This window comes from Rhodococcus sp. NPDC057297 (genome assembly GCF_042667435.1).
Lineage (GTDB): Bacteria > Actinomycetota > Actinomycetes > Mycobacteriales > Mycobacteriaceae > Rhodococcoides.
The window spans coordinates 55,737-112,616 of sequence record NZ_JBHUZE010000012.1 but is presented as its reverse complement, the minus strand read 5'-3'; the positions used below and the strand labels follow the sequence as shown (position 1 = coordinate 112,616).

The following is a 56,880-nucleotide window of genomic DNA, read 5'->3' as shown; positions in this document are numbered from 1 at the left end:
GACATCCCTTCGTCAGCATTACCTGCATCAGGTTCGACGGGTGTGATCTCAGCATCCGCATGTACGGACGCACCCCGTGTCAGAACATCGCCGACCATAGCACCCTCGTCGGCGATCCGTTACTGCATGTCTTCGAGTTCCATGCCGTTGGTCTCGGGAATCTTCGATTTCACGAAGAAGAACGAGACTGCAGCCATGATGGCGAAGAACCCGTAGATCACCCACAGGCCGACGGCCTGGGTGAGTGGCGGGAATGCAAGGGTGACAGCGAAATTGGCGAGCCAGTTGGCGGCGGTGCCGATTCCGAGGGCCACGGCGCGCATGCGGTTGGGGAACATCTCGCCCAGAAGAACCCACATGATGGGTCCCCAGGTGGCGGCGAAGAAGATCACGAACAGGTTCGCTCCGATCAGCGCGACGGCACCCCAGGGGCTCGGGAGGGAGACGTCGTCGCCGCTGCCGATCTGCTGGGAGAACGAGACCGCGGCCATCAGCAGGCCGACGAACATACCTACCGAACCACCCAGGAGCAGTTTGCGCCGGCCGATCCGGTCGACGAACAGAATGGCCACGAAGGTCATCGTCACGTTGATGATGGAGGTGATGACCGAGGTCGTGAAGGACTGGTCCTCGGTGAAGCCGACGGACTTCCACAGCGTCGTCGAGTAGTAGAAGATCGCGTTGATGCCGACGAACTGTTGCAGGACGGCCATGACGATGCCGACCCACACGATCGGCTGGAGCCCGAACTTCGGTCCGCGGATGTCGGCGAACGAGGCCTTCTCCTCCTTGCGGAGTGTGAGACGGATTTCGTGGACTCGCTCGTCGGGATGCAGTTCGCCGGTGATGTTGGCGAGGATGTCGGCAGCTTCCTGATCGAGATGCTTGCCGACGAGGTAGCGAGGTGACTCGGGGATGGTGACCGCGAGCAGGCCGTAGATCAGGGCGGGTACGACGCCGACGAGGAACATCCAGCGCCAGGCTTCCTGGCCGAGCCAGAGGTCGTTGGATGCGCCGTCCGCGGCGCCCTGCAGCAGAGCGTCGGACAGGAGGGCGGCGAAGATGCCGAGAGTGATCGCGAGCTGCTGCAGCGACGCCAGGCTTCCGCGCCATTTCGCAGGAGCGATCTCTGCAATGTAGGCAGGCGCGATGACGGAGGCGATACCGATACCGAGGCCGCCGAGGATGCGCCACAGGATCAGGTCGGGGACGCTGAAGGCGAGGCCCGATCCCAGCGAGGAGATGGTGAACAGGGCCGAGCCCAGCACCATCACTTTCTTGCGACCCCATCGGTCTGCGAGGGAGCCGGCGAACCAGGCGCCGACGGCGCAGCCGATCAGCGCGATGGCGACGACGAAACCGGTGGTGAACGAACCCAGCGAGAAACGGCCCTCGATGGCGTCGACGGCCCCGTTGATCACGGAGCTGTCGAAACCGAACAGGAAGCCGCCGACCGCGGCGGCGACGCTGACGCCTATGACTTTGGCGTTGCGTCGAGTCGGCGTGGTGGACATCGGGAAAACTCCTCCCCGGTCGGAGAGCTCAGTGCTCTCGGCCGCGACAGATGATCGTGCGGCGGTCTCGCCGCACGGCTGTCAGCTTATGCCCGGTCGTTCGCACTGCGAAACACACCGGTCACTTCAACTCGAACGCCGTGTCGGACACGGTGAAACCATGCCCTACCTGGTCGACGCAGGAGACCCCGGCGAGCTCGTCGACCCTGCACGTGATGCCGTTCGACGTACCCGACCCGGGTATCGAGAGCGTTTCACCGTAGGGGAGCGGAGTGGCGATGGCGTCGAACCGATGGAACCTAGGATCGCCGGAGCTCAGGAATCGCGCCGCGGTGCCTGCCGTGAGCTCGACCGTGTTGGGCGCTACCAGCGAATCCGGGGCGCCGCTGCCCTCCACCCGAGGAGCATTCGACGGGAACTCGCCGTGGCAGCCGGCGACCGACGCATCGGTGATGAACACCGCGCATTCGAATTTGCCGGTAGGAGAGATGAAGTAGTAGAAGCCGCTGAGCCCCTCGTAACGAGAGGGGTCGGCGATCGCGGGCGCGGCGGTCGAGATCGTCGTCGACGGCAGCGTGGTCGTCGGCACGGGAGTCGTCGGCACGGGAGTCGACGGCGGAGTTGTCGCGGCTGAAGGTGTGGTTGTTCTGACCACCGACGGCGGATCGGTGTTCACCGTCGCCAGCGGTGCCGTTGCGTTCCCCGACGACTGCGTGCTGCACCCGGACATGACCACGGCGGCAAGCCCGCATGCTGCACCGGCATAGATCCGGACTCGCGTCATACGCCCAGCATAAAGAACGTTGCGCAGAGATGAACGACGATCCGCGCCGACGCTGAGTTGGTACGTTGGCGAACGCCGGTAGATCGTAGGAGGGGCCATGAGCGAGACGACATGCCAGGTGCGCACGCCCGACGGCGACGTGATCGGCCATCAGGACGGGTCGGTCCACGCGTGGAAAGGCATTCCCTACGCGGCGCCGACGGACGGTGAACATCGATTCCGATCCCCGCGGCCCGTCGAACCGTGGACGCAGCCACGGGACTGCCGGCACTTCGGGTCCGTCGCTCCGCAGGGCCTGGACAACCCGGTACCCATCGATCCCGACATTCCGATGTCGGAGGATTGCCTGTCGCTCAACGTGTGGGCGCCGGAGCCCGACGGAACCCCGCGGCCGGTCATGGTGTGGATCCACGGCGGCGCCTACTCGCTCGGTTCCTCGTCTCAAGCGGTGTACGACGGTCGGCGTCTCGCGGAAGTCGGCGACCTGGTGATCGTGACGATCAACTATCGGATCGGTGCGTTCGGATTCCTCGACCTGTCCTCGTTTTCCACCGACGACACGGTGTTCGAATCGAATCTGGGTTTGCGGGACATGATCGCGGCGCTCGAGTGGGTGCGCCGATCGATCGGCGCGTTCGGCGGTGACCCGTCCAACGTGACGCTCTTCGGGGAATCGTCGGGTGGCGCGTCGGTGACGACGCTGATGACGTCACCGAAAGCCGAGGGGCTGTTTCACCGCGCGATAGTGCAGAGCGCACCAGCGACGTCGGTGTACGGTCCCGACCGAGCTGCGCAGGTCGCGGGACGATTCCTCGAACTCGTCGACATCACGCCGGACCGAATCCACGAGCTGAAGACCATCGAGTTCATGCGGCTCGTGGAGGAGGGCGACACGCTCTGTTACGAGATCCCGACGAAGGTGCCCGGCACACTGGGGTTGGCCCCGGTCGTCGACGGCGACATCGTGCCTCGGTATCCGGTCGCCGCGTTCCAGAAAGGGTTCGCCCACCGAATTCCGTTGATCATCGGAACCAACAACGACGAGGCGTCGATCTTCCGGTTGATGAAGTCGCCGCTGATGCCGGTCACCTCGGACACCGTGTCCGAGATGTTCCGGGCGATCGCGAACGACCACGCGGAACTGCCTGCCTTCCGCGTCGCCGAGATCATGTCGGCGTACCCGGAACGATCGAAGACCTCCGGGGCACTCGCGATGTCGACCGACGCGGGATTCAAGATGCCCAGCCTGTGGATCGCCGATGCGCACAGCAGGCACTCGCCGGTCTGGATGTACCGGTTCGACCACGCGACGCCGATGCTGAAAGCCGCTCGAATCGGAGCCGGGCACGCGACGGAACTGCCCTACGTCTTCGGCAACTTCGGCACCCTGAACCGGGACCCGACGTTCTGGCTCGGTGGCCGCAAAGCTGCGACGGCCGTCTCGGCTCGTGTCATGAAGCGGTGGACGGCGTTCGCGCGTCACGGAGTTCCCGCGACGCTGGACGGCGCGAAACACTGGCCGCTGTACACCGAGCCGACCCGTGCCACGTTGGTGATCGACGGCCAGGACAACGTCGTCGACGACCCGGACGGGGAGACCCGGGTGGCATGGGGTGACCGGGTGCTCGGCTTCAGCTGACGTACGTCGACCGAGCGCGCTCGCGCCGCGGAAGGATTGAGTGTCCGACCTTCCGGTTACGTTCGGTACGTGCTGTTCACTCGAATCATCGACACCTCCTCGGCCGTCGGTGCCACGCGCTCCCGCAAGGCGAAGACCGAGGCTCTGCGCCTGCTGCTCGCCGACCTGCAGTCCGCGGACGTGAGCGTCGTCGTGTCCTGGCTGTCCGGGGAGCTGCCGCAGGGCCGTATCGGCGTCGGGTGGCGAACTCTGGCAGACATCGACGTCCCGGCCGCGCCGGACGGTGTGCTGACGGTGAGTGAGGTCGACGACGCCGTCACGGCCGTCGCGTCGACGTCGGGACCGGGCTCGGCTGCGCGTCGGCGTGAACTGCTGGTCGACCTCTGGGCGTCGGCGACCGTGCAGGAACGGAAGTTTCTCGTCGGCCTGATGACCGGCGAGCTTCGTCAGGGTGCGCTCGAAGGAGTGATGACCGATGCGATCGCCAAGGCCGCCGGGTTGGATTCGGGACCGGTGCGTCGGGCGTTCATGTTGTCCGGGCGTCTCGACGCGACCGCAGTCGCTGCGTTGAATGGCGGGGAGGAGGCACTGGCAGGCTTCGGGCTGCAGGTCGGAAGGCCCGTTCGTCCCATGCTGGCCTCGCCGGCGGAGACGCTGGCGTCCGCCTGGGCGGACATGGGGGGAGACGTCAGCGTCGAATACAAGCTCGACGGCGCGCGGATCCAGGTGCACAAGCTCGGAGACGACGTGCACATCTACACCAGGACACTGCGCGAGATCACCGACGGCGTACCGGAATTGGTGGAGCTGATTCGCACACTCCCCTGCGAGTCCGTGGTGTTGGACGGTGAAACCCTTGCGCTGAACGACGGCGGGCGACCTAGGCCGTTCCAGGAGACGATGAGTCGGTTCGGCGCGCAGAGCGCACACGAATTGCTCTTGCAGCCGTACTTCTTCGACTGCATTCACCTCGACGGAGTGGACCTGCTGGACGAACCGCTCGAACGACGACTCGACGCCCTCGAGCGCGTGGCTCCGCAACATCGGATCCCGTCCTTGGTGCGACCCGACGCGGATTCGGCCGCCGCTCACTTCGATGCGGCGTTGGACGAAGGTCACGAAGGGGTGATGATCAAGTCGCTGTCCTCGATCTACGCGGCCGGACGACGGGGAAAGGACTGGCAGAAGGTCAAACCCGAGCACACTCTCGACCTCGTCGTGCTGGCTGCGGAATGGGGCTACGGGCGGCGCACCGGGTGGTTGTCGAACCTTCATTTGGGAGCGCGTGACCCGGACGGCGGTGACCCGATCATGGTCGGCAAGACGTTCAAAGGTCTCACCGATGCGTTGTTGCAGTGGCAGACCGAGGAATTTCCCAAGCACGAACGATCGCGCGACGAGCACACCGTCTACCTGAACTCCGAACTGGTCGTGGAGATCGAACTCGACGGCGCGCAGACCAGTAGTCGCTATCCAGGTGGTGTGGCACTGAGATTCGCACGCGTGCTGCGGTATCGGCCGGACAAGACACCCGCGGAGGCCGACACCATCGACGCTGTGCGGGCCCTGTTGATGCCGTCGACCTGAGTCGTTACCCGGCCGAAACGTCCTCACTTCATGTTGTAACACCATTGACCGCACGTGTACCTCGTGGATCACTTATGTTGAACAGGCCCATCGAGAACGAGGGACGGAAGTGGTCAGCCATGACGACAGTTCGAGCGGCTCTGGTCCAGACCAACTGGACCGGCGACAAGCAGACGATGATCGAGGCGCACGAGGGATACGCGCGCAGTGCGGCCGAACAAGGGGCGAAGGTCGTCTGCTTCCAGGAATTGTTCTACGGCCCGTACTTCTGCCAGGTGCAGGACTCGAAGTTCTACGACTACGCCGAGTCGGTGCCGGGGCCCACTGTCGACAGGTTCGCGGCACTGGCGAAGGAATTGGGCATCGTCATGATCCTGCCGGTCTACGAGCAGGAACAACCGGGCGTGCTCTACAACACCGCGGCCGTGGTCGACGCTGACGGCACCTACCTGGGGAAATACCGCAAACACCACATCCCGCACGTGAACGGATTCTGGGAGAAGTTCTATTTTCGACCAGGCAACCTGGGCTGGCCGGTGTTCGACACCGCAGTAGGTCGCATCGGCGTTTACATCTGCTATGACCGGCACTTTCCGGAAGGGTGGCGCGCGTTGGGTCTCGCCGGAGCCGAGATCGTGTTCAATCCGTCGGCTACCTCGCGCGGGTTGTCCAACTACCTCTGGAAACTCGAGCAGCCGGCGTCGGCGGTGGCCAACGAGTACTACATCGGAGCCATCAACCGCGTCGGCATCGAGGAGTACGGTGACGACGACTTCTACGGCACCAGCTACTTCGTCGACCCCGAAGGCAAGTTCGTCGGTGACGTCGCCTCGGACAGCGAGCCCGAGGTGATCGTGCGTGACCTGGAGATGGATCTCATCAAAACGGTCCGTGACCGATGGGCGTTCTACCGGGACCGCAGACCCGACGCCTACGCGCCGCTGGTGGAGCCATGACCGCCGGCCGGGTGCGCTGAGATGGGTACGACGTTCGTTCACGGAGGCACCGTGGTCTCGCCCACAGGTGCCCAGCTGCTCGATGTGCTGATCGACGGCGGCACCATCGTTGCTGTGCTGCAACCGGGTTCGACGGCGCTCGCTGCCGATCTGACCCAGACCTCGGACACGGTGATCGACGCGACCGGAAAATACGTGCTCCCCGGTGGAGTCGACGGGCACACACACATGGAGATGCCGTTCGGGGGCACGTTCGCGTCGGACACGTTCGAGACAGGCACTCGGGCCGCTGCGTGGGGCGGCACCACCACCATCGTCGATTTCGCCATCCAGACTCCAGGGCAACGGGTCCAGGACACGCTGGCGCAGTGGCACGAGAAGGCAGCCGGGCGCTGTGCGATCGACTACGGGTTTCATCAGATCATCGGCGACGTGGACAGTGATTCACTGAAAGCGATGAGCGAGTTGGTGTCCGAAGGTGTCACCAGCTTCAAACTGTTCATGGCGTATCCGGGCGTGTTCTACTCCGACGACGGAAAGATACTGCGCGCCATGCAGACCGCGGCGGAGACCGGTGCATTGCTGATGATGCACGCCGAGAACGGGATCGCCATCGACGTGCTCGTCGCACAGTCGGTGGCCCGCGGCGACACCGCACCGTACTTCCACGGCACCTCGCGACCGTGGCAGTTGGAGGAAGAAGCAACCCACCGTGCCATCATGTTGGCGAACGTCACCGGAGCTCCGCTGTACGTCGTACACGTCTCCGCCAAGCAGGCACTGGAACAGATCGCGGTCGCACGAGGCAACGGGCAGAACGTGTTTGCCGAGACCTGTCCGCAGTATCTGTACCTCTCGCTCGAAGAGCAGCTCGGCGCGCCGGGATTCGACGGCGCCAAATGGGTGTGCTCGACACCGTTGAGATCCCGCGCCGAAGGCCACCAGGACGAATTGTGGCGCTACCTGCGCACCGGGGACGTTGCCACCGTCAGCACCGACCACTGCCCGTTCTGCATGAAGGACCAGAAGGACATGGGCATCGGCGACTTCTCCAAGATTCCCAACGGAATCGGATCCGTCGAGCACCGCATGGATCTGATGTTCCAGGGGGTGAAGAACGGCAGGATCACCCTGGAGAAGTGGGTGGACGTCTGCTGCACCACGCCTGCGCGCATGTTCGGCATGTACCCGAGGAAGGGCATCGTCTCGCCCGGCGCGGACGGTGACCTCGTGATCTACGACCCGAACGGCCACACCAGCATCGGACTCGGAAAGGCGCACCACATGAACATGGACTACTCCGCCTACGAGGGCTTCGAGATCGACGGACACGTCGACACGGTGATCTCCCGCGGCAAGGTGATCGTCGACGACGGCGAGTATCGCGGTTCGGCCGGAGACGGGCGGTTCGTGAAGCGCGAGCTGTCGCAGAATCTCGTGTGACCGATGGACATCGGAGTCGTGTTGCAGTGCACACCGCCTGCATCACGCGTCGTGGACCTCGCGAGACGCGCTGAGACGCATGGTTTCTCGCATGTCTGGACGTTCGATTCTCACCTGCTGTGGCAGGAGCCGTACGTCATTCACAGCCAGATCCTGTCGGAAACCAGGAGGGTTGTCGTCGGGCCGATGGTGACCAATCCCGCCACCCGTGACTGGACGGTGACGGCGTCGACGTTCGCCACGCTCAACGACATGTTCGGCAACCGTACGGTCTGCGGAATCGGTCGAGGTGACTCGGCGGTTCGCACCCTCGGCGGAAAGCCGACGACGCTCGCCCAGTTGCGTGAGTCCATCCACGTCATCCGCGAGCTCGCCAACGGCCGGTCGGTGTCGCTCGGTGACACCATCGTCCGATTTCCCTGGGCGACCAGATCGACTCTCGAAATATGGGTTGCCGCGTACGGCCCCAAGGCGCTCGACCTCACCGGGGAAGTCGCCGACGGGTACATTCTGCAACTCGCCGACCCGGACATCGCGTCGTGGACGATCGGGCGAGTCCGGGCCGCCGCGGACGCTGCAGGACGGGATCCGTCGTCGATCAAGTTCTGTGTCGCAGCACCTGCCTACGTGACCGACGGCAGCGCGGGCGCACTCGCACATGCGCGTGATCAGTGCCGATGGTTCGGGGGAATGGTGGGCAACCACGTCGCGGACATCGTGGCCCGATACGGAAACGACGGCGGGGGTGTACCTGCTGCGTTGACCGACTACATCGCTGCACGCACCGGGTACGACTACAACGAGCACGGTAAGTCCGGGAATTCGCACGCCGAGTTCGTGCCCGACGACGTGATCGACCGGTTCTGCATCCTGGGCAGCCCCGACGAGCACGTCGCCAAGCTGAAGGCGCTCGAAGCGCTGGGCGTCGACCAGTTCTCGGTGTACCTCCAGCACGACGCCAAATCGGCGACACTGGAGTCCTACGGTGAGCACGTCATCCCGGATCTGGCAGGGGCGACGACTGCATCCGTCGGGTCGGAGGAAGGCGGCAAGTAGATGGACCACGTGTTCTACTCCTGGGCGGCGCAAGCCGAGTTGAACCCGATCACCGTCGACGGCGGCGAAGGGTCCTGGTTCTGGGACGACAAGGGAAATCGATACCTCGACTTCTCGTCGCAACTCGTCAACGTCAACCTCGGTCATCAGCACCCGGATCTCGTGGCGGCGATCGTCGACCAAGCCCGTGTGCTGACGACGATCTCCCCGACGGTCGCCAACTCCACCCGGAGCAAGCTCGCAGCTCTCGTCGCGGCGCGAGCACCGGGCGATCTGAACCGAGTCTTCTTCACCACCGGAGGAGCAGAAGCCGTCGAGCATGCTGTGCGCCTGGCCCGCCAGCACACCGGCCGGACCAAGATGCTGGCCGCGTACCGCTCGTACCACGGCGGAACCGGCGTGGCCATCGGCTTGACGGGAGAACCGAGGCGGTGGGGCACCGAACCGACCAACGTCGACGTCGTCCGCTTCTTCGGGCCGTACCCCTACCGGTCACCCTGGGGTACAACGACTCCCGAGGACGAGACCGCAGCGGCGCTGGCCCATCTGCAACAGGTCGTCGAGCTCGAGGGCGCGGGGAACATCGCGGGCCTCATCCTCGAATCCGTCGTCGGTACCAACGGTGTCCTGGTGCCGCCGCCGGGTTACCTCGCGGGGGTGCGCGAACTGTGCGACCGGTACGGCATCGTCTACATCGCGGACGAGGTCATGGTCGGATTCGGCCGGGTCGGAGAATGGTTCGCCTGCCAGGCCTGGGACGTCGAGCCCGACCTGATCACGTTCGCGAAAGGAATCAATTCCGGCTACGTCCCGCTGGGCGGCGTCGTCATCTCCGAAGCCATCGCGTCGAAATTCGATCACAAGCCCTACCCGGGCGGGTTGACGTACTCGGGGCATCCGCTGGCCTGTGCGGTCGGTGTGGCATCCATCGAAGTGTTCGAACGCGACGGAATTCTGCCCTACGTCCGAAGCGTCGGCGCCGACGTACTCGGCGCCGGACTGGCCAAGCTCGCCGAGTCCCATCCGAGTGTCGGGGAAGTGAGAGGTCGGGGGTTCTTCTGGGCTGTGGAACTGGTCAAGGATCGGCAGACACGTGATCCGCTGGTGCCGTTCGCGGCGTCGGGCAAGGATGCCGAACCCATGGGGAAGGTGACCGCAGCGGCGAAAGCGCGCGGCCTGTGGCCGTTCATGGCGGGCAACAGAATTCAGATCGCGCCACCGTTGACGACGACCGAGGACGAACTCCGACAGGGCCTGGAGATTCTCGACGATGTCCTGACCGTCGCCGACGAGTGCGCCGCCGCTCTCGACTAGAGAACGGCTCCGGGATTGAGGATGCCGTCGGGGTCGAGTGCGGACTTGATTCGCTGAGTCAGCTTCATGACGTCCTCGCCCACCTGATCGGGCAGCCAGGCCTTCTTGAGCCTGCCGACTCCGTGTTCACCGGTGATCGTGCCGCCCAGCGAGATCGCGAGATCCATGATCGCGCCGAACGCGATGTTCGCGCGTCGCTCCATGTCCGCGTCGGCCGGGTCGAACACGATCAGAGGGTGGGTGTTTCCGTCGCCTGCGTGTGCGATGACCGCGACGAGGACCTCGTACTTCTCCGCGATCCTCTCGATGCCTTCGACCAGGTCGGGGAGCGCCGGCAATGGAACCCCGACGTCCTCGAGCAGGAGGCTACCCATCCGTTCCACCGCAGGGATCGCGAATCGCCGTGCTGCAGCGAAGGCTTCACCCTCGTCGGGATCGTCGGTGGTGAACACGTCGGACGCCCCTGCTTCGGTGCATGCCGAGGCCATGATGTCGATTTCCCGTCCGCGATCGGCGCCGGGGGAGTCCGAACGGGCGATGAGCATCGCGGCCGCACCCCGATCCAGTCCCATCTTCATCGCGTCCTCGACCGCTCCGATCGACGCACGGTCCATGAACTCGAGCATCGACGGACGGAGATTTCGGGTGATCGCGAGAATCGCCGTCGTCGCGTCGCGCACCGAGGAGAACGATGCGACGACGGTGCTCGCGGGCGGTTGCGCGGGGACCAGTCGAACAGTGATCTCCGTGATGATCCCGAGGGTGCCTTCGCTGCCGACGAACAGCTTCGTCAGAGACAGTCCCGCAACATCTTTCAGCCGAGGGCCACCGAGACGTACCGCTGTGCCGTCGGCGAGGACCACTTCGAGGCCCAGCACGTAGTCGGTGGTCACGCCGTACTTCACGCAGCACAGACCGCCTGCATTGGTGGCTGCGTTGCCGCCGATGGAACACATCTCGAACGACGACGGGTCGGGCGGATACCACAGGCCGTGCTCGGCGGCGGCCTTCTTGACCTCGACATTGAGCAGACCGGGCTGGGTCACGGCCACACGCGTCACCGGGTCCACGTGGATGTCCCGCATCGATTCGGTCGTGAGCACGATTCCGCCGTCGACGGCGGTTGCACCGCCGGACAATCCGGAACCGGCGCCCCGGGGAACCACCGCGACGCGATGCGCGGTGGCCCACTTCATGACGGCCTGCACGTCGGCGGTGCAGGTTGCGCGCACGACAGCCAGCGGTGATCCGGCATCGGGGTCCTTCGCCCAATCTCGTCGATATCCCTCGGTGATGTCGGGATCGACGATGACGGATCCCTCGGGGAGCGCGCGGTGCAGTTCGGTCAGGTCGGTCATCACCCCAGACTAGAAGTGGAGCCTGCGGAATGAACCGGAGTTGATTGAAACCGAGAGAATTCGGTCGGCTACGTATTGCGTTGCAGTGTCAGTTCGGCGAGCCTGGTGGCTCCGGCGCACGGATCGACCGTTCCGGATCGGTACTGAACCCACCAGGTGATGGTGCCGGAGTACGACGCGGTGATGCCGCAGGACGCGGGGTCGCCCGGCCGTCTGGACAGGAAGGCGCTCGCCCCGCCCACAGTGACCGGCTCCACCGAATACTCGAGTTTTTCGGACAGCTCGCGCTCGCGGCCCAGCGAGTTGTCCTCGTACCAGGCGAACGTGACGTCGATCAGCCCCGACGGGCCGGATCCCGACCACATGCAGACGGCACCGAAGAAGTACTGGCTCACAGCGTCCGCCTGGACCGACTCGGCGATCTTGTCGTCCGGAACGGCGACACATTCCTGCAGCAGTTTGTCGAATTCGGTGTCGACGTCGCCCGCGCCCTGCGCGACGGGAGTTCCCGAGACGGTCGTGCTGCAGCCGCCGACGAGTAGAGACAGTGCCGCTGCGGCCGCGGCCAGGGAATTTCGACGTCTCATGGCAGTGCCTATCTCGCGTTCTCGACGGTTGCGCGCACGAGGTCCTCGACCACGTCGCAACTGTCGCGAGGTGGTGCGGCGTAGACGTAGTTGAGAGACCAGTGCAGGAAGCCGTCGCCGGACTCGACGCCTGCCTCGCACGACGCGTCGCTTCCCCGTGCGGTGAACCCCGGGTGCCCGTCGGCGTCGATGACGCCGATCTCGCGTCCCATCTGGCCGGCGACGGTGCGTTCGCGGTCTATCGGGCTTCCTCGGTACCAGGTGAACATCGCGTATGCACCGGTATCGACGGCGTCCCATCGGCAGCGAACAGCGTTCTTGGACGACGAGGCGAGCCCGCGGACGCCGGTGATGGACATCAGTTCGTCGTCGGTCAGCGAACCGCATTCTCCGACGAACAGTTCTTCGGTCTGTGCGGAGTCCGACTCCGTCGTGGGCGACGCGCCGTTGTCGGAGTCGTCGGAACCGGAGCATCCGGCGGCAAGAGTCACTGCTGCTACCGCGCCGATGATGGTTGCCCGCTTCCACACGGTTGTGGAGCCTACCGAGTCGCGTGCTGGATGTCGTTGCACACGGCCGAGGTGAGTCACACCAGTAACTTCAGTCACTTCTGTTACCTGATCGATGCGCGCACGCAACGCAATGTTGTAGCTGCGGGGTCTAGCGTCCTGCGAAGGCGGGTCGTCAGGTCCGTCCAGGGCCGGGAGTGGCACACACCGTCGGCCCATGTGTCAGCGAGGAGGCCCGAAAATGATGGAGCCGAAACAGAAGTCGTGGAACCACGTCGCTGCGATGTTCTCGTACGAATTCCAGGACGGCGGAGTCGACTACGACAGCATCGAGGCGATCCACCGCGGAGACGTCCAGGAATGGGTCACCGCACTCGCGCAGTCCGGATTGTTCGAGCGCGCCACCGTCGCCGATGCGCAGCAGGCGTGGAAGCGACGGCCCAAGATGCTGCTGGACATGCTTCTGCTCGACGCCGACGAAGTGACCCGTCGTCGGTGCGAAATGGCGTGGATCTCGCTGGACCGGCTGGCCCCGATCGCACAGTTCGGTTAGAGACGCTCGAAGCGATCGCCGTCCACCACGACGACCTGCTCGTCGGTCAGCGTCAGGTACGGGACGTTCTCGCGCTCGAACCTCGACACCATGGCCTGCGCGGCACCCTCCTCGTCCAGAATCGACCCGAAATGCGGGACGAACGAGTGGTCGGTCAGACCCAGTCCGGTCCACGATGCAGCCCGACCGGTGGCCGCCTCGACGTCCGCCGGATCGTCGGCCGACTCCACCCCCCGAAGCGACGGTGAAGCTATACACGCGCCTGCGCTGTACCCCGCGAACACGAGGGAACCGTCCCGCACACGCGAGGCGATCTCGCCGTCGGCGCCCGCCATCTCGAGCCGAGCTTGCAGCACGAACGTGTTGCCCCCGCGGATCCAGACCGTATCGACGGCGTCGAGTTCTCGGCGGAGCGCGTCGCGGTCGGTCCGGAATCGGCGGAGGTCGAGTTCCTCGGCGACGTAACCGAGTTCGCTCAGGCTCCGCAGTTCGCTGACTGCGGCAGACTGCCGCGCCGAGGCCGGCCACGCATCCGCGGCATTCGCGATCACGGCGACGCGACCCGGACCGGACGTCAGGGCGAGAAATTCGTCGACGTGCGCGCCGAACCGGTACGACGCCAGAAACAGCTTCATGTGGACTCTTCCTCGTCCAAACGCGTCAAACCCGTCCTGATCGCCGACGCCGTCGCCTCGGGATTCTTCAGCCGTCGCGTCACGAAGCCCGTCACGAACCGCAGTGTGTCACCGGTCCATCGCGGTACGACATGAAGATGCGTGTGGAACACGGTCTGGAAGGCGGCTTTGCCGTCGTTGAGGACGAGGTTGGCGCCGTCCGACCGGAGATCCGACCGCCTGATAGCGCGAGACAGCCGTTGCCCAGCGGCGAACAGTGCGCCGCCCAGGTGTGGGTCCAGAGTCTCGAGGTCCTGCGAATGTCTCTTCGGGATCACCAGTAGATGGCCGCGGGTGATCGGTCTGATGTCGAGAAACGCCACGACATCGTCGTCGTCGTACACGGGGACCGACGGTGCATCGCCGTCGACGATGGCGCAGAACACGCAGTTGTTCACGCCGCAACTGTAGGTGGGCGCCGACTTTGCCACTGTGATGTCCGTCACCGCAAATGGAAGGGTTGCACGTCGGGGCGCGTCGGATTCGATTCAGAACAGACCGCAGATGTGGTCTGGGTTACCTGAGGTCTGCCTCATTTGGCTATCATCAGGGACCTTGTGCCTTGACGCTGGGCTTTGCCTGTTTGCCGCGCGGTTACCCCCGTTCGCCGTACCACGGGCGCCATTCAACATACGAAAGTCGGAGAATTGGAAACATCGCAGAGCACAGAGAGCAGGACGACACGTGTCGGTGTCGTGCGTGAGTCCGTGGACGGCGAGCGCCGAGTGGCCTTGGTGCCCAAGGTGGTCGCGTCGCTGATCGGTAAGGGTGTCGAGGTCGTAGTCGAGTCCGGTGCGGGTTCGGGAGCGTTGATTCCGGATGAGCTGTATGCCGCGGCCGGCGCAACGATCGGGGACCCGTGGTCCGCCGACGTGGTGGTGAAGGTCGCCCCGCCGACGGATGCGGAGATCTCGAAGTTGTCGTCGGGTTCGACGTTGATCGGATTCCTGGCGCCGCGTAACGCCGACAACAAGATCGACGCACTCGCTGCCGCCGGGGTGCAGGCGTTCGCGGTCGAGGCGATCCCGCGTATCTCCCGCGCACAGGTGATGGACGCATTGTCTTCGCAGGCCAACGTGGCCGGGTACAAGGCCGTTCTGTTGGCTGCGTCGGAATCGACGCGCTTCTTCCCGATGCTCACCACCGCCGCGGGCACGGTCAAACCGGCGACCGTGTTGGTTCTCGGCGTCGGTGTCGCGGGTCTGCAGGCGTTGGCGACGGCGAAGCGTCTCGGCGGCCGGCCCACCGGTTACGACGTGCGCCCGGAGGTGGCCGATCAGGTTCGTTCCGTCGGTGCGCAGTGGCTGGATCTGGGGATCGACGCCGCCGGTGAGGGCGGATACGCACGTGAGCTGACCGAGGACGAGCGTGCTCAGCAGCAGCAGGCACTCGAAGAAGCGATCAAGAGTTTCGACGTCGTCATCACCACCGCGTTGGTGCCGGGTCGTCCGGCGCCGCGTCTGGTGACGGCCGCCGCTGTCGAGGGCATGAAGCCCGGCAGTGTCGTCGTCGACCTCGCCGGTGAGACCGGCGGCAACTGCGAGCTGACCGAGCCCGGCCAGACCGTCGTCAAGCACGACGTCACCATCGCCTCGCCGCTCAACTTGCCGGCCACGATGCCCGAGCACGCCAGTGAGTTGTATTCGAAGAACGTGTCCGCACTGCTGGAACTGCTGCTCGACGAGAACGGCGCACTCACGCCGGACTTCTCCGACGAGGTCATCGCGCAGTCCTGTGTCACCAGAAAGGCTGAGAGCTGATGTACACCGCTCTTCTCGCGAACATCGCGATTCTCGTGTTGGCGGGCTTCGTCGGCTTCGCTGTCATTTCCAAGGTTCCCAACACTCTGCACACGCCGTTGATGTCCGGCACCAACGCCATTCACGGGATCGTCGTGCTCGGCGCGCTCATCGTGCTCGGCCGTCTGCCCGAGGATGCGTCGTGGGGTGTGCGGATCATCGCGTTCGTCGCGCTGATCTTCGGCACGCTCAACGTCGTCGGCGGCTTCCTGGTCACCGACCGCATGCTCAGCATGTTCAAGTCCAAGCCCGTGCCCGCCAAGGCTGTCGAGAAGGGCGCTGACTCCTGATGAACAACCTCGTCAACATTCTCTACATCGTTGCGTTCGCGATGTTCATCTACGGTCTGATGGGCTTGACGGGCCCGAAGACCGCCGTCCGCGGTAACTGGATCGCCGCTGTCGGTATGGGTATCGCCGTCGTCGCGACCCTGATCGAGGTGCGCGACGCCGCCGCGATCAACTGGATTCTCATCGCCGCCGGTCTCGCGATCGGTGTTCTGCTCGGCGTTCCGCCGGCCAAGCGCACCAAGATGACGGCCATGCCGCAGCTGGTGGCGCTGTTCAACGGCGTCGGCGGCGGCACCGTCGCGCTCATCGCGTGGGCGGAGTTCATCGAGACCGACGGGTTCTCGGCGTTCCAGCACGGTGAAGAGCCGACAGTGCACATCGTCGTCGGATCGCTGTTCGCCGCAGTCATCGGTTCGGTGTCGTTCTGGGGTTCGCTCGTGGCGTTCCTGAAGCTGCAGGAACTGCTGAACAAGAACGTCGAGAAGGCGTTCGTGAAGAATGCGCGCATCTTCCAGCTCACCAACATCGTGCTGCTCGTCCTCGCCGTGGCGGTGGCGATCTACATCGGTGTCAAGTCGACTCCGGGTGAGGGCACCTCGGTGTGGTTCATCGTCCTGGTGCTCGTCGCAGCCGGGCTGATGGGGCTGTTCGTGGTGTTCCCGATCGGCGGCGCGGACATGCCCGTCGTGATCTCACTGCTCAACGCACTCACCGGGCTGTCCGCAGCGGCTGCCGGTCTTGCGCTGAACAACACGGCCATGATCGTGGCAGGCATGATCGTCGGCGCATCCGGTTCGATCCTGACCAACCTGATGGCGACGGCGATGAACCGGTCCATTCCGGCGATCGTGTTCGGGTCGTTCGGTGGCGGTGGCACCGATGCCGGTCCGGGCGCGGACGCATCGGGTGGCACGGTCAAGTCGACGTCGGCAGCGGATGCGGCGATCCAGATGGCGTACGCATCACAGGTCATCGTCGTACCCGGGTACGGCCTCGCCGTCGCGCAGGCCCAGCACGCCGTCAAGGACATGGCGTCGATCCTCGAGAGCAAGGGCGTCGAGGTCAAGTACGCGATCCACCCCGTCGCCGGCCGTATGCCGGGGCACATGAACGTCCTGCTCGCCGAAGCCGACGTCGAGTACGACGCGATGAAGGAAATGGACGACATCAACGGCGAGTTCAACCGCACCGACGTCACCATCGTCATCGGCGCCAACGACGTCACCAACCCGGCGGCGCGCAACGACCCGTCGAGCCCGATCCACGGCATGCCGATCCTCAACGTCGACGAGTCGCGGTCGGTGATCGTGCTCAAGCGGTCGATGAGCTCGGGCTACGCCGGTATCGACAACCCGCTGTTCACCGCCGATCGCACCTCGATGCTGTTCGGGGACGCGAAGAAGTCCGTCAACTCGGTGATCGAGGAGCTCAAAGCTCTGTAGTTCGATACTCTGTAGTTCGTTCTTCGGTGCGAGTGCCCGGTGGCCTGACACGGTCACCGGGCACTCGGCGTTTTCAGCGCAGTCGTCGCAGCGCGAGAGCAGCGGTGTCGAACGGATTCTGGGCCTCACGCTCGGCAGCGACGGGCGAGTACAACATGACTGCGGACGACCCCGCCCACCACGCGGTCACGATGGCCACTGTCGTCACGATGCCGACGACTGTCGCCGACCCGCCGATGACGGCCGCCGCGGACACCGTCGCCGCTGCAACCGCGCCGAGTCCCCACACCATCGGCAGGAACCGCGCACTCGCGACGAGCGTCGCCGCGCACACCAGCGATGCACACGCCGTCACATACCCGTTCGGCAGCGCCGACGCCGGTACCCAGCCGTCGGCCCACGACCGCACCGCTGCCGTCGTCAGAGACGCACCGAGTACGAGGGCGATGACGGCACCGATCCCGTAGGGCAGCTTACGAATCAGCGACACCACCGTCAGGCCGGCCACCGCGACCAGAACGGGGGTGACTCCGAACGACTCGAGCAGTGCGTTCGCTGGTCCGTCCAAGCTGGGAATCAGCGCCCGCGAATACGGATACGTCACACCCGCGAGCGGAAGCACCACGAGTACCACGGCCAGTACCCCCAGCAGCCCGGCTACCGCGACGAGCCGTGCCATCAAACGCCTGCTGCGAGCCAGTGCGTCGTGGTCGATCTCGATGCCCTCGAGTTCCACCAATTCCATGCTGTCGGTGTCGGCACTCACTGCCTACAACACCCCCTTCGTGTCGCCCCTTGTAGTACTACTGCGTTGTCCGCACGCCTGTCCTTCGGCTACGAGGATGCCGTACGACTCTGAGCGTGCGGTGTGAAGGTTCCGTCAATCCAGTTCGGGCAACACCGTGCGCGGTCGAACAGTTCCCGCGGAGGCTGCAGCGACGATCGTCAGCGCCAACGGGACGGCCATCGCCGAGGTCAGGGACACGAAGTGGGCGATCCAGCCGACGATCGCAGGCCCGGCCAGCAGCCCGACGTATCCCATTCCGACGACGCGAGACATGTTGGTGGCCGCGCCGCCTCCGAGGTTGCCTGCGGCGGTGAAGATCTGCGGAACGCTGCCGGACAATCCGAGGCCGAACAACGCCCATCCGGCGAGCGTCAGCGGCAGCACGTCCGAGACCAAGACCAGAGCCATTCCCGCTGCCGCGATCGCGTTGCCGTACCTGACCACCGCGACAGGGCCGAAGCGCGCGCTGACTCGATCCGCACAGAACCTGCCGACGGTCATCATCGTCGCGAAGAATCCGAAGGCAAGAGCTGCGGTGCTGTCCGACGTGGCGAGGTGCTCCTTCACCTGCAACGTGCTCCAGTCGTTGGCGACCCCTTCGGACAGGAGGAGGGCGAACGCCAAGGCTCCGAGCGCCAGGACGCGCGGCGAGAATCGGCCCCGCGCGGAACCGTCGGCTTCGGAGCCCTCGGTGTGCGGTGAAGTGCGGGGGACCAGGAACGGGCGGCAGCAGGCCAACACACCGATGCCGAAGGCTGCCGCGCCGATCGTGGTCCACAGAATCGGGATGTCCACGGACAGGGTGGCGGCTCCCACGAGTGAGCCCACGACACCACCGACCGAGAACAGGGCGTGGAATGCGGACATGATCGGTCGTGCGTAGGCGCGCTCGACATCGACCGCCTGAGAGTTCATGGACACGTCGAGAGCGCCGTTGAAGATGCCGAACACGAACAGCGCTACACCCAAGGTGGCGGCGTTCGTGGCGAGAGCCGGACCCACGACTGCGATGGACAGCAGCACTCCTGCGAAGGTAACGATTCGATAACTTCCGTATCGGTCGGCCAGTGGGCCGGCTGCCTGCATTCCCACGATCGCCCCGCCCGCCAAGACGAGGAGCAGCGATCCGAGGGTGGCGTGCGAGATGCCCACCTGACGCTCGACGGTCGGAATATGGACGACCCAGATAGCGAAGAGGAAGCCGTTGACGGCGAATACTCCGAAAACGGCGGCGCGGGCGCGGCGGGCCGTGGATGTCGAGATTGCGGCCTTGTCGATCACTGCACGCACGCTACCTGGTTGTTTCCGTCGAGCGCGCCGTGAGAGGTCGTGGAAGAACGATCTTGGAACGCATTCGTAGCTGGATAGTCGCCGGATGCCGGCAAGCGATGTGACGCTTATCACATCATTCGGTTTGGTCTGGCGACACAACCGAGCGGAAGCGTAGTTTCGATGAATCGGACAGGAGTGCAAATTCGTTACAAATCTCTTCGTAACGATCTGAGAACGGTGCCGAGACGGTTGGGCCGAGCGGCCGACCGGGCACCGCACAGCGACGCCGATCGAAGGAGACATCATGACCCTCGCACACACCCGCCAGGATCTTGCGGACGCGACGCCGACAGTGCTGGACGCCGCAGACGATTCGGCGCCGCTGTCCTCTTCTCAGCTGGAGATGATGCGCGCGTTCTTCTCGTGCGAGTTCGAGGTAGCTCGCCTCGACCGCGAGTCCATTCCGACGGCTACGTCGGATGCCGTCGCCGAATGGATCGACGCCCTTCGTATGAGCGGGCTTTTCTCACCGTCGGAGATGCGCACGATGTCCCTGGCGTGGATGAGCGAGCCCGACGCTCTGGTGGCACTTCTCGTCGGAGACGTGGACGAGGTCGCCGCCAGGCGCGATGTCATGGACACCGGCGCCGCCGAGACCGCCCCCGCCGTCCGTGGTGACGCAGCCGCCGACACGGACCTGCCGAAGGCCAGCTGAGAAGTACCGCGCAACACGCTCGACGCCGCGGACGCCCGAATGGGTGCGTCCGCGGCGTCGTTCGTCGCATTACCGCTTTCGGCCTGGAGGTTCGGCGAATCTGCGCTCGGATGCGCACAGTCCATGCGACAGTGACGAGCGTTGATTCGCAAGAGAAAGGATCGGGAGCGTATGACGACAGGTGTGGACTTCGACGCCGTCTCCGAATGGATCGGAGGTCTCGGCATCGGTGCAGTCGGCCCACTGACGTTCGACAGAGTCGGAAACGGGCAATCCAACCTCACCTACTCGGTCGCCGACGCAAGCGGTAGTCGCTGGGTACTGCGGCGACCGCCACTCGGGACATTGTTGGCCTCCGCTCACGACGTCGTCAGGGAATACAAGATCCTCAGCGCCCTACAGAACACCGGAGTTCCGGTGCCCAAGATGATCGCGGTGACGGAAGACCCACACGTTTCCGATGTGCCCCTCGTGCTGATGAGTTACGTGGACGGCATCGTCCTGGATTCGATGCAGAAAGCCGAGGCGACCGCACCGGACATTCGCCGGGCCGTCGGATCCAGCATGACAAGCGCGCTCGCGAGCATTCACCGGGTGGACCTCGACAGCGTCGGCCTCACCGACCTGGCCAGCCACAAGCCGTACGCCGAGCGTCAGCTCAAGCGCTGGCGAACACAATGGCAGCACACGCAGACGCGTGAAGTACCGGCAATCGACACTCTCGCCGAGCGTCTCGCAGCGAACATCCCGGATCAACGGGAACTGACGTTGGTGCACGGCGACTTCCATCTCAACAACGTGATCACATCGCCCACCACAGGCGACGTCGTGGCCGTCGTCGACTGGGAACTGTGCACGCTCGGTGATCCACTCGCAGACATCGGCGGGCTCCTCGCCTACTGGCCGGAAGCGGGCGACGCCGTCGCGGGGCCGTTCATGGCCTCGACCTTGCCCGGATTCCCGACTCGACAGGAATTGACGGCCGACTACGCAGCGAAGACGGGTCGCGACGTCACAGCCGTCGGATTCTGGCAGGTGCTCGCGCTGTGGAAGCTGTCCATCATCGCCGAGGGCGTCATGCGACGAGCAGAAGCCGATGCCCGCAACCGCGCGAACGCCGGTTCTCCCACGACGACCCTGATCGACGACATCGTCGCCCGGGCTCTCAGCACTGCCGACGACATCGGCCTCTGAAATCTCCGCCTAGTCAGACCCGGTCTAGCTGGGGTCGTTCCTGCCGGCTCCACTCCCGGTCTAGCTGGGGTCGTTCCTGCCGGCTCCACTCCCGGTCTAGCTGGGGTCGTTCCTGCCGGCTCCACTCCCGGCCACAAGAGTGCGGGCGGCGGCTTCGATCTCGGTGGGAATGGCGACGGGGCGGCGGGTCTGCGAGTCCACGTACACGTGGACGAATCGACCGGTGGCTGCCAACTGCAGTTCGTCGCCCGGGCTTTCGCGAAACAGAGCGAATGCGTAGACGATGCTGCGGGTGCCCAGTTTCTCGACCGACAGGCCGACCTGCAGGGCGTCGGGGAACGACAACTCGCTGTGGTATTTGCACGACGTCTCGGCGACCACACCGATGGCATCCAGAGCCCTGATGTCCACGCCCGTGGTGTGCATCAGCCAACCGTTCACCGCGGTGTCGAAGTACGAGTAGTAGGTGACGTTGTTGACGTGCCCGTAGTGATCGTTGTCGTCCCACCGTGTGGCGATCGGCCAGAGGGCCGGGTACTCGGCGGCGGTGTTGCGTTCGGCTCGCTGGCCGGCGGAGGCGGTCATGGGTGCTGACTCTATCGGCCTCGGCTGAGAACCCAGCGAACGACGAGGCCGACGACCAACGCCCAGAACGCGGAGCCGATACCGAAGATGCCGATGCCCGACGCCGCGATCACGAACGTCAGGACGGCCGATTCCCTCCCGTTCTCGTCTTTCAGGGCGCCGGCGAGCGAGGCGGCGAGGGTGCCCAGCAACGCCAGTCCGGCAACGGTTTCGACCACGCCGGCAGGCGCGACGGACACGAGGGTTGCCACGGCGGCCGAACAAGCAGCGAGGAGAAGGTAGAACCAGCCTGCAGATGATGCCGCTATCCAGCGACGTTCGGGGTTGGGGTGTGCTTGCGGCGCCGCGGCCAATGCCGCGCTGATGGCCGCGAGGTTGACGGCGTGCCCGCCGAACGGTGCACCCACCATCGTTCCCAGGCCGGTGACCCCCATCGCGGGCCGCCAGGGTACGTCGTAGCCATAGGACTTCATGACAGCGACGCCCGGGATGTTCTGCGATGCCATGGTGACGATGTAGAGCGGGAGCGCGATCCCGACGATCGCCTGCCATGTCCAGTCCGGCGCGGTGAAGGCGACGTGCGGAATCAAGTCCGATGCAGGGGGAATGCGCTGCGCGACAGCGACATCGACGGTAATGACGACGGCTGCGGTACCGAAAGCGGCGGGAACGGCCCACCGCGGGGAGTAACGCTGCAGCACGAGCCAGACCACGATGACCGGTGCAATCGCTCCGGGTGAAGCGGCGAATGCGGTCACCGGTTTCAGACACAGCGGTAACAGGACGCCCGCGAGCATCGCCTGTGCGAGAGGTGTCGGAATCGACGTGATCAGCGTACCGAGACGCGGCCACAGCCCGGTGGTGATCACCAATGCGCCGACGACGAGAAACGCGCCTACGGCAGCGGGCCATCCGCCGGACACTGCCCCGGTCCCGGCAAGTAGTGCAGCACCGGGCGTCGACCACGCAAGGGTGATGGGTTGGCGATATCGCCGGGCGAGGTAGATCATCCCGAGAGCCTGAGTCACACAGATCACCAGCAGTCCCGACGCTGCATCCGTCGGCGACGCGCCCACCGCGCGAAGACCGGTCAGCACCACGGCGAACGAACTGGTGAATCCGACGAGCGCGGCAACGATGCCCGCGAGGATCGGTTGGAGTGCGTTCGGTGTCGATCGGGTCGGCTCTGCCACGAACAGCAATGATGCCCTGTGCGGCGATGCGTCGGTAATCGAAGATGCGCGCTTACCGGTCCCACCGGCCGAGGTGCTCCGTTAGTGTTGCAATCGTGAAGTTGTTCGTGGGAATCGATATGGGCACCGGCAGTAGCAAGGGCGTCCTCGTCACCGCCGACGGAGAGGTTCTCGCGTCGGAGCAGCGGGCCCACGAGATGTCGTTACCGCACCCGGGCTGGGCGGAAGTGGATGCGGATGCGGTCTGGTGGAGCGACGTCTGTGCCATCGCGTCGGCACTGATGAGCCGTGTTCCGTCGGGTTCGGAGGTCGCGGGTGTCTGTATCAGCGGGGTCGGGCCGTGCCTCGTGCTCACCGACTCCGAACTGCGTCCGGTGCGGCCGGCCATCCTGTACGGGATCGATTCACGGGCGTCTCGCGAAATCGAAGAATTGACAGACCATTTCGGTGCAGATGCCATTCTGGAGCGATGTGGTAAATCGTTGTCCAGTCAGGCAGTGGGGCCGAAGATCGAGTGGGTTCGCAAGAACGAACCCCAGGCGTTCGACCGCGCGAGACGGTGGTTCGGATCCAATTCCTACATCGTCGCCAAGCTCACCGGTGAGTACGTGCAGGACCATCACACCGCGAGTCAGTGCGATCCCCTGTACTCGGTTCGTGAATTCGGTTGGAACGCGGACTGGCTCGACCGGATTCTGGGCGGACTCGAGGTGCCACGGTTGGCGTGGCCGAGTGAGGTCGTCGGGCATGTCGATGCGCGCGGCAGCGCTGCGTCCGGTATTCCGGTCGGCACGCCCGTGGTGGCAGGAACCGTCGACGCGTACGCCGAGGCATTCAGTGTGGGAGTGCGGCATCCGGGCGATCTGATGTTGATGTACGGATCGACGATGTTTCTCGTCCAAGTGTTGGCGGACTACCACACGAATCCGGCGCTGTGGACCACCACGGGAGTGCAGGCAGGTACGTACGCACTCGCGGCGGGCACATCCACCGCCGGCTCACTGACCACATGGCTTCAGACGCTCACCGGTGGAGCGCCTTTCGAGGAGCTGATGCGTGAGGCATCGGCTGTTCCGGCAGGGGCCGAGGGATTGTTGGTCCTGCCCTACCTCGCAGGCGAGCGAACGCCGGTGTTCGACGCCGACGCCCGCGGAGTGATGGCAGGACTGACCCTGAGGCACGGTAGGGGACACATCTTCCGGGCCGCGTACGAGGGAATCTCCTTCGGTATCAGGCAGATTCTGGAGATGTTCGACGACGCAGCCACGCCGGTCAATCGAGCCGTCGCCGTCGGCGGAGGGTTGCGGAGTCCGGTGTGGGCGCAGGCGCTCAGCGACATCACCGGGCAGACCCAGCTCGTCACCGAGCAGGCCATCGGCGCAAGTTACGGTGATGGCCTGCTCGCGGCGATCGGCGTGGGGGAGGTGCCGCCGGAGACCGACTGGGCCACCGTGGCATCCGAGGTCCCGCCGAATCCCGCACACCGAGCCCTGTACGACGACCTGTATGCCAGTTGGCTCCAGCTCTACCCGGCGACGCGAGAGATCGTGCACGCGGGCGCTCAACTGACCAGGTAACCGCCGTCGACCGGGATGTCGATTCCATTGATCATCGCCGACGCGTCGGAGGCGAACCACAGTGCAGTCGCCGACACCTCCGACGGCTCGGCGAATCGGCCGGAGGGGATCCGCGCGAGCATCGGTGCGGACTTCACCGGGTCGCCCCATACCTTCTGGCCCATGTCGGTGAGGACCACTGTGGGGCAGACGGAGTTGGCCCGGACGCCTCGCCCGCCGAGTTCGAGCGCGAGCACCTTGGTGGCCATGATGAGTCCGGCTTTGGACGTGCAGTACGCGTAGTGCTCCGGGAGTGGTCGTAGCGCCGCGGCCGATGCGACGGTGACGATGGATCCACCCTCGCCGTCGGCCATCGCTCGGCCGATACGCGCTGCGAGCAACGACGGGGCTCTCAGGTTGACCTGGATCACCTCGTCGAAGTGCGCGGTGTCGAGTGCGTCCACCGTTTCCGGGTAGGAGATTCCGGCGTTGTTGACGAGTACGTCGATCCCGCCGAACGCGTTCGCGGCGTCCTCCGCGAGCGTGTCCGGACCCACTGCTGTCGACAGGTCTGCGACGACGATCGCGGTCTCGGTGTCGAGTGTGCGAGAGAAGCTTTCGAGCGATTCGCGATCTCGACCGGAAAGAACGAGGCGCGCACCTGCCGCGGCGAACGTCTGCGCGATGTCGGCGCCGATACCGCGACTTGCGCCCGTGATCAGCACGCGTTTGCCGTCGAGGTCATGAGTCGTGGATCGGTCGATCGTAGGTGTCATGCCGTGTCTTCCTCGTCGAGTGTCGTGATGTTGGAAAGGATGTCCTGTGCGGTCGCCGGGTCCGTGACGAGTCGGTTGAAGAAGTGCGCTCGCGCGCCGCTGATGATCGGCACCACTTTGTCCGACCCGACTGCCACCGCGATTCCCACCGGAATCTTCTGCAGTGCATCCAGTTCCACCGCGATCAGGCGATCGGAACCGGGGAACTCGACGGAGTTTCCGTCGCGGTCGTAGAAGCGCGAGCAGACGTCGCCGACAGAGTCTCGCAGTGATGCGGAATCGGTCGGGACGAAGCGGGGGATGTCGGAGCGCAGTAGGGGAGGTGCCCCGACTCCCATCAGTATGCACCGGGCCTGGGGCCAGAGTTCGAGCACGCGTTGAATCGCCGGGTCCGAGTGGATGATCGAGTACAGATCGGCACCGGGAAGTGCGGGTGCGAACAGGTAGTTGGCTCGTCCGCCGAGTTTGTTGGAGATCAGTCTGGTGATCTCGTTCGTCTGGTACCACTCCTCGGGCTGGTCGTTGCCGCCGACGGTCGGAGCGACCAGAATTCCCGGGATTCTGTCCAGGTCGAACTGGGCCACCTCGTACACGGTTCTTCCCGAGGAGACCAACAGGATGTCGCCGGGGACGAGCCCGACCGCAGCGAGCGCCTTGGACACTGCAGGAGCAAGGTAACGACCCATGAGATCGACCGTCGGTTTCGACGGCGTGGCCGGGGGCAGGGGCGCCGACAGGTAGACGTACTCGAGGCCGAGTGCGGACGCAACGCTCTCGGCCAGATCGTCCTGCGAATAGTTGCTCGGCGGCACGACCTCGATACGAACGATGCCCTGGCGCCGCGCCTCGGAGAGGAGTCTGCTGACCGTCGCGCGGCTGGTTCCGAGCTTGGCGGCGACCTCGGCCTGGGTGGCGTCCTCGTCGTAGTAGAGCTTGGCCGCGGTGTAGAGCAGCGTGGGCGCGAAATGGCTCCCGTCGGCCGACTGGCCGGACAGGGGGTTCTCGCTCGCAGATCCGGTGATCGCCATGGCCGAAGTATCCCATTGAACATATGTGCACGGAGTTTGAATTGCTGAACATTCGTTCTGGACATATGTATACCTCTTCGTTAATGTGAGCGCCAACACATCGCCGACAGGCAATGTCTCGCCTCACCCGCGACGACCGCGCGGACACGAAACTGCTGAACGAGGAGTCTTAGATGCCGGACACGACAATCCCGGAGAAGATGCAGGCCGTGGTCTGCCACGGGCCGGAGGACTACCGGCTCGAGGAAGTGCCGGTACCGGTACCCGGCCCCGGCGAAGCCCTGGTCCGCGTCGAGGCCGTCGGGATCTGCGCAAGCGACCTGAAGTGCTACCACGGCGCGGCGAAGTTCTGGGGCGACGAGAACCGACCCGCATGGGCCGAGACCGACGTCATTCCCGGCCATGAGTTCGTGGGTGAGATCGTCGTGATCGACGACGAGGCGTCGGCCAGGTGGAACGTCTCGGTCGGTGACCGTGTGGTGTCCGAGCAGATCGTGCCGTGTTGGGAGTGCCGATTCTGTCTGCGCGGCCAGTACCACATGTGTGCGCCGCACGACCTGTACGGATTCAAGCGTCGCACTCCCGGCGCCATGGCCAGCTACATGGTGTACCCCGCAGAGGCATTGGTACACAAGGTGTCCAAGGACATCCCGGCCGCGCATGCAGCATTCGCCGAACCCCTCTCCTGCTCGCTGCACGCCGTCGAGCGGGCGGGAATCACGTTCGACGACGTCGTCGTCGTTGCCGGTTGCGGCCCGATCGGACTCGGCATGATCGCCGGCGCACGGGCCAAGAGCCCGGCACACGTCATCGCGCTCGACATGCAGCCGGAGAAGCTGGCGCTCGCGAAGGAATGCGGCGCCGACATCGTCATCGACATCCGCAACGAGGATGCCGAGAAGATCGTCAAGGACCTCACCGACGGCTACGGCGCCGACGTCTACCTCGAAGGGACAGGACATCCCACTGCGGTTCCGCAGGGGCTCAACCTGCTTCGCAAACTCGGCACGTACGTCGAATACGGCGTCTTCGGAAGCGATGTCACGGTCGACTGGTCGATCATCTCCGACGACAAGGAACTCGACGTCCTCGGCGCGCATCTCGGCCCGTACTGCTGGCCGGCGGCCATCCGCATGATCGAGTCCGGCGTGCTGCCGATGGACAAGATCTGCACCCACCAACTACCGCTCTCCGACTTCCAGAAGGGCCTCGACCTCGTCGGAAGCGGCGCAGAGTCGGTCAAGGTTTCGCTGATCCCGTCCTGATTCGCTCCTGCACGAAGCACTTTGGAGACTTACCCATGACTTATCGTCAATTCTCGAGGCGGGACATGCTCCGCGCGATGGGACTGGCAGGCGTCGCTGCAGCGTCGGTGCCGATTCTGTCCTCCTGCGGAGTCGGAGGTGGCGTGAACGCCGTCAACGGCGCCGGCGAGGTGAGCGGGTCGTTCGATTGGAAGGCCGTGGAGGGTACGACCCTCAACATTCTGCAGACCCCGCACCCGTACCAGCAGTCGTTCCAACCGCTGCTCGCCGAGTTCGAACAGCTGACCGGCATCACCGTCAACGCGGACCTGGTGCCCGAGGCGGACTACTTCACCAAGCTCAACACCGAACTTGCCGGCGGTACAGGCAAGCACGACGTCTTCATGCTGGGGGCGTACTTCATCTGGCAGTACGGTCCGCCCGGATGGCTCGAGGACTTGAACCCCTGGTTGCAGAACAGTTCGGCCACCAGCGCCGAGTACGACTTCGAGGACATCTACGAGGGTCTGCGCACGTCGACCAGCTGGGATTTCGAGCAGGGCTCACCGCTCGGCACCGGTGGTCAGTGGGCGTTGCCGTGGGGATTCGAGAACAATGTCGTCGCCTACAACAAGAAGTTCTTCGACGACAACGGCATCACCCTGCCGGACACCTTCGACAACTTCGTGCAGCTGGCCATCGACCTCACCGATCGTTCGCAGAACCGCTACGGAATCGCGACTCGCGGATCCAAGTCGTGGGCGACGATTCACCCCGGCTTCATGACCCAGTTCACGCGTGAAGGTGCGCAGGACTACGTCTTCGAGAACGGCGAGTTGCAGGCCCGAATGAACTCGGAGAAGGCAGTTGCGTTCACCGAGAAGTGGATCGAGATGCAGCACAAGGCCGGACCGACGTCGTGGACGTCCTACGACTACCCCAACGCCACCGGTGATCTCGGTGACGGTAAAGCCATGATGGTGTTCGACGCCGACAGCGCGACCTACCCGAAGAACAAGCCGGGTGCGTCGGCACAGGCAGGCAACATCGGGTGGTACCCCGGTCCTGCAGGTCCCGACGGCAGCTACGCCACGAACCTGTGGACGTGGTCGCTCGCGATGAACTCGATGTCGAAGAACAAGCACGCAGCCTGGCTGTTCATGCAGTGGGCCACGGGCAAGGAAGCGATGTCGAAGGCTGTTCAGGGCGGGATCTACGCCGACCCGGTCCGCAAGTCCGTGTTCGACGGTGTCTTCAAGGACCAGGTCGCCGACCAAGCGGGTTATCTCGAGACGTTCGAGACCGTGATCGACCAGTCGAAGATCCAGTTCACTCCGCAGAAGAAGTTCTTCGACACCACGCAGAACTGGGCGTCGGCACTCCAGGACATCTACGGCGGCGACGATGCTCAGTCCCGGCTCGACGGGCTGGCGAAAACCAACACCTCGAAGGTGAACCTGTGATGACTTTTCAGAAAGAGGTAGGTCATGGCCACGCGCACTGAGCCTTCGCGTTCGACGGGCGCGCCTGTTCCGGGTTCCACGGCCAAGCCCGAGGTGCCGCGGTGGCGTCGTCGGCTGCGTCCGTATCTGTTGTCGGTTCCCGCCGTCCTGATCGTCGTCGGAATTCTGTACCCGTTCTTCGTCGGCGCGTGGTACTCGTTCCTCAACTACGCTGCCGTGAACCCGAACCCGGTGTTCGTCGGCTTCGCCAACTACGCCAGCGTTCTCGGTGACGCGCAGTTCTGGTCGAGCGTGCGCGTCACGGGCACGTTCGCAGTGGTGGCGACCATCGTGGAGACCGTCATCGGCGTGATCATCGCGCTGCTGCTCAACCGGTCGTCGATCGTCGGCCGCATCTTCGAGAAGGTGCTGATCCTTCCGCTGATGATCGCGCCGGTGATCGCCGCGGTGGTGTGGAAGCTGATGTTCAACCCGCAGTTCGGTGTGCTGAATCACGTTCTGGGATTGGGCAACACGTTCGACTGGTTGAGCAGTCAGAACGCGCTGTTCTCGGTGATCCTCGTCGACCTGTGGATCTTCACGCCGTTCGTCGCGATTCTCGTTCTCGCCGGCATCCGTTCCCTGCCGAAGGAACCGTTCGAAGCGTCCGAGGTCGACGGCGCGAGCTGGTTCTACATGTTCCGCCGGCTCATGTTGCCGATGCTGTGGCCGTACATCCTCGTCGCGGTGATCTTCCGCTTCATGGACAACCTCAAGTTCTTCGACGTGCCATGGGTTCTGACGGCCGGTGGGCCGGGTGTCGCGACCCGTTCGTTGCAGATCGGTGCGTTCGAGGACTCGATCATCAACCTCGACTACTCCCGCGGCAGCACCTACATGTTCCTGCTGTGGATCCTCGTGTTCATCACCGCGCGCTTCCTCGTGAGCGTGCTCGGCAAAGCACAGCGGCGCGCCGCTGGAGCGGAGAACTGACATCATGGCAAAGGAATTGCTTCCAGGGCAGCGTCGGTTCACCCCGGCCTCGGTCGCCGCGGACGTCGTACTGCTGGTGTGGTTCGTGTTCTCGCTGTTCCCCATCGTGTGGATGGTGTTGCTGGCGCTGAAGTCCGACGCCGAGCAGACGAGCACGTACTTCTCCTTCACGCCGACGTTCGAGAACTTCGGAACCGTGCTCAGCCAGCGCGGAACCGACCTCACCAGCGTCGATTTCACGTCGTCTCTGCTGACCAGCCTCATCAACTGCGGCGGCGCGGTCATCGTCTCGCTCGTCATCGGCATCCCCGCTGCCTACGCGGCGGGTCGCTGGCAATACAAGGGCAGCAACGATCTGATGTTCCAGATGCTCTCGTTCCGATTCGCGCCCGAGCTGATGGTCATCGTTCCGCTGTTCGTCATCTACAACCAGATCGGGTTGTTCGACACCAAGGTCGGCATGATCTGGGTGCTGCAGTTGGTCACCATGCCGCTCGTCGTCTGGATCCTGCGGTCCTACTTTCAGGATCTGCCGGAGGATCTGGAACAGGCCGCGCTTCTCGACGGGTACACCCGCTCGCGGGCGTTCGTCATGGTCGCTCTTCCGTTGGTGCGCCCGGGCATCGCTGCAGCTGCATTGCTGGCCTTCATCTTCGCGTGGAACAACTACGTCTTCCCGCTCATCCTGTCCGACAGCAACGCCAGCACGGTCACCGTCGCGATCACCAAGTACCTCGGTGGTGGCGGACAGGCCTACTACAACCTCACTGCGGCGGCAGCAGTCATCGCAGCACTCCCACCGCTGATCCTGGCGCTCACCATTCAGCGCTACCTGGTCCGCGGTCTCTCGTTCGGGGCGGTGAAATCCTAGATGGCACAGCTTGCAGTCAAAGGACTCAGCAAGAAGTACGGCAAGAAGATCGGAATCGACGGACTCGATCTCGACATCGCGGACGGCGAGTTCTTCGTCATCCTCGGTCCATCGGGGGCTGGCAAGACCACGACGCTCAAGTCCATTGCAGGACTGGTCGAGGTCGACGACGGTGCCGTCCACATCGGTGGCACGGACATGACAGCTGTCGAGCCGTACCACCGCAACGTCGCGATGGCGTTCGAGAGCTACGCGTTGTACCCGCAGAAGACCGTGTCGGAGAACCTGGCATCGCCGCTGAAGTCCGGACGCACCGGCAAGTACACCGAAGCCGAGCAGACCGAACGCATCAAGTCCGTGACGACGACTCTCGGCATCGACCACCTGCTGAAGCGTTTCCCACGCGAGCTGTCCAACGGTCAACGTCAGCGTGTCGCGCTCGGTCGCGTGCTGGTCCGTCCGGCGGACGTCTACCTGCTGGACGAGCCCCTCTCGCACCTCGACGCGAAGCTTCGCGCGGCTATGCGCGTCGAACTGAGGCAGTTGGGTGAGATGTCCAAGACCACCACCGTCTATGTCACCCACGATTATCAGGAAGCCCTCGCCCTGGGAGATCGCATCGCGATCCTCCGCGAGGGGCGTGTGGTCCAGGTGGACACTCCCGAGAACATCTGGCGTACACCGGCGGACACGTTCGTCGCCAAGGCCCTCGGTCAGCCCGAGATCAACCTCTACGACGCAACCGTCGACGACGGATCGCTGCGCGTGCTGGGAAGCAGCATCGAGGTGTCCGCTCCGGCAATGCTGTCGAGAGGGGACAACGCGCGCATCGGCATTCGGCCCTGCGACGTCGACGTGCTCGCGCAGGCGTCGACGCAGCCGGGGAAGGTGAACTTCGAGGGCACCGTCGTACTCGCCGAACGTCTCGGACGCGACGTCGAGGTGTCCGTCGATCTCGGCGGAACCACTCTCATCGCGTTGTCGAAGGGCGGACGTCACATCACCGAAGGTGCGACGGTGACCGTGTCGGTCGACGCGTCGGACATCCACATCTTCGACGGCACCGACGGGGCGTCGGACGTCGAAACTCGTCGCCTGGGCGCGGCAGACAGCAAGGAGCAGTAGATGACTGCCGTACACACCACGACCGTCGCGCAGAGCCTGACGCTCGACAACCTGGTCAAGACCTACTCGTCGCGTGGGCGGGAAGAATTCAAGGCCGTCAAGGGCATCGATCTCACCATCGAGCCCGGTGAACTGATTGCGCTCCTCGGCCCGTCCGGATGCGGCAAGACCACGACTCTGCGGATGATCGCGGGCCTGGAGACGGTCACGAGTGGAGAGATCCGCATCGGCGACAGGACCATCACGGACCTTCCGCCCGGAAAACGTGAGGTCGGGGTCGGATTCGAGAGTTACGCGCTGTACCCGCCGCTGTCCATTCGTGAGAACCTCGCGTACGGGTTGAAGGCACGCAAGGTCAAGGGTGCCGACGAGCTCGTGAACTCCATCGCTCGCAGGCTCGAGATGGAGGATCTACTCGAGCTGCGTCCGGCAGGACTGTCGAGTGGCCAGAAGCAGCGCGTCGCATTGGCGCGGGCCCTCGTTCGGAACCCTCCGGTGCTGCTCCTCGACGAGCCGCTCTCGCACCTTGATGCCTCTGCACGCCAACGAGTTCGACGCGAACTCAAGATGTTGCAGCGCGAGTTCGGGTACACCACGATCGTCGTCACTCACGACCAGGTCGAGGCGCTCAGCCTCGCGGACCGCTTGGCGGTGATGGACGGCGGAGTCATCCAGCAGTTCGGCACTCCCGACGAAGTGTTCGACGATCCAGCCAATCTGTTCGTCGCAGGGTTCGTCGGCGAGCCGCAGATCAACGTTCTCGACGGTGTCGTCCGTCGTTCGGGAACGTCCAGTGTCGTCGAAATCGGGGACGGCACACTGTCGGTGGACGTCACCGATGTCTCCGACGGCACATCCGTCAAGGTCGGTATCCGCCCGCAGGACGCGTCGATCGTCGCGGGTGTGGCCGGTGACGGACAGATCGCTGCGTCGGTGGACTACTTCGAGCACCTGATGGAGTTCGGCCAGGCGAAAATTTCCGTCGCAGGCGGCGGCGAACTTCTGGTGCAGACCCCCGCACGCGAAAGCTACCGCAGCCACGATCGATGCGCGCTCTCCGCTCCGGCCGAACGCATCTACCTGTTCGACCGCGAATCCGGTCTCAGACTCCGATAGGACCAGTCATGACAAGGCTTTTCAACGACCCAGCGTCGTTCATGGAAGACATGCTCGACGGATTCCTCGACGCCAACTCGCGGTACGTCGTCGGTGTCCCCGGTGGGGTGGTGCGTGCGACGGCGACACCCGAGGGCAAGGCCACGGTTGTCGTCGGCGGCGGGTCCGGACACTATCCGGCGTTCTGCGGAGTGGTGGGTCGTGGATTCGCCGACGGTGCCGTGGTGGGAAACATCTTCACCTCGCCATCGGCCGACGACGCCGCGTCGGTGGCTCGTGCAGTCGAGCGCGGCGGGGGAGTGCTGCTGACGACGGGCAACTACGCGGGCGACGTCATGAACTTCGGTCTCGCGGTGCAGAAGCTGCGCGCCGAGGGAATCGACGCCCGGTACCTCGCGGTCACCGACGACATCGCCAGCGCACCAAAGGATCAGATCGCCAAGAGGCGCGGGATCGCCGGTGATTTCACGGTGTTCCGGTGCGCGTCGGCCGCTGCCGACGAGGGATACGACCTGGACGGTGTCGAGCGGGTCGGAATCGCTGCGAACGACGCCACCCGCACGCTGGGCGTCGCCTTCGACGGCTGCACGATGCCCGGTGCCCGGGACCCACTGTTCACGGTGGCGAAGGGGACGATGGATCTCGGTCTCGGTATTCACGGAGAGCCCGGGGTGTCCTCCCACGACATGCCGACGGCCGCCGAGCTTGCGGACCTGCTCGTCGATGGCGTGCTCGCCGAGAAGCCCGAAGGCAGCGGAGAGCGCATCGCGGTGATCCTCAACGGGCTCGGCCGAACCAAGTACGAGGAACTGTTCGTCGTGTGGCAGACGGTGTCGCGTCGACTGCGCGAGCATGGATACACCGTCGTCGACCCGGAAGTGGGGGAACTCGTCACGAGCCTCGACATGGCAGGCTGCTCGCTCACCGTCATGTGGCTCGACGACGAACTCGAGAGGTTCTGGACCGCGCCGGCGGACACTCCTGCCTATCGCAAGGGAGTCGTCGCGGCAGATACCGGGGAGCGTCGGTCGGCCGACGACGTGGCCGAGGCTGCGTCCGCGGTAATGCCGGAGTCCGAAGAACATTCGCGGGAGTGCGCTCGGTTCGTGGCATCGTCCCTCGAAGCCCTGGCGGAGCGAATGGCTGCTGCGGAGGACGAACTCGGCCGCATCGACGCCGTCGCGGGAGACGGCGACCACGGCCGAGGAATGGTGAAGGGGACGGCTGCTGCACGTGATGCCGCGGACGATGCCGTCAACCGAGACGGCGGCACCGGATCGGTGCTCGCGGCCGCGGGCTCGGCATGGGCAGCGAAAGCAGGTGGAACATCCGGAGTGTTGTGGGGTGCCGCACTGACAGCCATCGGAAACAGACTGGGCAACAACGGCGTACCGGACGACGCGGCCGTCGCCGAAGCACTGCGAGCAGGGTACGACGCCCTGACATCCCTGGGTGGTGCATCGCTGGGAGACAAGACAATGCTCGACGCTCTCGACCCGTTCGTCGGCGCCGTCGAGAAAGCCGTTGCCGGCGGAAGTGACTGGCGGACTGCATGGTCCGACGCAGTGAACGTGGCGGGTGACGCTGCGGAGCGCACCGCGGAACTCCGTCCGAAGGTGGGACGAGCACGTCCCCTGGCCGAGAAAAGCGTCGGGACCCCCGACGCGGGCGCGGTGTCGCTCAGCATGTGCGTCGCCACCGTCGCCGAACTCTTCACGAAGCAAGGAACGTAGATCATGAGCAAGCTGAGAATCGTCGTCGGATGCGACGACGCCGGACTGCAGTACAAGCAAGCACTGTTGGCCGATCTGGAGAAGGACGACCGAGTCGAATCGGTCGCCGACGTGGGCGTCGGAACCGACGAGCACACCGCCTACCCGCACGTGGCCGTCACCGCGGCACGCATGATCGCCGACGGGTCGGCCGACCGTGCGCTGCTGGTGTGCGGCACCGGTCTCGGAGTGGCCATCAGCGCCAACAAGGTTCCCGGTATCAGGGCCGTCACGGCACACGACAGCTTCTCGGTCGAGCGTGCCGTACTCAGCAACGATGCCCAGGTGCTGTGCATGGGCCAGCGTGTCATCGGAATCGAGCTCGCGCGTCGCCTGGCAAAGGAATGGCTGGGCTACACCTTCGACCCGACATCGGCATCAGCGGCAAAGGTCGCGGCAATCGGAGAATACGAAACCGGTTCCCTCGCAACCGCGGAGGATGCAGCCAAAGCGGTCTGCGACTGAGCCGACCTGGATGCGACGGCGGGGCAACACCGCCGTCGCGCTGGCATGCATGGTTTCGATGAGCCATGCCGCGGGTTCGACTGTGCTGTCACCTACTTAAACCGTCTGAAAAATAACTGATTTCGACCGCTGACATCCCAGTGGGGGCTGTCGTTTCCAGAGCTGATTTCTGACAAACCAATCCCTGCCGCGCACAGTCACCCGTAAGCATTCAGACGTTGCCTACGTAAACTGTACTGACCGACGCCGTCTCCCCTATGCGCTGGCGGTCGAGGGGCGCTCCTCACGCCGGTGCGAGGTGGTCGTCAGAGGTCGTCGAGCGCGACGATTCCATCTTGCAGCGCGCGGGCGACGAGCGCGGCTTTGGTGGGGGCGGGCCGTCCGACCGCGCTGTATTTGATTCGGATACGGGTCAGGTGAGTGTTGACCGTTCCCAGCGCGATGTGCAGGGTCGCAGCGACGCCGATCTTCGAGTCGCAGTACAGCCAGGCCCGAAGAACGTCTATTTCTCTGCTGCTTAATAAGGCGTTCGCATACGCGGGGCGGCCGGGAACAACGGCGCGGGTGGCCGCAGAGTGGTATTGCGCCTGCGGGCCAGGGGCGGTCGGTGCGGCGGTGGGAACGATCCGGGTCCGCAGCGGCGACCGAAGCGAGTGGGTGCGGCCGGGCGTGACCGGCCGAATGCCTGACGGCGGCGGGGGAGCGGTGAGAACCATGATCGTTACCTCTCAAATTTGACATGAGTCGACATCACGAACGGGGCACCGCGTCATTGACGGGGCGACTGGGGATGCGGATCGGCGACTGCGGCGTCGAGGACAAGCGCACCCAGGATCCGTTGTTGAGCGGGTTGTCCGAGAGCGCTATGCGGCCGCGTGCGTCCGTTGTACGGGCCACGAGGCAGCTGGTGATTGAAGCTTTTCGCAATCTCAACATGTCTCCAGATCGACTGCAACACAATCGCTCTCGATATCAATGCCCATATTTGGGTATCGGCTACATTCAGGTGTAGTTCGAACTACATTCTGCGGTCGGAGCGGCCGATTGGTTATAGTTCGATGTCCATGTTCGCTCGATCGAGGTGGTTACCAGATGAGTTCGAAGCCGACCCCTCGGGAGCAACTGCTGCAGGCTGGCTCGCGTCTTCTCGGCAGACTCGACATGACCGACATGGTGCGTGCTCTGTCGATTTCGGCGGTCGTCGACGAGGCCGGCCTGTCGCAGCAAACTTTCCACAACACCTACCCCGGTAGTTCCCGCGCCGGCGGCACAGGCGGCAAGGAAGCGTTCGTCGAGGACCTGCTCGAGAACATCACCATCGGGTACGTCGGATTCCCCTCCGCCGCGGGGTCCGCGGACGGGCACCGGTCGGCATCTGCGCGCGCAGAGCAGGTCAGCGGCGTGTTCGGCGACATGACCTCCGGCCTGATGCGTCGGCGGATGCTCGCGGTACTTCTCGCCGGCGACCACGACGGCGCCCGCAAAGCAGTGGTGCCCGACTTCGAACGCTTCGATACCGACTTCCGGACGTTGGTCGGAGATGCCGTGCAGGCACGCGGCGGTTCTGTCCGGCAGCCACTGTCGTTGACGATGCTCTCGACCATTCTGGGATCGCTCCTCGACGGACTGGCCCTACGCGAGATGCTCACACCCGACACCATCGACGCTGGTGATGTCGGCGCCGCTACCGAATCGATTATGCGATGGGCGATCGACCCGGTGCATTCGGATCGGTCGATCCCCGACGCGGACGCTGTGGCGGCGGACATCGCCCTCGATCCGATGCTCGGCGACGTCGAAGCCGAAGTCATCTCAGCGACCGAAACCCTCTTCGTCGACCACGGATACTTCCTGGTCACCCTCGCCGACATCGCCCGCGCCGCACGGATCCGCCTCGATGATCTGATTCGACTGTTCCCTAGCAAGATCGACATCATCGTCGCTGCGCTCAAACCCGAGTTCGACCGGGTGCTCCGGCTCCGGCGAGCCGACGAAAAACTAGCGGTCGAACCCCTCGTCGCGCTGCGCCGCACCCTGACCGCGATCGGGGAGTTCGTGATCGGCAACCGAGCCATGAGTTCGGGAATGCTGTTGGCGCTCAGTTTCGAACAATTCCAGCAGCCCAGCACAGTCACCACAGTCCTGGAAAACCTCTACCTCCCCTCGGCCGTCGTGCCGATTCTCGAACGCGGACGAGAGGCAGCGGTATTCACCGCCGATGCCCCCGTGATGGAAGTAGCGATCATGCTCACCAACAATGTCCTCTTCCGATGCCTGACCCGCCCGAACGAGGCCGCCACCGATGTCGTCGACGCAGTGTTGCGGGTGATGCTGCCGGGCGTCGCAGCACCGAACCGGTGAGCGAGATCGTCCCGCGCCCGCCAGGTGCGGTGGGCGGTTACATCCACCACGGATTCCTTCGCTCCAATCACTGGGACCGGCTGACGCGCCTGTCGGATCGGCTCGTCGAGAGCATTGCTGCCCAACCGCTCGACAGCCATGCCGATCAGCATTGGTACGTCCCGCGCGGCATCGAACCCGCGCTGCTCGACCGGCTCGAGCTACCGGGCGTGACCCCGCAGATAGTGGTCGGTGAAGCCGGGCACGGAAAGTCGACGTTGCTGTGGTCGCTGCACCGTGCGCTGCAGGAGCGTAAGCGCCGACCGATGATGGTCTCCGACGATATCGAGCATCGTAACGGCGCTGACCGTTCCTATGGTTGCAGCCCGTCTCCGTCGCCAGAGCGCGCTCGCGGTTGCCGTTGTCGCCTTGTCCTTCGCCGGATTGATCGGCGTTCTCGTCGGGAGCGCCGGTCTGGCGGTGGTGTGGGCGATTCTGCTCGGACTCGGTCAGGGAGGCCAACTTTCGCTCGCCCTGACCCTGATCAATCTTCGCGCCCCTAACACATGCACGGCGACGAGCCTGTCGACCATGGCGCAATCGATCGGGTATCTCATCGCCGCACTCGGACCGGTGACGGCCGGGGCGATACACGGGGCGACCGGATCCTGGACGATCCCGTTGCTCGCGCTGCTCACGGTCATGATCCCGCTGACGTTGTGCGGATGGATGGCCGGACGAGATACACCAGCAGTGATGCGCACCTGACGCGCATCGACCATCGAGTCATCGACCAGGGGGGAAATGGGATCATTGGCTATCGTCGGGTGTGGTGCAGCCGGGACAGCACTCGTCGTACAACTGGCGCATTGCGAATGGGAGGGTATCGATCGGATCCTCATCATCGATCCGCGAATACCGGCGTCGGGCATCGCGTTCGACAGGGACGAAGAATATCTACTGTGCAACACAAGTGTTGGCGTCAACTCCGTGATTCCGCACGACCCCGGACACTTTCTCGAATGGTTGCGACGCAACCCCACCCACACCGCACGGTGGGGAGTTGCCTCGGACGAAATCAGCGAACACTCGTATCTACCTCGCGGACTGTTCCTCGCCTACCTCGCGGCCTACTTCGATCGCGCTGTCACGCAGGCACAGTCCCATGGGGTGTTCGACCACGTTCCTGCATCGGCCCACACGATCGAATCGAGCGCGTCAGGAATCACGATCGTCACCGACAGCGGCGAGACCTTCCCAGTTGGCGAGGCTGTCATCTGCACGGGACTACACCCGTCCGAGCACACTCTCCGACGTCAGGCCGTTTTCCAATCGTCTGCTGTGGGGCGCGTACGACACGCCTCGACACGTGGCCGAACTCGAGCGAGCCCGACGGGTTCTCGTACTGGGGATGTGTCAGAGTGCCATCGACGCCGCGCAAATGGTGCACGAATTCAACCCGGACGCCGAAGTCGTCATGGCTTCGCAAACCGGAAAGTTGCCAGCCGTACGAACAGAAATGCGCGAGTCCGCCTCGACTGTGATCACCCCAGCCGCAGTAATCGGCGTGCCCGGCCACGGCGCACCAGAAGGGGTCGCACGGTGGCGGCACCTCATTATGGAGGAACTGCGCCAGCACGAGCCGGTTGGAACACTCTTCCCCGGACGCCGAGCGACCGCGTCCGAACAATTGCGTAGCGACCTCGAACACGCCCGGTCCGCAACTCACGCCTGGCAACGAATCGATCGAAACGCCGTCACTGTCGCAAACACCCTTTGGCCTCGAACCCCACTGGAACGGCGCCGCGAGCTCACGACGTGGTTCAACCGGTTCGCCCTTCGCTACGTATCAAAGATACCCGCCTCGGTCGCCGACCGACTGATCGAAAGCGAACGACAACAGCGGCTCGAGTACGTCCGGGCAGACAGCCGCGGTGGTCCGTCGATGATCACGCGCACGAAATGGACTGACGGGGTCTGGGACGAGTAACCACGGCCCACGCCTCGCATTTGAGCGTCGTTGTGCCCGCCAAGCGCGCAACACTACCTCGACGGAAGAGCTGCGTGATTGCTGAAGTCTGCGTTCGTCAAGATCTGTTGACGGTGTGAAAGTGGTCGTTCACGCAGTGTGCTCGTCGTCCGAGGCTGTCGGTTGGTCCAATGACTCCGGCCGATCGCCTGTATATCGTTTGAATGAACGGGCGGCCGCCAGCAGCTCCTATCGCGATCCCCGAACCTTGACTGTCCGCGTCAGAGAGACGGCGGCACCGAGAGAATGGTGATGCCGGTGTTGCGTTGTAGCGCGTCGATCAGGTCTGCTCGTTCAGAGAGAGTGTCGGTCTCGGTCACCGCGTAGTTCCCTGAAACTTCGCTCGATGATGCGCCAGCGGTGCCGAAAAGAGCCAGGCAGGCATTCATATGTGCGAGGTCGTGCCGCGCCCAGTACCGGATCCCGGCGTAGCCTGCGCTGCGAAGGGCGGATGCCCACAGCTGCGTCAGCTGGTAGTTCCCGGTGCTGAATATCTCTGCGGTGACTCCGAATTGCGCTGCCGCGTTCGATGTCAGATCCGCGAGCGGCCGCGTGTCGACAATCTCCAACCGGCTGACTGCGCGTGCGGTGAGTTCGCTGCTCGGGACGACCCGCATCCCTCCCCATGTTTCGAGGAGGGTGATCTGTTCGGACTCGGCGGCGTAGCAGGTGCCATTCTCGTCGGCGAGGTCGAAGCGTCCGTGGCCGCCGTTCGCGAACCACAACGGCCCGCGAGTTGCGCTGTGGCAGCGAAATACCTCCGTGCCGGCCTGGACTGTGAAGGCGGGGAATCGATCGCGGAGGTGATCCGGTGGGGGAGGGGCGAGTAGGTGCAGTGCGGTACGCGGAGCGCTCACGCGGCGAGATGCTCGGTCGCCGCGCGCGCAAGATCAGCGACGGACGGTCCGTCACCGTCGAGCAGCGCCTGCCGCGGGGTGCGTCCGCCGAGTTCGGGTTGTTCGGTCATCAACCACGACGCAGCCATCCACCCGCCCGTATCAGCACTCGCCCACACCCGCAGGACGTCCTTGATTCCGAGGATCGGCCGGGCAGGGGTGTTGTCGTCGAACCCTGTCACCGAGTAGCCCACCGACCCGTCTGCGGCGACCAGTCGCAGCACTCGATGATCGCGGACTGCTTGGCTCAGGGCTTGTTTCGTCCACCCGGTCACGTCCAGGACTTGCTTGTGGGTGAGGATCGCGCCGATATGATTTTCCCACGCACGGCGTGCCTTCAGCCCGGAGAGCACGCTGCGGATCCCGTTCTCGACATACGCGACATCACTCGGGTTGAGTTCGGTCTGGTCGAGGCCGCTGGCGGCGAGCTCGGCGGCGACGAGGTCCTGCAGCGGTGTGCTCATGTCACCCACGATACTGAGGTCAATCAGGTCAAGTCAAGTAGGTCAACCAAGACTGCAGTCGGCTACTGCACTACACAACGATGTCAGCGTAGGACGACAGTTCGGTCCATCGCTGCTGTTCGAGCCGTGCGGCAGACTGCAGGGCGTACCGGTCCGCGGTGACGAGTCGGTCTATCGACAGCCCTGTTGCATCTGCAATGTCTTCGATGGGGACCTGGAAGGTTCGACACGGACCGAGTGGGGGAGTAGCAGTGTCGGCGCGGGCGGGACGTTCGAGGATCGGACCCAGCGACTGCGTCTGATCGAGGACGTGCCCCGTCGCTGCAAAAGCCACATCCTGTTGCCAAGCAGCAATTTTGAAGAACCGCCGCGGGATCGCCACACCCCGGTACACCGGATCGTCGGAGGCGAAGATGCAGCCGGAGAACACCGACAGCCGCTGCCCGTACTGGCGGGCGTGTTCGAGCACGTAGTCCTTTGCATGGCCCATGTAGTGCCCGGCGTTCGGTACTGTCACGCTGTATTTGTCGGGGGTCCCTGTGAATGACCGAATATGTTCGGTTCCGTATTGCACGCGCGCGTCGTCATCCCCGTTTAAACCGAGTATCGGAATCGTGATTTTCGATAGATTGAGCAAGTCCACAGCAATTGCGGGTCCTTGCGACAGCATGTCGCCACAAGGGTGCTGGTTTTGAAATGGCGCAGCGGCGTCGATGACGTGCTGTTCGGTGTCTGTGTAATTTCCTGTGACGAATTCGGTTCGCCCTTGGTCGTAGAAGGTGTATCCGCTTACTTCGGTGTTGCGTTCCGATGGAGACCCGCCGGCCAGACATCGGGCTGTGGTAGCGAAGAAGCGAACGTAGGCTTCGGGGGTGAGGCCTCGGTCTGCCCAGTCCATGACGACGAGAGCGTCGATGTCGTTGAATGTGAAGGCTTCGACCTGGACGATCTGGCCGCCGTTGGACTGTCCGGCGAGCGTGATGTGGTCGAACGTCGGTGCCGAGCCGGGAGCGTTCCACTGGTAGTCCTGCTTCGCAGGGCTTGAACGATCTGGTGCGCCATTGTCGCTTGGGACCCGACGCACATAGCACCGCCAGCCGGGGAGTCGGAGGAGTCGTAGCCGAGCCTGTCGATGGTGAGGGAGGTCTGGCCCCTGGCCGCCATCACGTAGCTGTGGTGGTAGCCAGGTACAGGCAGGCGTCAGTACCATTCGCCTGCTGCAATGCCGTGTTCGTAGAGAGTGACAGCGGACCCGATCCCGGCGGCAGGAGCCGTGAGATGACCTCGTACGGTGGAGGTTCGACCGTCTGCCGAGCACGGCACCGCAGTGTCGTTGACGTTGCGAACGGTGAAGGACACAGGGACGTCCACGACGTTGGGCGGGGCCGGCTGAGCGGTAGAACGTCCGGGCGCTCCGATCATCAGGGCAGCGGACATGAGTGCGACGATGACGGCGGCAACGGCATGGGTGATGGGATGCAACGGTATGTGTTCGGGCATGGCGATACTCCATCCGAGTGTGACGATGCTGGTCGGTGGTGTGGTGGTGCTGGTAGGTCAGGCGTAGGTCTTGGGTTCGTGGTGGAAGTCGCGGTCGGGCACGTTCGGGGACTCGGTGATTCCGATTCGCTTGTGCAGGCGTGCGAGTGGGCCTGGTGCCCACCAGTTCCAGCGTCCGGTCAGTTGCATGATTGCCGGGACGAGGAGGGCGCGGATGATGGTGGCGTCGACGAGTACTGCCAGTGCCATGCCGATTCCGAGTTGCTGCAGGAACGTCACTCCGGAGGTGGCGTAGGTGGCGAACGAGACGGCCAGGATCAGCGCTGCTGCGGTGACGACGGGAGCAGAGCGTGAGATGCCGTCGATGATGGAGCGGCGGTTGTCTCCGGTGCGGTCGAATTCTTCTTTGATTCTCGACAGCAGGAACACTTCGTAGTCCATCGACAATCCGTAGGCGATGCAGAACATGAGGATCGGGATGCTGGGCTCGATCGCACCGGTCGGTGTGAAGCCAAGCAACCCCGCGAGGTTGCCGTTCTGGAATCCCCACACAAGGACTCCGAACATGACTGTCAGCGACAGTAAGTTCAGCGCGGTGGCCTTGATCGGCGCGATGATCGATCCGGTCATCAGGAACAGGATCCCGAACGTGATCACGGCGATGAGCACGGCGACGAGCGGTAGTCGGGCGGTGACTCCGCTTGTGTAGTCGTCGAGCATCGCGGGCGATCCCCCGATCAATACCCCCGCCGGTGCGTCCACGGAACGGACGGCTTCGACGAAACCAGCTCGGTCGTCGAGCGATTCGCGGGTGGGGACTACCGACAGATAGGTGGAGGATCCATCGTCCTCGAAGCGAACGGCAGTGTCTGGGGCCGGGGTGATGGTTCCGCTCGAGTCGATGCTGCCCATTGGTCCGTCGACGCGCAGAACTTCGGGCAGTGCCGCCAGGTCGCTGGCGTATCGGGCGATCCGATCCGGGCCGGTGTTCGATGCTGCGACAAGGACTGCGTCGGCGTCTTCGCTGGCATAGTCGTCACGGATGGTGTCGTAGAGTGCGCGCACCGGTACCGACTGCGGCAGGATCCGGTCGTCGGGGGCACCGAATCGGGCACCGAGGATCGGGGCGCCGAGTAAAACGAGCACGACGACACCAATGACCGCGAACACGACCGGCCGGCCGGTCGTCGCTTCGGTGATCCGTCGCCACACCGGGCTACCGTCCTGCTCGTGACCGGGTCGTTCGGTGCGTCGTAATGCGCGCGGTCCGAGGAGTACCAGAGCTGCAGGAAGGACCAGCGTTGCCGCGGCGACGGCGGTGATGACGACGGCTATTCCGGCGTAGGCGAAGGACGCCAGGAACGGGAACGGAAAGACCAACAGCACAGCAAGGGATGCGGCGACCGTCGCACCCGAGAACATGATCGTGCGCCCCGCTGCGGTAGTCGCACGCTGGACTGCTTCGCGTTTGTCCGTGGTGCGCCGGGCCTCCTCGCGGAATCGGTAGATCAGAAACAGGCTGTAATCGACGCCGAGTGCGATGCCCATGACGAGGGCGATGTTCGCGGCGAAGGTCGATACCTCGGTGACGAGGGTGACAATTCGAAGGATTGCAAGTGTGCCGACCACGGAGAACAGTCCGGTAGCGAAGACGGCACCCGCCAGGCGTAGGCGTCGCACTACCGCCCACAGCAACAAGACGACCAGCGGTGCGATGATCATTTCGGCGCGCAGGAAGTCGGTGCGTGATTGTTCGGCGACCGCACGGAAGACTTGATCGCTACCGCCGAGGGCCAGTTCGACGGACTGCAGTGGTGCCGATTCCAGTGCCTCTTCCAACGCCGGCAGGACTTCTTGGCGCACGTGGGTGGCGTCGCCCGGCGCCCACGCCAGTATCAGCGCGGAGCTCCCGTCGTTCGCGGCGAGAGTCGGCACGTTCTCGGTCCAGTACGACCACGCGTTACCGACGCCGGGAAAGTCACCGACCAGGGTGGTCAGGTTCAGTCCGGCGCGCGCGACATCGGCGCTGTCGAGCCCACCACCGGTCGGCGTCACCAGAACGGCGATGTTGGGCGTTCCCGTCGACAGAGCATCTTCAATACAGCTTCGGCCGATGCCGAGGGGGCGTTTGTGGCCTCGAATCGGTTCAGTGACAGTGCGTTCATGGCTCCAGCCGCGACGGCGGTCAGCACGACGAACAGGATCCCGGCCAATGCCAATGCCAAGGTCAGTCCGGGGCGGGTTGTGACGAATCGTGTGGGCATCGCAGATCCCCCTGCTACCGTGAATGCGAGCGGTTGCTCGCGTTAAACAATACGAGTGGTTACTCGTCTTGTCCATGGGAAGATTCGGAGATCAGGTGAACAGTGCTCGACCGTCGGCTACCGCCGATACCCCCAAGCGTCAGGAACGCGGCCTGAAACGTATGTCGGCGATTCTGGATGGAGCCGAAGAGTTGTTCGGTGAGGTCGGGTTCGATGCGGCAACCACGAACGCGATTGCAGCCAGGTCGGGTATCTCGCCGGGGTCGCTGTATCAATTTTTTCGAAACAAAGAGCAGATCGCCGAAGCCTTGGCGGAACGGTATGTTGTCGATCTGACTGCGGCGCAGTCGGCCGCGGTGCACCCACCGCCGGATGGCAGTGGCGAGACTTTGGAGGAGTTCGTCGATCGGGCCGTGGACAACATGGTTGCCTTCAACGCCGCCAATCCTGCTTTCTTGCAGTTGTTCTCGCGTGCGGACACTCAGCCTGCGTTGTATGCAGCGGTGGTGCCGCTACAGAACGAACTCGCCGCACGGGTCGAACAGGCACTCGCTGCGCTGGCCCCGGCCCTGAGCACCAAGCGTCTCCGGCTCCATACGTTGGTCGCGTTGCAGATCGCGCGCGGGATGATGCCCGTCATTGCAGCAGAGAAGAAAATCGCCAGGAAGAAGGAACTCGTAACCGAACTCAAAACTGCCCTGATCCGATACCTGACGCCGGTTCTCAGGAACGTCTAGGCACGCTAGGCGCGAACGCCCACGTCTCATTGGTTGCGCCTCCTGTTCCTCCGCGAGAGGTTGGCCGGAGAGGAGTGCTGATGCTTCTGAGACCGACTGCGGGTTTGGCGACCTGCGAGAGCTCGGGTGCGCGTGAGGTCAGCTGGCCCCTGCATCACCGGTGTTGGGGTTCGGCCTCCCTATCGTCGATGAGGCTAGTCGGTGGCGAGCTACCAGATTCCCCGGACGACGCGCGTATTGAGTCTGCTTCGTAGCAGATTCGGTTCGGAGATTGATGGTGGGACCGGGGGTGACCAGTCGACCAGGCCGGTGCAGCGCATGTCCAGCGCCCCGGGGCATGACGGCAACGCAGAGTTCACGCGACAAATATGCAGAACGGATGACCTGATGGATCAGCGAAGACATAGAGCGGCTCCTCGGCGTCGTCGGTGCGATCGAACATCACCTGTGAGCCGAGTGACTCGGCGCGCTGACGCTGTCGTTGCAGTTCAGCGGCGTTGCGCACGGTGAAGTCGAGGTGTATCTGCATCGGAATGTCGTGCGCAGGCCACGTAATTCTCGGCAACAAGTCGACGCGCTGGAACGCTAATTTTCGGACGCCGCTCGCGTCCACAAGCACCAACCACCCCGGCTGCGATTCGGGGGTTTCGGACGGCTCGTCGCCTGCTCGGTGCCTCAAGCTCGAGAGTTGCCGGTAGAACTCGGCAAGTGCGCGAGTATCGGTCGTGTCGATGACAGTGTGCAGTAACTCGGGATACGGAGACACTCGTGGCCTCCGTCCGTTTCGTGTCTCGACCGTCCCATAGCGGAGCGCCACTGGCCAGCTTGGTCGGCGGAATCGTCGCCATGGGGTCCATACCGTGAGCAAGGAAAGAAGGGCCGACCCTGATGCCGTGCGCGATGGCCCTCTGCGCTCCGCTGGTAAATCTGCCTTATGTCTGGCGACTGATCTCCACGCCGTGACCAGTCTGCACTGGCCCTCCTTGGTCATCGTCAGTTGGCGGTGCGCAAACTGTCCTTTGGATAATCCTGCACGGTCTTCGGGCTAGCTCCGCGAAAACTCCGACGCCCGCTGGATTTGCTCGTCCGTTGGCCGGATGCCGGTGTAGAGGACGAACTGCTCGGCTGCCTGCAGCGCGATCACTTGTGCGCCCGTGATGACGGGCTTGTTTGCGGCCCGGGCTTTCACGATCAACGGCGTTTCCGACGGCATGGCGACTACGTCGAACACTGCGTGGGCACCGTGGATCTGCTCGTCGGAGTATGGCGAGGCATCGGCGTCGGGGCCGCCCGCCATTCCGACGGGGGTGACGTTGACGAGCAGGTCGGCCTGGACGGTGCGGGCAGACCACTCGTATCCGTAGGCGGCGGCCAGAGCCGGACCGGTGACCTCGTTACGGGCGACGACGGTGCCTCGGGTGAATCCCGAATCACGAAGTGCTGCAACGACCGCTTTGGCCATTCCTCCGCTACCGGTCACCGAAACCGTGTAGTCGGTGGAGAAGCCTGATGACGCAAGCAGATTCGCGACTGCCTGATAATCGGTGTTGTACGCGTGCAGTATGCCGTTCTCGTTGACGATGGTGTTGACCGATTCGATGGCGCTCGCGGAATCGTGCATCACGTCGATCGATGCGATGACGTCTTCCTTGAACGGCATCGAGATTGCGCACCCTCGGATTCCGAGAGCGCGGACGCCTCCGATCGCGGCAGCGAGATCCGTCGTCGTGAAGGCTTTGTAGACGAAGTTCAGATCGAGTTCGTCGTAGAGGTAATTGTGAAAACGGGTACCGATGTTGCTCGGGCGACCGGAGAGCGACATGCACAGTTGTGTTTCACGGTCGAGGAAGCTGCGCGAGGACATCGTTCGGACTTTACTCTCAGCAGTTCTGCGCCACCGACGAGAGCGCGCGCTGGTCCGCCTGTGTGATCGGCAGCGAGTACTGCGCCGCGACGGACAGGTACTTGCCCGCGTAGAAGCATCGGTACGCGGCGTTGGGTGGTAGCCACTGCGCTGGAGTGGAGTCGCTCTTCGACTGATTGTCGGGCCCGTTCACGGCAAGGAGGTTGAAGTCGATGTCGTTGGCGAACTGGACTCGCTTGTCCGGTGTCCATGCGTTCGCGCCCATGTCCCAGGCCGCGGACAGTGGGTAGACGTGGTCGATCTGGATCTTGCCTGCGTCGGCCTTGACGAATTCGACGGACTCACCGGAGTACGGGTCCGCGAGAACCCCCGACGTGACCACGCAGTTCCGAGTCCCGTCGCGGAACGTCACCTCGGTGAGGGAACGCGCCAGGACGTTGTCGCGGGTACCGCAGCCGTCGTGACCGCCGGGCCCGTCGTAATCGTCGGTCCACGCCGGACCGAACACGCAGCCCTCCCCGCTTTTGCAGCCCCGCTCGTATCCCGGGTTGTCGGGCCTGTCCGCGACCACCTGAACCCGTGCAAGTAGATCCTCGATCTGCACTCGTGTGGGACTACCCGGCGCCGGGGGAGGCGGCGAAAAACCTGGAATCGACGCTCTGTCGCAGGACCCGAATGCAGTCATGGCCAGAGCGGCCACCAGCAACAGCAGCGCCACACGCAGCTTCTTCACACACGCCCAATCGTCGTACTCGGTCTATCCGGACACGATTGTGCCGCACCCCACCGACAGTGATTGCTCAGCCGACTTCGATGATCACCTTGCCGGTTGCGTGGCCGCTCTCCACCGTCGCGAGCGCTTCACCTGCCCGCTCGAGCGGGAAGGTCTGGTCGATCCGAGGTGTCAGCACACCGGTGGCCACCAGGTCGGCCACGGCCTCGTACGCCTCCGTGGTTCGCCTGCGGTGCACGCCCGACCCGCCCAGGGACGTCGCGAGCACGGGATCCGCGACGCTGACGACAGGTGCGTCGGGCTTGGTCAGCGATACCGCCGATTTCAATGTGTCCCCGCCGACGAGATCGAAGATGCCGTCCACCACGGTGTCCACGGCGTCGGCGAAGTGCTCGCCGGAGGGGACGAAACGAGCCCCGAGGCCGGCCACCCACTCCTGCTTGCCCGTGCCGGCCACGCCGATCGTGTTCAGACCGCGCGCCTTGGCTATCTGCAGCACGGCGGAACCGACCCCGCCGCCCGCGCCGAGTACCAGCAACGTCGAACCGCTCGCGAGGCCCAGCTGGTCGACACCGTCGTAGGCCGTACCTGCCGCAACCGGCAGCGTGGCGGCGGCGGCGAACGTCACGGCATCGGGCTTGTGTGCGGCGCTGGACGCGTTCAGCACCGTGTACTGCGCGTACCCGCCGTGACCGGCCGCGGTGGATCCGAACACTCGATCGCCCACCGAGAAACCGTCCACATGAGTACCGACCTGAACCACCGTGCCGGACACCTCACGGCCGAGAACTGCCGGTAGGGACGTTTGTACGGTGTCCTTGCGGTTGCCGGCCCGCACCTTCCAATCGGCAGGGTTCACCCCGGCTGCATGCACCGCTACCAGCACCTGTCCCTGTCCGGGGTCTGGAATCGGCACGTCGAGGAAATACTCGGTTTCGGGACCTCCGTACTCACTGAACCCATAAGCGATCATTCATCCACTGTGCCAAATGTCCGGTAGTCGGTGGGCGAGGTGTGCCATTTCTCGCCCGTCGGCGTCGCACGGACCCCGCGCACGGTGCGGCAACCGGCACACCACGCCCATCCGTAACCGAGCACCCTGGTTGGATGGACGAGTGCTTCACGGTCTCTGGTCTCCCGGCAGCGGGTTGGCGCTGTGGGACGACGAGGTCACCACCGGTACGGAGCCCGCTCTACCTGCCGCGCTCGCGCAGGTACTCGGCAGACCGTTTCGTCACCGAGTCGAGGTCACGTTCCCGCCGACCGACGGGGGGCGGCCCCCGACGGCCAGCGTTCCCGCGATCGCGCTCGTGCCGTTCAATGCAGCCGACCTGCTGCTCAGGATCACGCCGCATCCGCTGATCGCAGGTGATCTGCAGTATCTGGCGCACGTCGCGCACGGCATCGAGCGGTGGGCGCGCGCAGGCAGAGTCGTACCCTCGCTCGTCCGACTGGAAGGGACGTGGTGGCCGAGGTGGCGTCTGGTGGGCGGGGAGCGCCAACGGGCCTGGGCCAGCGAACTCGCCGCGGCCATGCCGTCCGTGCAGCGTGCGGCCCACAGACCCAAGGCAATCCTGGACGACATGCTGGCCGAGCTGACCGATCCCATCGTCAGGTCGGTGCTGGGCAGACCCTTTCCGGAACACCCGCTGCTGTCGGCCCTCGTTCTGGACGACCCCTACGTGGAAGGCACTCAGCAGGCGTCGACTCTGCTGGAGAAGTGGCGGGAAACCCTCACCGTCGACGAGCCGTCGCTGGTACTGCGATTGCTCGAACCCACCGACGACGAGCCCGAAGATTCTGCGGATTTCGGCGAAGCGTTCTGGACCTTGCAGGTGTGTCTGCGCGCCGACGGCGAAGCGCCCGTGCCGGTTCCGATGAACCGCCGCGTCGACGCGACCCTGCTCTCCACAGCCGTGCGCAAGCTCGGCGAGGCCGTGGCGGCGTACCCGCGGCTGCGGGATCTGCCGTCGGAGGACGGCACGCTGGATCTCCTGCTGCCCACGTCGGTGGTGATCGATCTTGTCGAGCACGGTGCGACGGCACTGCAGGCGACAGGAACGACGGTGCTGCTGCCCCGGGCATGGACGCGGCTGGATCCGTCGATGCGCTTGCGGGTGGAATCACCCGCGGTGACCAAGGCCGCCGCCGACCGAGCCGTCGGCATGGAGGAACTGGTCTCCTACGACTGGCAACTTCAGCTCGGCGACATGGTCCTCACCGAGGCCGAGATGAATCGCCTGGCCGTGTCCAAGGGTGACCTGGTGCGTCTGCGCGGGCAGTGGGTGCTCGCCGACGGTGGTCAACTCGCCCGCGCCGCCAAATACGTCGCCGAGCACCACGGCGACGGGACCCCGCTCGGCAAGCTGATGCGCGAGATGACCCTTGCCGATCCGCCTCCGGCGTCCGTTCAGGACATCCGGGCGACGGGATGGGCGAAGGCGCTGCTCGAGCCGGGAGCGAGCCCGGAGCCGATTCCGCTTCCACCGGGCGTGAACGCAACCCTGCGGCCGTACCAGCAGCGTGGTGTGGAGTGGCTGGCGTTCATGAGCAGGCTGGGACTCGGAGCGGTACTCGCCGACGACATGGGGCTCGGCAAGACTCTGCAGGTCCTCACCTTGCTCGCGCACGAACGGAGTACGACGCCGACGCTTCTGGTGGCGCCGATGTCGGTCGTCGGAAACTGGCAGCGCGAAGCCGCGAAGTTCACCCCCGGCCTACGCGTGATGGTTCACCACGGTGCGGCGCGGTTGAGCGGTGACGAACTTCGAGACGCCATTTCCGCGCACGATCTCGTCGTGACGACGTATGCACTGATGGCGCGCGATCGGGCGCAGTTGGCGGAGCGGACGTGGCGTCGGGTCGTGCTCGACGAAGCGCAGCACATCAAGAACTCGGGTACGGGGCAGGCGAAGGCGGCTCTCGCCATTCCGGCCGAGCACAAGATCGCCCTCACCGGAACTCCCGTCGAGAACCGACTGGACGAGCTCCGCTCGATCCTCGACTTCGCCAACCCTGGAATGCTGGGCAGACCAACGGATTTCCGCAAGCGCTTCTCCGTTCCCATCGAACGCGAGAAAGACGAGAACGCGGTGACACGCCTGCGCGCCATCACCTCTCCGTTCATTCTCCGACGGGTCAAGACCGATCCCGCCGTCATCTCCGATCTTCCGGAGAAAAACGAGATGACGGTGCGCTCGAACCTCACCGCCGAGCAGGCGGGCCTGTACAAGGCCGTCGTCGACGAGATGATGGCCCAGATCGCCGACGCCAAGGGGATGAAGCGCAAGGGCGCCGTGCTGTCTGCGCTGACGAGGCTGAAACAGGTGTGCAACCATCCAGCGCACTTCCTGTCGGACGGCTCGCCGGTGCTCAAGCGCGGGCACCATCGCTCCGGAAAGATCGGCCTCGTCGAGGACATGCTCGATTCGATCCTCGGGGAGAACGAGAAAGCGTTGCTGTTCACGCAGTTTCGGGAGTTCGGCGACATCGTCGCGCCGTACTTCGCGGAAAGGTTCGGCACCGCCGTGCCGTTCCTGCACGGCGGCGTCACCAAATCGAAGCGTGATGCGATGGTGGAGGCCTTCCAAGCCGACGGCGGCCCACCGATCATGATGCTCTCGCTCAAGGCAGGTGGAACCGGGTTGAACCTCACCGCGGCCAACCACGTCGTGCACCTCGACCGCTGGTGGAATCCGGCGGTCGAGAACCAAGCGACCGACCGCGCCTTCCGGATCGGCCAGCGCAAGAACGTCTCGGTGCAGAAGCTGCTCTGTGTCGGAACGGTCGAGGAGCGCATCGATTCGATGTTGCACTCCAAACAAGACCTCGCGAATCTCGCCGTCGGCACCGGCGAGAACTGGGTGACCGAGATGGATACCGCAGAACTGCACGAACTGTTCCGTCTCAGCGAAGACGCGGTAGGTGAGTGATGGTCGACTTCAGTCAGTACGGCAAGCGTCGGAAAGCCAAGGGCGGCATCGAGTCCCGCAACAAGCGCGGTGCATTCGGCCAGACCTGGTGGGGGAGGCACTTCGTCACCGCCATGGAGGACCTGGCCGATCCGGGCAGAATCGCCCGTGGCCGGACGTACGCGCGACAGGGCCAGGTGCTCAATCTCGGTGTCGAACGCGGCCAGATCTACGGCGAGGTTCAGGGCAGCCAGCTGGAACCGTTCTCGGCGTCGATCACCGTCGATCCGCTGACCGACGGTCAGATCTCGGCGCTGATGAGCCGCGTCGCATCCAACCCAGGAATGTTGGCCGAACTGGCGTCCAACTCGATCCCACAGGCACTGGCGTCGATTCTTCTTCCGCACGACCGCGGTCAGCTGGACTTCGACTGCACCTGCCCCGACGACGGTTGGCCGTGCAAACATGCGGCTGCGTTGATGTACATCGCCGCCGAACACGTCGATGCGTCCGCCGCGACAATTCTGACGCTCCGCGGCGTCGATTTGGATCAGCTGATCGAGGGCGTCGGTGACGGCGACGACGAACTCGATTCCGGCGACTGGTTCGGGGACGACGCCAGACTGCCGGCTCTTCCGAAACCGACGTCGGCGCCGGCGATGGACGACCTGGACCCGCTGATCCTGCGCAAGGTCTTCCGAGCCGACGGGTCCAACGAGGCCGAGGTCAGCCGGGCTGTTGCCGAGCTGCGGGCGTTGTACGACAGGCTCTGACCCGCTCACGTGCTGGACATACGTGGAAGTCCGACTATAGGATGAGCACACTTCATTCTCGTACCTGTTAGGACGGATTCCATGGCTCGCGAACTCACGCATTTCATCGGCGGCAAGCACGTTCCCGGAGAGTCGGGGAATTTCGGCGACGTGTTCGACCCCAATACCGGCGAGGTTCAGGCGCTCGTTCCGCTGGCCAGTGACGCCGAGGTCGAGGCGGCCATCTCCGACGCCGAGCAGGCCCAGCGCGAGTGGGCGACGTGGAACCCGCAGCGCCGCGCCCGTGTGCTGATGAAGTTCCTGCAGCTCATCAACCGCGACATGGACGAGCTCGCTCGCTTGCTGTCGAGCGAGCACGGCAAGACCATCGCCGACGCCAAGGGCGACATCCAGCGCGGCCTCGAGGTCGTCGAGTTCGCCGTCGGCATCCCGCACCTGCTCAAGGGTGAGTACACCGAAGGCGCGGGCGGCGGAATCGACGTCTACTCGATGCGGCAGCCGCTCGGCGTCGTCGCCGGTATCACCCCGTTCAACTTCCCGGCGATGATCCCGCTGTGGAAGGCAGGCCCGGCCATTGCGTGCGGCAACGCGTTCATCCTCAAGCCGTCCGAGCGTGACCCGTCGGTACCGCTCAAGCTGGCCGAGCTGTTCCTCGAAGCCGGTTTGCCGCCGGGCATCTTCAACGTCGTCAACGGCGGCAAGAATGCCGTCGACGTGCTGCTGAACGACGATCGCGTCAAGGCCATCGGCTTCGTCGGGTCGACTCCGATCGCGCAGTACATCTACGAGGAAGCCGCCAGGAACGGCAAGCGCGCCCAGTGTTTCGGTGGCGCCAAGAACCATGCTCTCGTCATGCCCGACGCCGATCTCGATCAGGTCGCCGACGCCCTCCTCGGTGCTGCCTACGGCTCCGCGGGCGAGCGCTGCATGGCCATCTCGGTCGCCGTTCCTGTCGGTGAGGAGACTGCTGATGCGCTCGTCGCCAAGCTGAAGGAACGCGTCGCGACGCTGAAGATCGGCCGCTCCGACGACGAGAACGCGGACTTCGGGCCGCTCGTCGGAAGCGACGCGCTGAAGCGGGTCAACGACTACACCCAGATCGGTATCGACGAAGGAGCCGAGCTCGTCGTCGACGGCCGGGACTTCGTGCTCGAGGGCCACGAGAACGGGTTCTTCGCGGGCGCAACGTTGTTCGACAAGGTCACCACGGACATGCGCATCTACAAGGAAGAGATCTTCGGACCGGTCCTGATCGTGGTGCGCGCCAAGGACTACGAGGACGCACTGCGTCTACCGACCGAGCACGAATACGGCAACGGCGTGTCCATCTTCACTCGCGACGGCGACACTGCTCGCGACTTCTGCTCGCGCGTGCAGGTCGGCATGGTCGGCGTCAACGTCCCGATTCCGGTGCCGATCGCGTACCACACGTTCGGCGGCTGGAAGCGCTCCGGCTTCGGCGATCTCAACCAGCACGGACCGGATTCGGTGCGCTTCTACACCAAGACCAAGACCGTCACACAGCGGTGGCCGTCGGGCACCAAGGAGCAAGCAGCCAACCACTTCGTCATCCCCAACATGGACTGACGCATGTTCACACTGACCGAAGACGAAAAGGCGATCAACGAAACCGCACGGGATTTCGCCGACGAGTTCCTCGCTCCCGATGCAGTCGAGTGGGACCAGAACAAGCACTTTCCGGTGGATGTGCTGCGCAAGGCGGCCGGTCTGGGAATGGGCGGCATCTACATCGGTGAGGACGTCGGTGGGTCCGGCTTGACGCGGCTCGATTCCGTGCGCATATTCGAGCAGCTCGCGACGGGTGACCCGTCGATCGCGGCCTACATCTCCATCCACAACATGGTGACGTGGATGATCGACACCTACGGCAACGACGACCAGCGTCGCCAGTGGGTGCCGGGATTGTGCTCGATGGACCAGCTGGGTAGTTACTGCCTGACCGAGCCCGGTGCGGGGTCCGACGCGGCGGCCTTGAGTACCAGGGCTGTTCGCGACGGAGACGAGTATGTGCTGAACGGCGTCAAGCAGTTCATCTCCGGTGCGGGTACGTCGGACGTGTACGTCGTGATGGTCCGGACGGGGAGTACGGGCCCCAAGGGGATCTCCGCGATCATCGTGCCCAAGGATTCGCCCGGCCTGTCCTTCGGGGCCAACGAGAAGAAGATGGGGTGGAACGCCCAGCCCACACGCCAGGTCATCTTCGAGGACGTTCGCGTCCCGGCCGCCAATGTCCTCGGTAACGAGGGCGACGGTTTCCGCATCGCGATGAACGGACTCAACGGTGGTCGGCTCAACATCGCGGCGTGTTCGATCGGTGGCGCTCAGTCCGCGTTGGACAAGGCCGTCGCATATCTGTTGGAGCGAAAGGCGTTCGGAGCTCGTTTGCTCGACGCCCAAGCTCTTCAGTTTCGTCTGGCCGACATGAAGACCGAACTCGAAGCTGCACGCACCATGCTGTGGCGCGCCGCCGATGCGCTGCAGCAGAACGCGCCGGACAAGGTGGAACTGTGCGCGATGGCGAAGAGATTCGCCACCGACACCGGATTCCAGGTTGCCAACGATGCACTCCAACTTCTCGGTGGCTACGGTTATCTCGCGGAGTACGGAGTCGAGAAGATCGTCCGCGATCTTCGTGTGCACCAGATCCTCGAAGGAACCAACGAGATCATGCGAGTCGTGGTGGCTCGCTCGATAGTGGGAGCAGCATGACCGAGGCAGTGACCGGATCCGAACCAGAAGTCCTGTTCGACGTCCGCGGTGGGGTCGGCCGGATCACGCTGAACCGCCCCAAGGCCATCAACGCGCTCAATCACGCCATGGTGCAGCAGATTGCGCCGAAGCTCGAACAGTGGGCTACCGCCGACGACGTCGACCTCGTACTGCTCGTGGGAGCCGGTGAACGTGGCCTGTGCGCGGGCGGCGACATCGTCTCGATCTACCACGATGCGAAAGAGGGCGGCAGCGGTTCGAAGGACTTCTGGCGCGACGAATACATTCTCAACGCGGCGATCGCCCGATTCCCGAAGCCGTACGTCGCCATCATGGACGGTGTGGTCATGGGCGGTGGCGTCGGGTTGTCCGCTCACGGCAACGTCCGAATCGTCACCGAGCGATCGAAGATCGCGATGCCGGAAGTCGGGATCGGGTTCGTCCCCGACGTCGGCGGCACGTACCTTCTCGCGCGGACGCCAGGAGAACTCGGCACCCACCTGGGCCTGACGACGGCGCGCATGGATGCAGGCGACGCGATCGCAGCCGGATTCGCGGACCACTACATGCCGTCGGCGAATCTCGAGAAGTTCTTCGACATTCTCGAATCCGGTGAATTGTCCGACGCTCTGGACGAGTTCACCGAAGAAGCACCTGCGTCGACTCTCGATGCATCGCGTGAGTGGATCGACAGGTACTACGCAGGAGCCAGTGTCCAGGCCATCGTGGACGGACTGCGCGGCAGCGGCGTACCCGACGCAGAGAAAGCTGCGGCCGACATCGAATCGAAATCGCCTGTCTCGCTGAAGGTGACCCTGCGCTCGCTGCGGCACGCGGCCACGGCGTCGTCGCTCGAGGAGGTGTTGAACGAGGAGTATCGAGTCTCGCTCGCGAGCCTCGAATCACACGATCTCGTCGAGGGCATCCGTGCGCAGGTCGTGGAGAAGGACAGAAACCCGAAGTGGTCGCCTGCGACGCTCGCAGACGTGACCGACGCCGA

At 64.4% G+C, this 56,880-nt stretch carries 54 protein-coding genes and 1 riboswitch (2 of these 55 running past the window's edge); of the genes, 30 read left to right on the top strand and 24 right to left on the bottom strand.

The features are described from left to right. Positions 1–87: riboswitch (TPP riboswitch) on the bottom strand (it extends 13 nt beyond the left edge of the window). 32 nt (positions 88–119) lie between these two features. After that, positions 120–1,514 carry a sugar porter family MFS transporter gene (locus tag ACFULT_RS25865; RefSeq protein ID WP_037104504.1) on the bottom strand — a complete coding sequence of 465 codons (1,395 nt, stop codon included), beginning with the start codon at positions 1,512–1,514 and terminating at the stop codon, positions 120–122. Positions 1,515–1,635: 121 nt separating this feature from the next. Further along, on the bottom strand, positions 1,636–2,298 hold the full coding sequence (locus ACFULT_RS25860; RefSeq protein WP_378482918.1) for a hypothetical protein: 663 nt from the start codon (positions 2,296–2,298) through the stop codon (positions 1,636–1,638). A 97-nt stretch (positions 2,299–2,395) separates the two neighbouring features. Here ACFULT_RS25860 and ACFULT_RS25855 point away from each other — a divergent pair, with 97 nt between their 5' ends. From ACFULT_RS25855 to ACFULT_RS25830, 6 genes are all read left to right on the top strand, one after another. Then, positions 2,396–3,937: a carboxylesterase/lipase family protein gene (locus tag ACFULT_RS25855; RefSeq protein WP_037104507.1), complete on the top strand. Its 1,542-nt coding sequence runs from the start codon at positions 2,396–2,398 to the stop codon at positions 3,935–3,937. 69 nt (positions 3,938–4,006) lie between these two features. Beyond that, positions 4,007–5,524, top strand: coding sequence for an ATP-dependent DNA ligase (locus tag ACFULT_RS25850; RefSeq protein ID WP_378482917.1), 1,518 nt, complete (start codon positions 4,007–4,009; stop codon positions 5,522–5,524). Between the two features lie 119 nt (positions 5,525–5,643). After that, positions 5,644–6,480: a nitrilase-related carbon-nitrogen hydrolase gene (locus ACFULT_RS25845; RefSeq protein WP_037104513.1), complete on the top strand. Its 837-nt coding sequence runs from the start codon at positions 5,644–5,646 to the stop codon at positions 6,478–6,480. 21 nt (positions 6,481–6,501) lie between these two features. After that, on the top strand, positions 6,502–7,923 hold the full coding sequence (gene hydA / locus ACFULT_RS25840; protein ID WP_378482916.1) for a dihydropyrimidinase: 1,422 nt from the start codon (positions 6,502–6,504) through the stop codon (positions 7,921–7,923). Between the two features lie 3 nt (positions 7,924–7,926). After that, on the top strand, positions 7,927–8,979 hold the full coding sequence (locus tag ACFULT_RS25835; protein WP_037104519.1) for a TIGR03842 family LLM class F420-dependent oxidoreductase: 1,053 nt from the start codon (positions 7,927–7,929) through the stop codon (positions 8,977–8,979). Further along, a complete protein-coding gene (locus ACFULT_RS25830; protein ID WP_378482915.1) occupies positions 8,980–10,293 on the top strand; it encodes an aspartate aminotransferase family protein in 1,314 nt (437 codons plus the stop codon). On the opposite strand, the gene ACFULT_RS25825 is transcribed toward ACFULT_RS25830, so the two are convergent. From ACFULT_RS25825 to ACFULT_RS25815, 3 genes are all read right to left on the bottom strand, one after another. Beyond that, complete coding sequence (locus ACFULT_RS25825) at positions 10,290–11,651, bottom strand: FAD-binding oxidoreductase (RefSeq protein ID WP_037104525.1); 1,362 nt, start codon at positions 11,649–11,651, stop codon at positions 10,290–10,292. The two genes, ACFULT_RS25830 and ACFULT_RS25825, sit on opposite strands and share 4 nt — an antisense overlap. Positions 11,652–11,719: 68 nt before the next feature. Beyond that, positions 11,720–12,238 carry a DUF3558 domain-containing protein gene (locus ACFULT_RS25820; RefSeq protein ID WP_378482914.1) on the bottom strand — a complete coding sequence of 173 codons (519 nt, stop codon included), beginning with the start codon at positions 12,236–12,238 and terminating at the stop codon, positions 11,720–11,722. A gap of 8 nt (positions 12,239–12,246) precedes the next feature. Then, positions 12,247–12,768 (bottom strand): DUF3558 domain-containing protein, encoded by a 522-nt coding sequence (locus tag ACFULT_RS25815; protein WP_241483597.1) that lies wholly within the window; start codon positions 12,766–12,768, stop codon positions 12,247–12,249. Positions 12,769–12,988: 220 nt separating this feature from the next. Between ACFULT_RS25815 and ACFULT_RS25810 the strand changes: the two genes are divergently transcribed. Next, a complete protein-coding gene (locus tag ACFULT_RS25810) occupies positions 12,989–13,300 on the top strand; it encodes a hypothetical protein (RefSeq protein ID WP_037104534.1) in 312 nt (103 codons plus the stop codon). Here ACFULT_RS25810 and ACFULT_RS25805 read toward each other — a convergent pair. After that, positions 13,297–13,935, bottom strand: a complete 639-nt coding sequence (locus ACFULT_RS25805; RefSeq protein ID WP_378482913.1) for a Type 1 glutamine amidotransferase-like domain-containing protein — start codon at positions 13,933–13,935, stop codon at positions 13,297–13,299. The two genes, ACFULT_RS25810 and ACFULT_RS25805, sit on opposite strands and share 4 nt — an antisense overlap. Beyond that, positions 13,932–14,372, bottom strand: coding sequence for an HIT family protein (locus ACFULT_RS25800; protein WP_378482912.1), 441 nt, complete (start codon positions 14,370–14,372; stop codon positions 13,932–13,934). Before ACFULT_RS25800 ends, ACFULT_RS25805 begins: the two co-directional genes overlap by 4 nt. Positions 14,373–14,621: 249 nt before the next feature. Between ACFULT_RS25800 and ACFULT_RS25795 the strand changes: the two genes are divergently transcribed. The 3 genes from ACFULT_RS25795 to ACFULT_RS25785 are packed head-to-tail and all read left to right on the top strand — an operon-like array spanning position 14,622 to position 17,505. Continuing rightward, entirely contained in the window at positions 14,622–15,734 is a 1,113-nt protein-coding gene (locus ACFULT_RS25795; protein ID WP_037104542.1) for a Re/Si-specific NAD(P)(+) transhydrogenase subunit alpha, read from the top strand. Further along, on the top strand, positions 15,734–16,063 hold the full coding sequence (locus ACFULT_RS25790; protein WP_020113126.1) for an NAD(P) transhydrogenase subunit alpha: 330 nt from the start codon (positions 15,734–15,736) through the stop codon (positions 16,061–16,063). Before ACFULT_RS25795 ends, ACFULT_RS25790 begins: the two co-directional genes overlap by 1 nt. After that, positions 16,063–17,505 (top strand): NAD(P)(+) transhydrogenase (Re/Si-specific) subunit beta, encoded by a 1,443-nt coding sequence (locus ACFULT_RS25785; protein ID WP_037104549.1) that lies wholly within the window; start codon positions 16,063–16,065, stop codon positions 17,503–17,505. Before ACFULT_RS25790 ends, ACFULT_RS25785 begins: the two co-directional genes overlap by 1 nt. Before the next feature lie 73 nt (positions 17,506–17,578). On the opposite strand, the gene ACFULT_RS25780 is transcribed toward ACFULT_RS25785, so the two are convergent. Both ACFULT_RS25780 and ACFULT_RS25775 read right to left on the bottom strand, forming a co-directional pair. Next, positions 17,579–18,271, bottom strand: a complete 693-nt coding sequence (locus ACFULT_RS25780; RefSeq protein ID WP_037104552.1) for a hypothetical protein — start codon at positions 18,269–18,271, stop codon at positions 17,579–17,581. A 114-nt stretch (positions 18,272–18,385) separates the two neighbouring features. Further along, on the bottom strand, positions 18,386–19,582 hold the full coding sequence (locus ACFULT_RS25775; protein WP_378482911.1) for an MFS transporter: 1,197 nt from the start codon (positions 19,580–19,582) through the stop codon (positions 18,386–18,388). 286 nt (positions 19,583–19,868) lie between these two features. On the opposite strand from ACFULT_RS25775, the gene ACFULT_RS25770 reads away from it, so the two are divergent. Together ACFULT_RS25770 and ACFULT_RS25765 are read left to right on the top strand one after the other, a co-directional pair. Continuing rightward, positions 19,869–20,279, top strand: a complete 411-nt coding sequence (locus ACFULT_RS25770) for a hypothetical protein (RefSeq protein WP_094720975.1) — start codon at positions 19,869–19,871, stop codon at positions 20,277–20,279. Between the two features lie 171 nt (positions 20,280–20,450). Beyond that, positions 20,451–21,473 carry a phosphotransferase family protein gene (locus tag ACFULT_RS25765; RefSeq protein WP_378482910.1) on the top strand — a complete coding sequence of 341 codons (1,023 nt, stop codon included), beginning with the start codon at positions 20,451–20,453 and terminating at the stop codon, positions 21,471–21,473. 96 nt (positions 21,474–21,569) lie between these two features. On the opposite strand, the gene ACFULT_RS25760 is transcribed toward ACFULT_RS25765, so the two are convergent. Together ACFULT_RS25760 and ACFULT_RS25755 are read right to left on the bottom strand one after the other, a co-directional pair. Next, positions 21,570–22,058 (bottom strand): acyl-CoA thioesterase, encoded by a 489-nt coding sequence (locus ACFULT_RS25760; RefSeq protein ID WP_378482909.1) that lies wholly within the window; start codon positions 22,056–22,058, stop codon positions 21,570–21,572. 11 nt (positions 22,059–22,069) lie between these two features. After that, a complete protein-coding gene (locus tag ACFULT_RS25755; RefSeq protein WP_378482908.1) occupies positions 22,070–23,260 on the bottom strand; it encodes a benzoate/H(+) symporter BenE family transporter in 1,191 nt (396 codons plus the stop codon). Positions 23,261–23,346: 86 nt separating this feature from the next. Between ACFULT_RS25755 and ACFULT_RS25750 the strand changes: the two genes are divergently transcribed. Continuing rightward, positions 23,347–24,828 carry an FGGY-family carbohydrate kinase gene (locus ACFULT_RS25750; protein ID WP_378482907.1) on the top strand — a complete coding sequence of 494 codons (1,482 nt, stop codon included), beginning with the start codon at positions 23,347–23,349 and terminating at the stop codon, positions 24,826–24,828. Here the strand turns inward: ACFULT_RS25750 and ACFULT_RS25745 are convergent. Together ACFULT_RS25745 and ACFULT_RS25740 are read right to left on the bottom strand one after the other, a co-directional pair. Next, entirely contained in the window at positions 24,813–25,583 is a 771-nt protein-coding gene (locus ACFULT_RS25745; RefSeq protein ID WP_378482906.1) for an SDR family NAD(P)-dependent oxidoreductase, read from the bottom strand. The two genes, ACFULT_RS25750 and ACFULT_RS25745, sit on opposite strands and share 16 nt — an antisense overlap. After that, positions 25,580–26,611, bottom strand: a complete 1,032-nt coding sequence (locus ACFULT_RS25740; RefSeq protein ID WP_378482905.1) for a sugar-binding transcriptional regulator — start codon at positions 26,609–26,611, stop codon at positions 25,580–25,582. The genes ACFULT_RS25745 and ACFULT_RS25740 overlap by 4 nt, the downstream gene beginning before the upstream one ends. A 173-nt stretch (positions 26,612–26,784) precedes the next feature. On the opposite strand from ACFULT_RS25740, the gene eltD reads away from it, so the two are divergent. The 8 genes from eltD to ACFULT_RS25700 all read left to right on the top strand — a co-directional run bounded on the left by eltD (position 26,785) and on the right by ACFULT_RS25700 (position 35,639). Beyond that, positions 26,785–27,876, top strand: coding sequence for an erythritol/L-threitol dehyrogenase (eltD, locus tag ACFULT_RS25735; protein WP_037104577.1), 1,092 nt, complete (start codon positions 26,785–26,787; stop codon positions 27,874–27,876). A 65-nt stretch (positions 27,877–27,941) separates the two neighbouring features. Next, positions 27,942–29,318, top strand: a complete 1,377-nt coding sequence (locus ACFULT_RS25730; protein ID WP_020113133.1) for an ABC transporter substrate-binding protein — start codon at positions 27,942–27,944, stop codon at positions 29,316–29,318. A 24-nt stretch (positions 29,319–29,342) separates the two neighbouring features. Next, complete coding sequence (locus tag ACFULT_RS25725; protein ID WP_019667188.1) at positions 29,343–30,290, top strand: carbohydrate ABC transporter permease; 948 nt, start codon at positions 29,343–29,345, stop codon at positions 30,288–30,290. A gap of 4 nt (positions 30,291–30,294) precedes the next feature. Beyond that, on the top strand, positions 30,295–31,161 hold the full coding sequence (locus ACFULT_RS25720; RefSeq protein ID WP_019667189.1) for a carbohydrate ABC transporter permease: 867 nt from the start codon (positions 30,295–30,297) through the stop codon (positions 31,159–31,161). Next, positions 31,162–32,286 (top strand): ABC transporter ATP-binding protein, encoded by a 1,125-nt coding sequence (locus ACFULT_RS25715; RefSeq protein WP_019667190.1) that lies wholly within the window; start codon positions 31,162–31,164, stop codon positions 32,284–32,286. Beyond that, positions 32,287–33,402 (top strand): ABC transporter ATP-binding protein, encoded by a 1,116-nt coding sequence (locus ACFULT_RS25710; RefSeq protein ID WP_094720981.1) that lies wholly within the window; start codon positions 32,287–32,289, stop codon positions 33,400–33,402. 8 nt (positions 33,403–33,410) lie between these two features. Then, a complete protein-coding gene (locus ACFULT_RS25705) occupies positions 33,411–35,135 on the top strand; it encodes a dihydroxyacetone kinase family protein (RefSeq protein ID WP_378482904.1) in 1,725 nt (574 codons plus the stop codon). A 3-nt stretch (positions 35,136–35,138) separates the two neighbouring features. Then, positions 35,139–35,639, top strand: coding sequence for a ribose-5-phosphate isomerase (locus ACFULT_RS25700; RefSeq protein WP_094627377.1), 501 nt, complete (start codon positions 35,139–35,141; stop codon positions 35,637–35,639). Positions 35,640–35,944: 305 nt separating this feature from the next. Here the strand turns inward: ACFULT_RS25700 and ACFULT_RS25695 are convergent, their stop codons facing one another. Next, positions 35,945–36,355: a LuxR C-terminal-related transcriptional regulator gene (locus ACFULT_RS25695; protein ID WP_378482903.1), complete on the bottom strand. Its 411-nt coding sequence runs from the start codon at positions 36,353–36,355 to the stop codon at positions 35,945–35,947. A 376-nt stretch (positions 36,356–36,731) separates the two neighbouring features. Between ACFULT_RS25695 and ACFULT_RS25690 the strand changes: the two genes are divergently transcribed. The 3 genes from ACFULT_RS25690 (at position 36,732) to ACFULT_RS25680 (ending at position 39,677) form a co-directional block, all read left to right on the top strand. Beyond that, a complete protein-coding gene (locus tag ACFULT_RS25690) occupies positions 36,732–38,000 on the top strand; it encodes a TetR/AcrR family transcriptional regulator (protein WP_094720984.1) in 1,269 nt (422 codons plus the stop codon). A gap of 354 nt (positions 38,001–38,354) precedes the next feature. Beyond that, complete coding sequence (locus ACFULT_RS25685) at positions 38,355–38,747, top strand: hypothetical protein (protein WP_378482902.1); 393 nt, start codon at positions 38,355–38,357, stop codon at positions 38,745–38,747. 36 nt (positions 38,748–38,783) lie between these two features. Then, positions 38,784–39,677 carry an FAD/NAD(P)-binding protein gene (locus ACFULT_RS25680; protein ID WP_378482901.1) on the top strand — a complete coding sequence of 298 codons (894 nt, stop codon included), beginning with the start codon at positions 38,784–38,786 and terminating at the stop codon, positions 39,675–39,677. 552 nt (positions 39,678–40,229) lie between these two features. Here the strand turns inward: ACFULT_RS25680 and ACFULT_RS25675 are convergent. From ACFULT_RS25675 to ACFULT_RS25650, 6 genes are all read right to left on the bottom strand, one after another. After that, positions 40,230–40,865, bottom strand: a complete 636-nt coding sequence (locus tag ACFULT_RS25675) for an RES family NAD+ phosphorylase (protein WP_378482900.1) — start codon at positions 40,863–40,865, stop codon at positions 40,230–40,232. After that, on the bottom strand, positions 40,862–41,368 hold the full coding sequence (locus tag ACFULT_RS25670) for a hypothetical protein (RefSeq protein ID WP_037104602.1): 507 nt from the start codon (positions 41,366–41,368) through the stop codon (positions 40,862–40,864). The genes ACFULT_RS25675 and ACFULT_RS25670 overlap by 4 nt, the downstream gene beginning before the upstream one ends. A gap of 70 nt (positions 41,369–41,438) precedes the next feature. Next, complete coding sequence (locus ACFULT_RS25665) at positions 41,439–41,885, bottom strand: DNA/RNA non-specific endonuclease (protein WP_378482899.1); 447 nt, start codon at positions 41,883–41,885, stop codon at positions 41,439–41,441. A 683-nt stretch (positions 41,886–42,568) separates the two neighbouring features. After that, positions 42,569–42,868: a hypothetical protein gene (locus ACFULT_RS25660; RefSeq protein WP_094720986.1), complete on the bottom strand. Its 300-nt coding sequence runs from the start codon at positions 42,866–42,868 to the stop codon at positions 42,569–42,571. Between the two features lie 57 nt (positions 42,869–42,925). Next, complete coding sequence (locus ACFULT_RS25655) at positions 42,926–44,923, bottom strand: MMPL family transporter (RefSeq protein WP_378482898.1); 1,998 nt, start codon at positions 44,921–44,923, stop codon at positions 42,926–42,928. Next, entirely contained in the window at positions 44,920–45,132 is a 213-nt protein-coding gene (locus ACFULT_RS25650) for a hypothetical protein (protein WP_378482897.1), read from the bottom strand. Before ACFULT_RS25650 ends, ACFULT_RS25655 begins: the two co-directional genes overlap by 4 nt. A 95-nt stretch (positions 45,133–45,227) precedes the next feature. Here ACFULT_RS25650 and ACFULT_RS25645 point away from each other — a divergent pair, with 95 nt between their 5' ends. After that, entirely contained in the window at positions 45,228–45,869 is a 642-nt protein-coding gene (locus ACFULT_RS25645) for a TetR/AcrR family transcriptional regulator (RefSeq protein ID WP_378482896.1), read from the top strand. A gap of 355 nt (positions 45,870–46,224) precedes the next feature. On the opposite strand, the gene ACFULT_RS25640 is transcribed toward ACFULT_RS25645, so the two are convergent. From ACFULT_RS25640 to ACFULT_RS25625, 4 genes are all read right to left on the bottom strand, one after another. After that, the gene (locus ACFULT_RS25640) at positions 46,225–46,635 is read right to left on the bottom strand and encodes a VOC family protein (RefSeq protein WP_378482895.1); all 411 of its coding nucleotides are present in this window, start codon (positions 46,633–46,635) and stop codon (positions 46,225–46,227) included. 279 nt (positions 46,636–46,914) lie between these two features. Then, complete coding sequence (locus ACFULT_RS25635) at positions 46,915–47,733, bottom strand: shikimate 5-dehydrogenase (RefSeq protein WP_378482894.1); 819 nt, start codon at positions 47,731–47,733, stop codon at positions 46,915–46,917. A 16-nt stretch (positions 47,734–47,749) separates the two neighbouring features. After that, positions 47,750–48,418, bottom strand: a complete 669-nt coding sequence (locus ACFULT_RS25630; RefSeq protein ID WP_378482923.1) for an HNH endonuclease family protein — start codon at positions 48,416–48,418, stop codon at positions 47,750–47,752. A 115-nt stretch (positions 48,419–48,533) separates the two neighbouring features. Beyond that, positions 48,534–49,439: an NADP-dependent oxidoreductase gene (locus ACFULT_RS25625; protein ID WP_378482893.1), complete on the bottom strand. Its 906-nt coding sequence runs from the start codon at positions 49,437–49,439 to the stop codon at positions 48,534–48,536. Positions 49,440–49,581: 142 nt separating this feature from the next. Between ACFULT_RS25625 and ACFULT_RS25620 the strand changes: the two genes are divergently transcribed. The 5 genes from ACFULT_RS25620 to ACFULT_RS25600 all read left to right on the top strand — a co-directional run. Then, positions 49,582–52,398, top strand: a complete 2,817-nt coding sequence (locus ACFULT_RS25620; protein WP_378482892.1) for a DEAD/DEAH box helicase — start codon at positions 49,582–49,584, stop codon at positions 52,396–52,398. Continuing rightward, positions 52,398–53,150, top strand: a complete 753-nt coding sequence (locus tag ACFULT_RS25615) for an SWIM zinc finger family protein (RefSeq protein WP_020113146.1) — start codon at positions 52,398–52,400, stop codon at positions 53,148–53,150. The genes ACFULT_RS25620 and ACFULT_RS25615 overlap by 1 nt, the downstream gene beginning before the upstream one ends. 81 nt (positions 53,151–53,231) lie before the next feature. After that, positions 53,232–54,737 (top strand): CoA-acylating methylmalonate-semialdehyde dehydrogenase, encoded by a 1,506-nt coding sequence (locus ACFULT_RS25610; protein WP_378482891.1) that lies wholly within the window; start codon positions 53,232–53,234, stop codon positions 54,735–54,737. Positions 54,738–54,740: 3 nt separating this feature from the next. Next, on the top strand, positions 54,741–55,880 hold the full coding sequence (locus ACFULT_RS25605) for an isobutyryl-CoA dehydrogenase (protein WP_094720994.1): 1,140 nt from the start codon (positions 54,741–54,743) through the stop codon (positions 55,878–55,880). Then, positions 55,877–56,880: the 5' portion of an enoyl-CoA hydratase/isomerase family protein gene (locus tag ACFULT_RS25600; protein ID WP_378482890.1), read on the top strand. The gene runs 94 nt beyond the window's last position; only the first 1,004 of its 1,098 coding nucleotides appear in the window; the start codon lies at positions 55,877–55,879; its stop codon lies beyond the right edge, outside the window. Before ACFULT_RS25605 ends, ACFULT_RS25600 begins: the two co-directional genes overlap by 4 nt.

Excerpts from the sequence above, each read along its gene's own strand:
- ACFULT_RS25865 (WP_037104504.1), bottom strand. The coding sequence starts at position 1,514 with ATGTCCACCACGCCGACTCGACGCAACGCCAAAGTCATAGGCGTCAGC.
- ACFULT_RS25860 (WP_378482918.1), bottom strand. The coding sequence starts at position 2,298 with ATGACGCGAGTCCGGATCTATGCCGGTGCAGCATGCGGGCTTGCCGCC.
- ACFULT_RS25855 (WP_037104507.1), top strand. The coding sequence starts at position 2,396 with ATGAGCGAGACGACATGCCAGGTGCGCACGCCCGACGGCGACGTGATC.
- ACFULT_RS25845 (WP_037104513.1), top strand. The coding sequence starts at position 5,644 with ATGACGACAGTTCGAGCGGCTCTGGTCCAGACCAACTGGACCGGCGAC.
- hydA (WP_378482916.1), top strand. The coding sequence starts at position 6,502 with ATGGGTACGACGTTCGTTCACGGAGGCACCGTGGTCTCGCCCACAGGT.
- ACFULT_RS25835 (WP_037104519.1), top strand. The coding sequence starts at position 7,927 with ATGGACATCGGAGTCGTGTTGCAGTGCACACCGCCTGCATCACGCGTC.
- ACFULT_RS25830 (WP_378482915.1), top strand. The coding sequence starts at position 8,980 with ATGGACCACGTGTTCTACTCCTGGGCGGCGCAAGCCGAGTTGAACCCG.
- ACFULT_RS25825 (WP_037104525.1), bottom strand. The coding sequence starts at position 11,651 with ATGACCGACCTGACCGAACTGCACCGCGCGCTCCCCGAGGGATCCGTC.
- ACFULT_RS25820 (WP_378482914.1), bottom strand. The coding sequence starts at position 12,238 with ATGAGACGTCGAAATTCCCTGGCCGCGGCCGCAGCGGCACTGTCTCTA.
- ACFULT_RS25810 (WP_037104534.1), top strand. The coding sequence starts at position 12,989 with ATGATGGAGCCGAAACAGAAGTCGTGGAACCACGTCGCTGCGATGTTC.
- ACFULT_RS25805 (WP_378482913.1), bottom strand. The coding sequence starts at position 13,935 with ATGAAGCTGTTTCTGGCGTCGTACCGGTTCGGCGCGCACGTCGACGAA.
- ACFULT_RS25790 (WP_020113126.1), top strand. The coding sequence starts at position 15,734 with ATGTACACCGCTCTTCTCGCGAACATCGCGATTCTCGTGTTGGCGGGC.
- ACFULT_RS25785 (WP_037104549.1), top strand. The coding sequence starts at position 16,063 with ATGAACAACCTCGTCAACATTCTCTACATCGTTGCGTTCGCGATGTTC.
- ACFULT_RS25770 (WP_094720975.1), top strand. The coding sequence starts at position 19,869 with ATGACCCTCGCACACACCCGCCAGGATCTTGCGGACGCGACGCCGACA.
- ACFULT_RS25765 (WP_378482910.1), top strand. The coding sequence starts at position 20,451 with ATGACGACAGGTGTGGACTTCGACGCCGTCTCCGAATGGATCGGAGGT.
- ACFULT_RS25760 (WP_378482909.1), bottom strand. The coding sequence starts at position 22,058 with ATGACCGCCTCCGCCGGCCAGCGAGCCGAACGCAACACCGCCGCCGAG.
- ACFULT_RS25745 (WP_378482906.1), bottom strand. The coding sequence starts at position 25,583 with ATGACACCTACGATCGACCGATCCACGACTCATGACCTCGACGGCAAA.
- ACFULT_RS25740 (WP_378482905.1), bottom strand. The coding sequence starts at position 26,611 with ATGGCGATCACCGGATCTGCGAGCGAGAACCCCCTGTCCGGCCAGTCG.
- eltD (WP_037104577.1), top strand. The coding sequence starts at position 26,785 with ATGCCGGACACGACAATCCCGGAGAAGATGCAGGCCGTGGTCTGCCAC.
- ACFULT_RS25730 (WP_020113133.1), top strand. The coding sequence starts at position 27,942 with ATGCTCCGCGCGATGGGACTGGCAGGCGTCGCTGCAGCGTCGGTGCCG.
- ACFULT_RS25725 (WP_019667188.1), top strand. The coding sequence starts at position 29,343 with ATGGCCACGCGCACTGAGCCTTCGCGTTCGACGGGCGCGCCTGTTCCG.
- ACFULT_RS25720 (WP_019667189.1), top strand. The coding sequence starts at position 30,295 with ATGGCAAAGGAATTGCTTCCAGGGCAGCGTCGGTTCACCCCGGCCTCG.
- ACFULT_RS25715 (WP_019667190.1), top strand. The coding sequence starts at position 31,162 with ATGGCACAGCTTGCAGTCAAAGGACTCAGCAAGAAGTACGGCAAGAAG.
- ACFULT_RS25710 (WP_094720981.1), top strand. The coding sequence starts at position 32,287 with ATGACTGCCGTACACACCACGACCGTCGCGCAGAGCCTGACGCTCGAC.
- ACFULT_RS25705 (WP_378482904.1), top strand. The coding sequence starts at position 33,411 with ATGACAAGGCTTTTCAACGACCCAGCGTCGTTCATGGAAGACATGCTC.
- ACFULT_RS25700 (WP_094627377.1), top strand. The coding sequence starts at position 35,139 with ATGAGCAAGCTGAGAATCGTCGTCGGATGCGACGACGCCGGACTGCAG.
- ACFULT_RS25695 (WP_378482903.1), bottom strand. The coding sequence starts at position 36,355 with ATGGTTCTCACCGCTCCCCCGCCGCCGTCAGGCATTCGGCCGGTCACG.
- ACFULT_RS25690 (WP_094720984.1), top strand. The coding sequence starts at position 36,732 with ATGAGTTCGAAGCCGACCCCTCGGGAGCAACTGCTGCAGGCTGGCTCG.
- ACFULT_RS25685 (WP_378482902.1), top strand. The coding sequence starts at position 38,355 with ATGGTTGCAGCCCGTCTCCGTCGCCAGAGCGCGCTCGCGGTTGCCGTT.
- ACFULT_RS25680 (WP_378482901.1), top strand. The coding sequence starts at position 38,784 with ATGGGATCATTGGCTATCGTCGGGTGTGGTGCAGCCGGGACAGCACTC.
- ACFULT_RS25670 (WP_037104602.1), bottom strand. The coding sequence starts at position 41,368 with ATGAGCACACCGCTGCAGGACCTCGTCGCCGCCGAGCTCGCCGCCAGC.
- ACFULT_RS25660 (WP_094720986.1), bottom strand. The coding sequence starts at position 42,868 with ATGCCCGAACACATACCGTTGCATCCCATCACCCATGCCGTTGCCGCC.
- ACFULT_RS25650 (WP_378482897.1), bottom strand. The coding sequence starts at position 45,132 with ATGCCCACACGATTCGTCACAACCCGCCCCGGACTGACCTTGGCATTG.
- ACFULT_RS25635 (WP_378482894.1), bottom strand. The coding sequence starts at position 47,733 with ATGTCCTCGCGCAGCTTCCTCGACCGTGAAACACAACTGTGCATGTCG.
- ACFULT_RS25630 (WP_378482923.1), bottom strand. The coding sequence starts at position 48,418 with ATGACTGCATTCGGGTCCTGCGACAGAGCGTCGATTCCAGGTTTTTCG.
- ACFULT_RS25625 (WP_378482893.1), bottom strand. The coding sequence starts at position 49,439 with ATGATCGCTTATGGGTTCAGTGAGTACGGAGGTCCCGAAACCGAGTAT.
- ACFULT_RS25615 (WP_020113146.1), top strand. The coding sequence starts at position 52,398 with ATGGTCGACTTCAGTCAGTACGGCAAGCGTCGGAAAGCCAAGGGCGGC.
- ACFULT_RS25610 (WP_378482891.1), top strand. The coding sequence starts at position 53,232 with ATGGCTCGCGAACTCACGCATTTCATCGGCGGCAAGCACGTTCCCGGA.
- ACFULT_RS25605 (WP_094720994.1), top strand. The coding sequence starts at position 54,741 with ATGTTCACACTGACCGAAGACGAAAAGGCGATCAACGAAACCGCACGG.